55 protein-coding genes and 1 pseudogene (1 of these 56 cut by a window edge) are annotated in these 55,834 nt (G+C 67.8%); 32 read left to right on the forward strand and 24 right to left on the reverse strand.

Going from position 1 to position 55,834, the window contains the following annotated elements:
* Positions 1–34 precede the first annotated feature (34 nt).
* Entirely contained in the window at positions 35–862 is an 828-nt protein-coding gene (locus tag B4L26_RS16615) for an alpha/beta hydrolase family protein (RefSeq protein WP_324549642.1), read from the reverse strand.
* Between the two features lie 635 nt (positions 863–1,497).
* On the opposite strand from B4L26_RS16615, the gene B4L26_RS16620 reads away from it, so the two are divergent.
* The 3 genes from B4L26_RS16620 to B4L26_RS16630 are packed head-to-tail and all read left to right on the forward strand — an operon-like array spanning position 1,498 to position 3,740.
* Positions 1,498–1,908: a DUF5313 family protein gene (locus tag B4L26_RS16620; RefSeq protein ID WP_290720586.1), complete on the forward strand. Its 411-nt coding sequence runs from the start codon at positions 1,498–1,500 to the stop codon at positions 1,906–1,908.
* 28 nt (positions 1,909–1,936) lie between these two features.
* The gene (locus B4L26_RS16625) at positions 1,937–2,698 is read left to right on the forward strand and encodes a hypothetical protein (protein ID WP_290720589.1); all 762 of its coding nucleotides are present in this window, start codon (positions 1,937–1,939) and stop codon (positions 2,696–2,698) included.
* A gap of 13 nt (positions 2,699–2,711) precedes the next feature.
* Positions 2,712–3,740 (forward strand): DUF2891 family protein, encoded by a 1,029-nt coding sequence (locus B4L26_RS16630; protein ID WP_290720591.1) that lies wholly within the window; start codon positions 2,712–2,714, stop codon positions 3,738–3,740.
* On the opposite strand, the gene B4L26_RS16635 is transcribed toward B4L26_RS16630, so the two are convergent.
* The 3 genes from B4L26_RS16635 to B4L26_RS16645 form a co-directional block, all read right to left on the reverse strand.
* Positions 3,718–4,122 carry a PIN domain-containing protein gene (locus B4L26_RS16635; protein ID WP_290720594.1) on the reverse strand — a complete coding sequence of 135 codons (405 nt, stop codon included), beginning with the start codon at positions 4,120–4,122 and terminating at the stop codon, positions 3,718–3,720. The two genes, B4L26_RS16630 and B4L26_RS16635, sit on opposite strands and share 23 nt — an antisense overlap.
* Complete coding sequence (locus B4L26_RS16640; RefSeq protein ID WP_290720596.1) at positions 4,119–4,376, reverse strand: hypothetical protein; 258 nt, start codon at positions 4,374–4,376, stop codon at positions 4,119–4,121. The genes B4L26_RS16635 and B4L26_RS16640 overlap by 4 nt, the downstream gene beginning before the upstream one ends.
* A 170-nt stretch (positions 4,377–4,546) precedes the next feature.
* A complete protein-coding gene (locus B4L26_RS16645; protein WP_290720598.1) occupies positions 4,547–6,106 on the reverse strand; it encodes a FadD3 family acyl-CoA ligase in 1,560 nt (519 codons plus the stop codon).
* 42 nt (positions 6,107–6,148) lie between these two features.
* Here B4L26_RS16645 and B4L26_RS16650 point away from each other — a divergent pair, with 42 nt between their 5' ends.
* The 8 genes from B4L26_RS16650 to B4L26_RS16685 all read left to right on the forward strand — a co-directional run bounded on the left by B4L26_RS16650 (position 6,149) and on the right by B4L26_RS16685 (position 15,478).
* Positions 6,149–7,456: an acyl-CoA dehydrogenase family protein gene (locus tag B4L26_RS16650; RefSeq protein WP_290720600.1), complete on the forward strand. Its 1,308-nt coding sequence runs from the start codon at positions 6,149–6,151 to the stop codon at positions 7,454–7,456.
* Positions 7,453–8,277, forward strand: a complete 825-nt coding sequence (locus B4L26_RS16655; RefSeq protein WP_290720601.1) for an SDR family oxidoreductase — start codon at positions 7,453–7,455, stop codon at positions 8,275–8,277. The genes B4L26_RS16650 and B4L26_RS16655 overlap by 4 nt, the downstream gene beginning before the upstream one ends.
* A gap of 33 nt (positions 8,278–8,310) precedes the next feature.
* Entirely contained in the window at positions 8,311–9,468 is a 1,158-nt protein-coding gene (locus B4L26_RS16660) for an acetyl-CoA C-acetyltransferase (protein WP_290720603.1), read from the forward strand.
* 95 nt (positions 9,469–9,563) lie between these two features.
* Positions 9,564–10,646: a ferredoxin reductase gene (locus tag B4L26_RS16665; RefSeq protein WP_290720605.1), complete on the forward strand. Its 1,083-nt coding sequence runs from the start codon at positions 9,564–9,566 to the stop codon at positions 10,644–10,646.
* A gap of 109 nt (positions 10,647–10,755) precedes the next feature.
* Positions 10,756–11,910, forward strand: a complete 1,155-nt coding sequence (locus tag B4L26_RS16670) for a fatty acid desaturase family protein (RefSeq protein WP_290720607.1) — start codon at positions 10,756–10,758, stop codon at positions 11,908–11,910.
* A 166-nt stretch (positions 11,911–12,076) separates the two neighbouring features.
* On the forward strand, positions 12,077–13,585 hold the full coding sequence (locus B4L26_RS16675) for an aldehyde dehydrogenase family protein (RefSeq protein ID WP_290720608.1): 1,509 nt from the start codon (positions 12,077–12,079) through the stop codon (positions 13,583–13,585).
* Between the two features lie 2 nt (positions 13,586–13,587).
* Positions 13,588–14,796 (forward strand): serine hydrolase domain-containing protein, encoded by a 1,209-nt coding sequence (locus B4L26_RS16680; protein WP_290720610.1) that lies wholly within the window; start codon positions 13,588–13,590, stop codon positions 14,794–14,796.
* Between the two features lie 82 nt (positions 14,797–14,878).
* Positions 14,879–15,478, forward strand: a complete 600-nt coding sequence (locus tag B4L26_RS16685; protein WP_290720612.1) for a TetR/AcrR family transcriptional regulator — start codon at positions 14,879–14,881, stop codon at positions 15,476–15,478.
* A gap of 17 nt (positions 15,479–15,495) precedes the next feature.
* Here the strand turns inward: B4L26_RS16685 and B4L26_RS16690 are convergent, their stop codons facing one another.
* The 6 genes from B4L26_RS16690 to B4L26_RS16715 form a co-directional block, all read right to left on the reverse strand.
* Positions 15,496–16,674, reverse strand: coding sequence for a class I SAM-dependent methyltransferase (locus B4L26_RS16690; RefSeq protein WP_290720614.1), 1,179 nt, complete (start codon positions 16,672–16,674; stop codon positions 15,496–15,498).
* Positions 16,675–16,781: 107 nt separating this feature from the next.
* The gene (locus tag B4L26_RS16695; RefSeq protein WP_290720616.1) at positions 16,782–18,764 is read right to left on the reverse strand and encodes an acetoacetate--CoA ligase; all 1,983 of its coding nucleotides are present in this window, start codon (positions 18,762–18,764) and stop codon (positions 16,782–16,784) included.
* A 40-nt stretch (positions 18,765–18,804) separates the two neighbouring features.
* Positions 18,805–19,890: an NAD(P)H-dependent flavin oxidoreductase gene (locus B4L26_RS16700; protein WP_290720619.1), complete on the reverse strand. Its 1,086-nt coding sequence runs from the start codon at positions 19,888–19,890 to the stop codon at positions 18,805–18,807.
* Entirely contained in the window at positions 19,887–20,645 is a 759-nt protein-coding gene (locus tag B4L26_RS16705) for a CoA-transferase subunit beta (RefSeq protein ID WP_290720622.1), read from the reverse strand. The genes B4L26_RS16700 and B4L26_RS16705 overlap by 4 nt, the downstream gene beginning before the upstream one ends.
* The gene (locus B4L26_RS16710) at positions 20,642–21,532 is read right to left on the reverse strand and encodes a CoA transferase subunit A (RefSeq protein ID WP_290720624.1); all 891 of its coding nucleotides are present in this window, start codon (positions 21,530–21,532) and stop codon (positions 20,642–20,644) included. The genes B4L26_RS16705 and B4L26_RS16710 overlap by 4 nt, the downstream gene beginning before the upstream one ends.
* Complete coding sequence (locus tag B4L26_RS16715; protein ID WP_290720626.1) at positions 21,533–22,306, reverse strand: enoyl-CoA hydratase family protein; 774 nt, start codon at positions 22,304–22,306, stop codon at positions 21,533–21,535. It abuts the gene before it with no gap.
* Positions 22,307–22,374: 68 nt separating this feature from the next.
* Between B4L26_RS16715 and B4L26_RS16720 the strand changes: the two genes are divergently transcribed.
* Positions 22,375–23,202, forward strand: coding sequence for an SDR family oxidoreductase (locus tag B4L26_RS16720; protein ID WP_290720628.1), 828 nt, complete (start codon positions 22,375–22,377; stop codon positions 23,200–23,202).
* 60 nt (positions 23,203–23,262) lie between these two features.
* Positions 23,263–24,156 carry an SDR family oxidoreductase gene (locus tag B4L26_RS16725; protein WP_290720629.1) on the forward strand — a complete coding sequence of 298 codons (894 nt, stop codon included), beginning with the start codon at positions 23,263–23,265 and terminating at the stop codon, positions 24,154–24,156.
* Between the two features lie 85 nt (positions 24,157–24,241).
* Here B4L26_RS16725 and B4L26_RS16730 read toward each other — a convergent pair whose 3' ends face one another.
* The gene (locus tag B4L26_RS16730; RefSeq protein WP_290720632.1) at positions 24,242–24,898 is read right to left on the reverse strand and encodes a GNAT family N-acetyltransferase; all 657 of its coding nucleotides are present in this window, start codon (positions 24,896–24,898) and stop codon (positions 24,242–24,244) included.
* A gap of 170 nt (positions 24,899–25,068) precedes the next feature.
* On the opposite strand from B4L26_RS16730, the gene fadD8 reads away from it, so the two are divergent.
* Positions 25,069–26,676, forward strand: coding sequence for a fatty-acid--CoA ligase FadD8 (gene fadD8 / locus B4L26_RS16735; protein ID WP_290720634.1), 1,608 nt, complete (start codon positions 25,069–25,071; stop codon positions 26,674–26,676).
* 85 nt (positions 26,677–26,761) lie between these two features.
* On the opposite strand, the gene B4L26_RS16740 is transcribed toward fadD8, so the two are convergent.
* Positions 26,762–28,021: a cytochrome P450 gene (locus tag B4L26_RS16740; RefSeq protein ID WP_290720636.1), complete on the reverse strand. Its 1,260-nt coding sequence runs from the start codon at positions 28,019–28,021 to the stop codon at positions 26,762–26,764.
* Between the two features lie 115 nt (positions 28,022–28,136).
* On the opposite strand from B4L26_RS16740, the gene B4L26_RS16745 reads away from it, so the two are divergent.
* Positions 28,137–28,757: a TetR/AcrR family transcriptional regulator gene (locus B4L26_RS16745; protein ID WP_290720638.1), complete on the forward strand. Its 621-nt coding sequence runs from the start codon at positions 28,137–28,139 to the stop codon at positions 28,755–28,757.
* Here the strand turns inward: B4L26_RS16745 and B4L26_RS16750 are convergent.
* Together B4L26_RS16750 and B4L26_RS16755 are read right to left on the reverse strand one after the other, a co-directional pair.
* On the reverse strand, positions 28,732–29,217 hold the full coding sequence (locus B4L26_RS16750; RefSeq protein ID WP_290720641.1) for a nitroreductase family deazaflavin-dependent oxidoreductase: 486 nt from the start codon (positions 29,215–29,217) through the stop codon (positions 28,732–28,734). The genes B4L26_RS16745 and B4L26_RS16750 overlap by 26 nt on opposite strands.
* Before the next feature lie 3 nt (positions 29,218–29,220).
* Positions 29,221–30,384 carry a steroid 3-ketoacyl-CoA thiolase gene (locus tag B4L26_RS16755; RefSeq protein WP_290720643.1) on the reverse strand — a complete coding sequence of 388 codons (1,164 nt, stop codon included), beginning with the start codon at positions 30,382–30,384 and terminating at the stop codon, positions 29,221–29,223.
* 214 nt (positions 30,385–30,598) lie between these two features.
* Here B4L26_RS16755 and B4L26_RS16760 point away from each other — a divergent pair, with 214 nt between their 5' ends.
* From B4L26_RS16760 to B4L26_RS16780, 5 genes are all read left to right on the forward strand, one after another.
* Positions 30,599–31,828 (forward strand): cytochrome P450, encoded by a 1,230-nt coding sequence (locus tag B4L26_RS16760; protein WP_290720717.1) that lies wholly within the window; start codon positions 30,599–30,601, stop codon positions 31,826–31,828.
* Positions 31,825–32,262: a nuclear transport factor 2 family protein gene (locus tag B4L26_RS16765; RefSeq protein ID WP_290720645.1), complete on the forward strand. Its 438-nt coding sequence runs from the start codon at positions 31,825–31,827 to the stop codon at positions 32,260–32,262. The genes B4L26_RS16760 and B4L26_RS16765 overlap by 4 nt, the downstream gene beginning before the upstream one ends.
* A 125-nt stretch (positions 32,263–32,387) precedes the next feature.
* Entirely contained in the window at positions 32,388–32,834 is a 447-nt protein-coding gene (locus tag B4L26_RS16770; protein WP_290720646.1) for a flavodoxin family protein, read from the forward strand.
* 142 nt (positions 32,835–32,976) lie between these two features.
* Positions 32,977–33,468, forward strand: a complete 492-nt coding sequence (locus tag B4L26_RS16775; RefSeq protein ID WP_290720649.1) for an RNA polymerase sigma factor — start codon at positions 32,977–32,979, stop codon at positions 33,466–33,468.
* A complete protein-coding gene (locus B4L26_RS16780) occupies positions 33,465–34,133 on the forward strand; it encodes a hypothetical protein (RefSeq protein ID WP_290720651.1) in 669 nt (222 codons plus the stop codon). Before B4L26_RS16775 ends, B4L26_RS16780 begins: the two co-directional genes overlap by 4 nt.
* 27 nt (positions 34,134–34,160) lie before the next feature.
* Here B4L26_RS16780 and B4L26_RS16785 read toward each other — a convergent pair whose 3' ends face one another.
* Positions 34,161–35,546, reverse strand: a complete 1,386-nt coding sequence (locus B4L26_RS16785) for a wax ester/triacylglycerol synthase domain-containing protein (RefSeq protein WP_290720653.1) — start codon at positions 35,544–35,546, stop codon at positions 34,161–34,163.
* 142 nt (positions 35,547–35,688) lie between these two features.
* Here B4L26_RS16785 and B4L26_RS16790 point away from each other — a divergent pair, with 142 nt between their 5' ends.
* The 3 genes from B4L26_RS16790 to B4L26_RS16800 all read left to right on the forward strand — a co-directional run bounded on the left by B4L26_RS16790 (position 35,689) and on the right by B4L26_RS16800 (position 38,002).
* Positions 35,689–36,129 (forward strand): hypothetical protein, encoded by a 441-nt coding sequence (locus B4L26_RS16790; RefSeq protein ID WP_290720655.1) that lies wholly within the window; start codon positions 35,689–35,691, stop codon positions 36,127–36,129.
* Between the two features lie 128 nt (positions 36,130–36,257).
* Entirely contained in the window at positions 36,258–36,809 is a 552-nt protein-coding gene (locus B4L26_RS16795; protein ID WP_290720657.1) for a carboxymuconolactone decarboxylase family protein, read from the forward strand.
* A gap of 188 nt (positions 36,810–36,997) precedes the next feature.
* Complete coding sequence (locus tag B4L26_RS16800; protein WP_290720660.1) at positions 36,998–38,002, forward strand: hypothetical protein; 1,005 nt, start codon at positions 36,998–37,000, stop codon at positions 38,000–38,002.
* An 88-nt stretch (positions 38,003–38,090) separates the two neighbouring features.
* Here the strand turns inward: B4L26_RS16800 and B4L26_RS16805 are convergent, their stop codons facing one another.
* The 4 genes from B4L26_RS16805 to B4L26_RS16820 are packed head-to-tail and all read right to left on the reverse strand — an operon-like array spanning position 38,091 to position 42,920.
* Entirely contained in the window at positions 38,091–39,269 is a 1,179-nt protein-coding gene (locus tag B4L26_RS16805; RefSeq protein ID WP_290720662.1) for a thiolase domain-containing protein, read from the reverse strand.
* Positions 39,269–40,306, reverse strand: coding sequence for a thiolase domain-containing protein (locus tag B4L26_RS16810; RefSeq protein ID WP_290720664.1), 1,038 nt, complete (start codon positions 40,304–40,306; stop codon positions 39,269–39,271). The genes B4L26_RS16805 and B4L26_RS16810 overlap by 1 nt, the downstream gene beginning before the upstream one ends.
* On the reverse strand, positions 40,306–41,325 hold the full coding sequence (locus B4L26_RS16815) for a Zn-ribbon domain-containing OB-fold protein (protein ID WP_290720665.1): 1,020 nt from the start codon (positions 41,323–41,325) through the stop codon (positions 40,306–40,308). The genes B4L26_RS16810 and B4L26_RS16815 overlap by 1 nt, the downstream gene beginning before the upstream one ends.
* A gap of 50 nt (positions 41,326–41,375) precedes the next feature.
* Complete coding sequence (locus B4L26_RS16820; protein WP_290720668.1) at positions 41,376–42,920, reverse strand: flavin-containing monooxygenase; 1,545 nt, start codon at positions 42,918–42,920, stop codon at positions 41,376–41,378.
* Positions 42,921–43,051: 131 nt separating this feature from the next.
* Here B4L26_RS16820 and B4L26_RS16825 point away from each other — a divergent pair, with 131 nt between their 5' ends.
* Positions 43,052–43,891 (forward strand): SDR family NAD(P)-dependent oxidoreductase, encoded by an 840-nt coding sequence (locus B4L26_RS16825; protein WP_290720670.1) that lies wholly within the window; start codon positions 43,052–43,054, stop codon positions 43,889–43,891.
* Positions 43,892–43,942: 51 nt separating this feature from the next.
* On the opposite strand, the gene B4L26_RS16830 is transcribed toward B4L26_RS16825, so the two are convergent.
* Positions 43,943–44,746 carry a crotonase/enoyl-CoA hydratase family protein gene (locus B4L26_RS16830; protein ID WP_290720672.1) on the reverse strand — a complete coding sequence of 268 codons (804 nt, stop codon included), beginning with the start codon at positions 44,744–44,746 and terminating at the stop codon, positions 43,943–43,945.
* 94 nt (positions 44,747–44,840) lie between these two features.
* Here B4L26_RS16830 and B4L26_RS16835 point away from each other — a divergent pair, with 94 nt between their 5' ends.
* The 4 genes from B4L26_RS16835 to B4L26_RS16850 all read left to right on the forward strand — a co-directional run bounded on the left by B4L26_RS16835 (position 44,841) and on the right by B4L26_RS16850 (position 49,452).
* A complete protein-coding gene (locus tag B4L26_RS16835; RefSeq protein WP_290720674.1) occupies positions 44,841–46,487 on the forward strand; it encodes an acyl-CoA synthetase in 1,647 nt (548 codons plus the stop codon).
* Positions 46,488–46,535: 48 nt separating this feature from the next.
* Positions 46,536–47,663 carry an NAD(P)H-dependent flavin oxidoreductase gene (locus B4L26_RS16840; RefSeq protein WP_290720677.1) on the forward strand — a complete coding sequence of 376 codons (1,128 nt, stop codon included), beginning with the start codon at positions 46,536–46,538 and terminating at the stop codon, positions 47,661–47,663.
* Positions 47,664–47,759: 96 nt separating this feature from the next.
* A complete protein-coding gene (locus B4L26_RS16845; RefSeq protein WP_290720680.1) occupies positions 47,760–48,665 on the forward strand; it encodes an oxidoreductase in 906 nt (301 codons plus the stop codon).
* A 4-nt stretch (positions 48,666–48,669) separates the two neighbouring features.
* Entirely contained in the window at positions 48,670–49,452 is a 783-nt protein-coding gene (locus B4L26_RS16850) for a crotonase/enoyl-CoA hydratase family protein (RefSeq protein WP_290720683.1), read from the forward strand.
* A 22-nt stretch (positions 49,453–49,474) separates the two neighbouring features.
* On the opposite strand, the gene B4L26_RS16855 is transcribed toward B4L26_RS16850, so the two are convergent.
* The 4 genes and pseudogenes from B4L26_RS16855 to B4L26_RS16865 all read right to left on the reverse strand — a co-directional run bounded on the left by B4L26_RS16855 (position 49,475) and on the right by B4L26_RS16865 (position 53,435).
* On the reverse strand, positions 49,475–50,995 hold the full coding sequence (locus B4L26_RS16855) for an AMP-binding protein (RefSeq protein ID WP_290720719.1): 1,521 nt from the start codon (positions 50,993–50,995) through the stop codon (positions 49,475–49,477).
* Positions 50,937–51,071 (reverse strand): annotated as a pseudogene (locus B4L26_RS19120) (hypothetical protein); the annotation flags it as partial. The pseudogene B4L26_RS19120 and the gene B4L26_RS16855, both read right to left, overlap by 59 nt.
* A 64-nt stretch (positions 51,072–51,135) precedes the next feature.
* A complete protein-coding gene (locus B4L26_RS16860) occupies positions 51,136–52,242 on the reverse strand; it encodes an acyl-CoA dehydrogenase family protein (protein WP_290720685.1) in 1,107 nt (368 codons plus the stop codon).
* 8 nt (positions 52,243–52,250) lie between these two features.
* Positions 52,251–53,435 carry an acyl-CoA dehydrogenase family protein gene (locus B4L26_RS16865; RefSeq protein ID WP_290720687.1) on the reverse strand — a complete coding sequence of 395 codons (1,185 nt, stop codon included), beginning with the start codon at positions 53,433–53,435 and terminating at the stop codon, positions 52,251–52,253.
* A gap of 112 nt (positions 53,436–53,547) precedes the next feature.
* Between B4L26_RS16865 and B4L26_RS16870 the strand changes: the two genes are divergently transcribed.
* The 4 genes from B4L26_RS16870 to B4L26_RS16885 all read left to right on the forward strand — a co-directional run.
* Complete coding sequence (locus B4L26_RS16870) at positions 53,548–53,739, forward strand: ferredoxin (protein ID WP_290720689.1); 192 nt, start codon at positions 53,548–53,550, stop codon at positions 53,737–53,739.
* A 121-nt stretch (positions 53,740–53,860) separates the two neighbouring features.
* The gene (locus tag B4L26_RS16875; RefSeq protein ID WP_290720691.1) at positions 53,861–54,751 is read left to right on the forward strand and encodes a 3-oxoacyl-ACP reductase; all 891 of its coding nucleotides are present in this window, start codon (positions 53,861–53,863) and stop codon (positions 54,749–54,751) included.
* A 58-nt stretch (positions 54,752–54,809) separates the two neighbouring features.
* Positions 54,810–55,574: an MlaE family ABC transporter permease gene (locus tag B4L26_RS16880; RefSeq protein ID WP_290720722.1), complete on the forward strand. Its 765-nt coding sequence runs from the start codon at positions 54,810–54,812 to the stop codon at positions 55,572–55,574.
* A gap of 1 nt (position 55,575) precedes the next feature.
* Positions 55,576–55,834, forward strand: partial view of an ABC transporter permease gene (locus tag B4L26_RS16885; RefSeq protein WP_290720693.1) — the 5' portion only. It continues 593 nt past the right edge of the window; only the first 259 of its 852 coding nucleotides appear in the window; the start codon lies at positions 55,576–55,578; its stop codon lies beyond the right edge, outside the window.

Genomic DNA, 55,834 nt, shown 5'->3' on the forward strand with positions numbered 1-55,834 from the left:
GGGCGGTGCCGGAGGGCCCAGTCGGCGGAAGGGGCTAGGCGTGGAGGGCCTTGGCGAAGAAGGGCCACGCGTTGTGGAACATATCCTGGAAATAGCCCCAGGAGTGGGTGCCGGCGGGCGGCATGTCGACGGTCGCTGGGATCTTCAGCTCGCCGAGGCGGCGCAGGAAATTCAGGGTGCACTGTTGCGCCCCGGCCTCGAGGATTCCGCCGACCACGAGCTGGTTGGCAAGTGCCCCCGGATCGGAAACGTACTGAGGCGTGTCGTAAGGACCGGGCGTCCCAGGGGCAGTGGCGATAAAGAGCGCGGTACCGCGCAGGCGGGCCGCGTTCAACGTCGGGTCGTGGGCACGCCACCCCGGACCGCCATACGGCCCCCACATATTGGTTGCGTTCGCTTGACCGCGCAGCTCCACCACCGAGCGCACCGCTGCTTCGCCGATCGGATCGGTGGTCGAGGCGCACCCGCTGAAGGAGGAGACAGCCTGGTACTGGCCTGGGTACTCAATAGCCAAGTTGAGCGAGGAGGTGGCCGTTCCGGAGATCCCCCCGACGGCGTTGCGTCCGTTGGTGTTGTATGTGGCGGCGATGATCGGTGGCAGTTCTTTGCCCAGGAACGTCGACCACTTGTTGACCCCCAGCCGGGGGTCAGGCTTCTGCCAGTCGGTGTAGTAAGTCGCCGCCCCCGCCATCGGGATGACGACGTAGACGTTCTTGTCGGAGAGGAACTTGACGATGTCGGTCTTGGTGATCCAGTTGTTGACGGTCTCTCCGCCCCCGGCACCGTTGAAGAGGTAGAGCACCCCGCGCGGTTTCGACGCATCCTTTGGTTTGATGACGACGAACGGTACGTCACGGTCCATCGCGCCGGAGTGGACGACGATATTCGACACCCTTGCCTGCGACGAGCCACCTGACTTCAAGTAGGTTGCCGACTTCGTGTCTGCGGCAGCGGCTGGCACTCCGATCGTCATGGCCGCGGCCAAGGCCACGACCGCGACTCGCACATCTCGTTTGCGCACAGATCCTCCACCTTCTCGGTTCGCCCAGGTTGGGCCGAATTCCTACCCCAAACCAACGACAAGCCGCCCCACAATCGAGTGGGACGGCTTGTCGCGGAAAGACCCTAGGCGGTGAGGGTGGCCAGCTGAATGACGAGGGCGAGGAGAGCGGCGATGTCCATGAGGACTCCTTTTCGTAAACGTTGTGCAATCGGCCTTGACTGCTGCGGAGAAAGCTATCGACTGGGTCACAGTGTGGTCAAACTAACAGAGTCATGTTATCTGGCTGTGACCGAACCGTTATGAGTCAGTTATCAAAGTCGGTGGAGTCTGTTCGAACAAGAGCGCCCGAGTTGAGACCTGGGTCACTTTGCGCCACAACAAGATTCGGTTTTCGTTCGAACACTTCCGCCGGTTCGGCCGCGGATCGCCATCTGGACGATCGTCCAGCCCTCAGAAGTGACCAAACGGAGACAACGCGGCCTAAACTCGCCCTCGTGAGCAACTCTGAACGACCGCGCCCGACCCTCTGGGAGTTCATCCCCTACGCCTATGGGCGTCGGACCTATGGCAAGCGACCACTGCCGGCGAAGTACCAGAACTGGGTCCGCGAGGACAACGCCGGCCCCGGGGCCACGCGGCGCGTCGTGTTCCGCTTCATGCTCCCCGTCGTGATCCTGCTGTCGCCGTTCCTGCTCACCCACAAGAGCGTCGGGTGGGGGACGGCGATCATCGTCACGCTGCCGATCTTCCTGGGCGCGCTCTACTTCACCTTCGTCTTCGACAAGTACTACCGGCGCGCGACGCTGCAGCGGAACGGCCTGGACCCGGCCCTGGCGGATGAGACGATCCGCAAGAAGTCCGAGGCCGACCACCTCGACTACGAGCGCCGCCACGGCCGGGCCTGACGGCCCGCGAGTCCCACCGCGCCCCGGCATGGGAGTAACCGGATACGACGCGTGGCTGCGCGCTGCGCGTCGTCGCGGCGCCGACGACGAGGAACTTGCCGCCATCGCCACGTCGAACTCCCTGCGTCGCGATGCCTTCGACATCCTCGGCACCATGACCGCGCTTGAGGACGGCTCCGGCCGGTCCTACTTCCTCGTCCCGCCGGGGATGAGCGGCGCCGACGTGGCGCGCGCGGCCTGGCTCACCTACGTGTGGAACGCCGGGACCGGATACGGCGACCTGGCGCGTCGCGACTTCGCCCCGACGCCGTTCAGCGCCGACGAGGTGCTGCGCATCAAGGCGCGCCAGGCGGGTAACGCGTGGAGCTATGCCCGGGCGGTGCGGGTGGCCGATGCGGGCGGTGCGCGGCTGGTGACCACGCCCACCGGCATGCTGATGGGCGCGGGTGGCAACGCCGCGCTACGGATGTGCAGCCAGCTGGGCGGCACGACGTGGGGCGACATCTTCCTGATCAACTCGGGTGCGCGCGACGCGGGCCCGATCCTCGCGGCGACCGTCGAGGCGGGTCGCGTGGTGTACCGCCGCGACGGGCAGATGTGCCTCGGCCGGCTGCCGCTCGACCGCCTGCTGCACCACGAGGAGATCCACGCCGACCAGTGGGCGCAGCGGGGTCCGGCGCGATTCGCGTCGGCCTATCTGCGGGAGGCGCTGGCAGCGGCCTCTCTGGGGCGGGTGAACCGCTTTGAGGCGCAGGCGGGTCTCAGCGACGGCGGCTACGTCGACGACTAGGACCGATCCCGCCATGCCCACCGACGCCGCCACCACCCTGATCCGCGCCCTCGCGCAGCGCATCCGCGGGCACCTGCACCAAGAATTCCCGACGTGGAGCGCCCACCTCGTCCTCGGGCCCGCAGACCGGTCGTTGCCCCGCGAACGCACGCCGGTGTTCTACGGGTCCTACGACTGGCACTCGAACGTGCACAGCACCTGGGCGCTGGTACGGGCCTTGACGGTCCTGGCGGACCCAGAGCTCACCGCCGACGTCGCCGGATTGCTGGGCGAGACGATCACCCCCGACGGCGTCGAGGCCGAAGCGGCGACGTTCGCCCGTCGCGTCCTGGCGGAGGTCCCCTACGGCGCGACGTGGCTGCTGCGGCTGAGCGTCGAACTGAGGGCCGCTGGACGGCGGTTCACCGCGCTTGCGGAGACCCTCGAACCGTTGCGCGTCGTCGTCGACGATCAGACCCGGCAATGGCTGGACGTGGTCGGCCTGCCCGACCGCAGCGGCCAACACCGCGACACCGCCTGGAACCTGCACCAGTTGCGGCGGTACGCGACGGCCATCGCCGACGAGGAGTTGGCCGCGCGGATCGACGGCCTCGCGGTGCGGCTCTACCGCGACGATGTGTGCGCGCCCGTCGACTACGAGCCCGGCGCCAACCAGTTCCTCTCCCCGTCGCTCGAAGAGGCCCGGCTCATGGCCGCGGTCGAGGATCCGGAGGTCTTCGAGCTGTGGCTGGCACGGTTCCTCCCGCGGTTCTTCGACGACGACGGTGAGGCGCTCCCGCTGCCCCCGGGCCCGGTCTCACCCGGCGACTACCACCAGGCGCACATCGTCGCGCTGCCGTTCACGCGCGCTGCGGCGCTGGCTGACATTGCCCCGGCGGTGCGTGAGCCGCGCGTTCGTGAGCGGATCGACGGTCTCGCCGTCGCACATCTTGAACGTGGCGTGGGTGCGCTCGACTACCTCGACGACTACGCCAGCGGGCACTGGGTCCCGACGTTCGCGATCGACGCGCTGGTCAGGGTCAATCCGCGCGGAATGGATTGACGATTCGCACGCCGCGCAGAATCGAACCGTCGGCGAGGTCTTCGGTCCACAGTTCGTGGCACCCGGCCGCCGCGGCGGCTTCCAGGACCAGGGCGTCAAAGATTGAAAGCTGGTGCGCAGCCGCCGTGTCGGCCGCCCGGCGCACGAGGTGTTCGTCGGCGGGTACCACCTCGAGCGCCAGCGTGTCGAGGACGCGGGCAGCGGCTTCTCGTGAGACTCCGAGCCGTCGCGTCAATACCGCGTGCAGTTCGATCATCACTTGCGTACTGATCACGGCGTCTTCGGCGCGAGAGAGGAACACTTCGCGAGCGATCCGCTGCTTGTCGCCGGCGCTGTCGTCGTATTGGTGGGCGAGGACGTTGGTGTCGAAGAAGACTCTCATCCGCGTTGCCTGAGGCGATCGGCGTACAGCTCGTCTCGCGTCCACGCGCGACCGTGACTGCTTCCGCTCAACTCCTCCGACAATGCGACGAAGCGTTGTGCCGACGCCCGTCGCCGCGCACGTTCACCGTCGTCGTCGGCGTACTCGCGCAAGCGGTCGGCCAGGTATTGGTTCACCGACTCGCCGCGCTCAATAGCGCGGACCCGGGCGCGCTTGAGCGTCTCCTCGTCGACGGTGATCGTCAGATTAGCCATTGTTCAGTGTAGCACTGAACCCGTGCTACACGGGTTGGTCTCGATACACGCACGCTCGCTGCGCTCGCGGGCGCACTCGACCACCGTGGGTGGCGCGCGATCAGAGCGTCAATGCCGAGGTGGTGGACCACCCGGGAGTACCACACCTCGGCACTGTTAGCCGACCAACGCTAGGAGAGTTCGCGCTTGAGGATCTTGCCCGAGGCGTTGCGGGGGAAGGACTCGACGATCACCACCGAGCGCGGGACCTTGAAGTTCGCCAAGTGCTCGCGGGCATGGGCCAACACCGCGTCGGGATCGACGTCGACACCCGGGCGCGGGGTGACGAAGGCGCGCCCGACCTCGCCGAGGCGCTCGTCGGGAATGCCGATCACCGCGACCTCGGCGACACCGTCGACGCGCGCAATCACCTGCTCGACCTCGGCCGGGTACACGTTGAACCCGCCGCAGATGTACATGTCCTTGAGGCGGTCGGTGATCTTCAGATTGCCTCGCGCATCGATCGTCCCGACGTCGCCGGTGTGCAACCAGCCGTCGGCGTCGATCGTCGCTGCCGTCGCCGCCGGGTCGTCGAGGTAGCCGCGCATCACCATCGCCCCGCGGGCCAGCACCTCGCCGGCGCCGCTCTCGTCGGGGTTGTCGAGCTTGATCTCCATGCCCGGGTACGCGCGCCCACACGTCGTCGCGACAGTCACATCGTCGTCGTCGGCGGTGCACGTGGTGATGAAGCCACTCGTCTCGGTCTGCCCGTAGGCGGTGAGGACGGTTTCGACGCCGAGATCGGATTGCAGCCGCTCGATGAGCACCACCGGCACGACCGTCGCGCCGGTGACGACCAACCGCAGCGACGACAAGTCGTGCCCGGCGCGCTGCGGGTTGTCCAGAATCGTCTGGAACACCGTGGGGGCGCCGGGGAAGACGGTGATCTTGTGCTCGTCGATCATCCGCATCGCGGCGTCGGGGGAGAAGACCGCGAGCGGCACCATCGTCGTGCCGAACAGCACCGACGGCAAGATCCCGGCCTTGTAGCCGAAGGTGTGGAAATACGGATTGGCCTGCAGGTACTTATCGCCCGGACCAAGTTCGCCATTGGCGCCCCAGGCATGTGCGCCGGCAATGGTGTGGCGGTGCTCGGCCAGCACGCCCTTGGGTGCGCCGGTGGTGCCGGAGGTGAACAGGATGTCGGAGATGTCGGTCGGTGCGACCGCGTCAGCCCGCGCATCGGCGGCGCCCAACTCGGTCCCGCGCGTGAGGAACTCGGGCCACGGGACCGCGGGTGAGGGCAGCGAGCCCCGATCGTCCAGGTCGATCCCGACGACGGTCCGCCCCTCGCTGACAGGATTGCCGAGGACGTCGGCCAGACGGTTGGTGCCGACGAACTCTCCGACGGTGACGATCACCCGCGCATCGGCCCGTTCGATGATTTGGGCGGCCTCGCTGATCGTGTACCGGGTGTTGAGCGGGACGAGCACCCCGCCGGCGTAGTGGGTGCCCAGCGCGGCGATCGGCCAGTGGTAGCTGTTGGGGGCCCACACGGCGACGCGGTCACCGTGGGCGACGCCGGTCGCGATGAGCGCCGCGGCGAACACCCGGGCCTCGCCGAGCAGCTGTCGCCAGGTCAGGGTGATCGGTTCGTCGGTCCACTGCTCGTCGACGATCGCGATCTCGTCAGGCCATGTCTGAGCAGCCCATCGCAGTGCTTGCGGGGTGGTGGTTGCAGGCGCCGTCATGGAAAAAACCTAGCAAATGCTTGGTAGGTTAAGCTAGGGGTCATGACGTCGATCAACCTGGCCGACCGGGCCGTCGACCTCGGCGAATGGGCAGCCGTCACGCCCGACGCCGACGCCGTCTTCGCGCGTGCCGTGCGGGAATGGCTCGACGAGAACCTCGTCGGCGAGTACGCGCAGCTACGCGGTCGCGGCGGGCCCGGCAGCGAGCACGAGTTCTTCACCGAGCGCCTCGCCTGGAACCGGCACATGGCCGAGGCCGGCTGGACCTGCCTGGGCTGGCCGTCGCGCTACGGCGGACGCGGTGCGACGATGAGTCAGCGCATCATCTTCCACAAGGAGTACGCCCGGGCCAACGCACCCGACCGCGTGAACCACCTCGGCGAAGAACTGCTCGGGCCGACGCTGATCGAGTTCGGCACCGAGGAGCAGAAACAGCGCTTCCTGCCCGGCATCGTCAATGTCACCGAACTGTGGGCGCAGGGCTATTCCGAGCCGGGAGCAGGCTCCGACCTCGCCGGCGTCGCGACGACTGCACGGCTGGACGACGACAAGTGGGTCATCAACGGCCAGAAGATCTGGACGTCGTTGGCGCACCACTCACAGTGGGCCTTCGTCATCACGCGCAGCGAGCCGGGCTCGCAGCGCCACGCCGGACTGTCGTTCCTGCTCGTGCCGCTCGATCAGCCGGGCGTCACGATCCGCCCGATCCAGCAGCTCACCGGCACCTCGGAGTTCAATGAGGTCTTCTTCGACGACGCGGTGACCGACGCGGATCTCATCGTCGGCGAGCCCGGCGGAGGCTGGGCCGTGGCGATGGGGCTGCTGCAGTTCGAGCGCGGTGTCTCCACGCTGGGACAGCAGGTCGGCTTCGCGCGCGAACTCGACAACCTCGTCGAGGTCGCCAAGGCCAACGGGGCACTGGACAAGCCGGCGATCGCCACCGACCTCAAACGCGCCCGCATCGAGCTCGCCGTGATGCGCGCCCACGCGCAGCGCACTCTCGACGCGGCCCTGGGCGAGGGCGACACCGGCACCGCGATCCGCACCGCCCACGGCTTCGACACCTCCGCTGGCGACGCCTCCGTCGCCAAACTGCTCTGGGCCAACTGGCACCGTCGCCTCGGCGAACTCGCCATGCGGGTCGTCGGCGCGCCGTCGCTCGTCGGGCCGCCCACCACATCGGAGGGCGCGCTCAACGTCGTCACCGATCCCGAGCACGTCGAACTCGACGAATGGCAGCGGCTGTACCTGTTCACCCGTGCCGACACGATCTACGGCGGCTCCAACGAGGTGCAGCGCAACATCATCGCCGAGCGGGTGCTCGGCCTACCCCGAGAGGCCCGCGCATGAGCGAACGACCCCTTTCCCCGCTTGCCGCCGTCCCCGAGGAGATCGGCGGCCACAACCTTCTCGTCGGGAAGAAGGTCGTCGTCACCGCCGCGGCCGGGACCGGAATCGGCTTCGCGACGGCCAGACGCGCACTTCTCGAGGGCGCCGACGTCCTCGTCTCCGACTTCCACGAGCGTCGTCTGGGTGAGACCGTCGAGACGCTGGCCGCCGAGTTCGGCGACCAGCAGGTCGCGTCCTTCGTCTGCGACGTGTCCAGCACCGAGCAGGTCGACGCGCTGATCGCGTCGGCGGCTCAGCAGCTGGGCCGCATCGACGTCCTGGTCAACAACGCCGGCCTCGGTGGCGAGACCCCCGTCGCCGACATGACCGACGAGCAGTGGGACCGCGTCCTCGACATCACTCTGAACAGCACGTTCCGGGCGACGCGGGCGGCGCTGCGGTACTTCCGCGACGCTGCAGCCGCGAATCCCGCTCAGCGCGGCGTCATCGTCAACAACGCCTCGGTCCTGGGCTGGCGCGCCCAGCGTGGGCAGGCGCACTACGCCGCGGCGAAGGCCGGCGTGATGGCGCTGACGCGATGTTCGGCCGTCGAGGCCGCCGACTACGGCGTGCGCATCAACGCCGTCTCACCGTCGATCGCCCGCCACCCGTTCCTGGCCAAGGTGACCAGCGACGAACTGCTCGACGAGCTCGCCGCGAACGAGGCCTATGGCCGCGCCGCCGAGGTCTGGGAGATCGCCGCCACCATCGCGATGCTCGCCAGCGACTACACGACCTACCTCACCGGTGAGGTCGTCTCCATTTCCAGCCAGCGGGCCTGACCCGCGCGAACCCCTTCGATCAGGAGAACAACAATGAGCACCCCCCAGGCCTACATCGTCGACGCCGTCCGCACCCCCGTCGGCAAGAAGAACGGCACCCTCGCCCCCATGCACTCGGCCGACCTCGGCGCCGAGATCATCACCGGCCTGCTCGACCGCACCGGAATCGACCCGGAGGTCGTCGACGACGTCGTCTTCGGCTGCCTCGACACCATCGGCTCGCAGTCGGGAAACATCGGCCGCACCGCGTGGCTCGCGGCCGGCGGACCGCTGGGCGTGCCCGGCACCACCATCGACCGTCAGTGCGGCTCCAGCCAGCAGGCCGTGCACTTCGCCGCCCAGGGCGTCATGAGCGGCACCCAGGACGTGGTGATCGCCGGCGGCGTGCAGAACATGAGCGCCATCCCGATCTCTGCGGCGATGATCGTCGGTCAGCAGTACGGCTTCCACGGCCCGACCGCCGAGTCGGTCAAGTGGGTGGAGCGCTTCGGCGACGCCCAGATCAGCCAGTTCGTCGGCGCCGACATGATGGCGCAGAAGTGGGACATCAGCCGCGAGGACATGGAGCGCTGGGCGCTGCAGAGCCACCAGCGCGCCCGCGCCGCCATCGACGAGGGCCGATTCAAGAACGAGATCGTCCCCGTCGGCGATTTCGCCGTCGACGAGACCGTCCGCGACACGACGCTGGAGAAGATGGCCGCGCTGGCACCGCTCTCGGAGGGCTCGCGCCTCACCGCCGCCGTCGCGTCGCAGATCTCCGACGGGGCGTCGGCGACGCTCGTGGTCTCGGAGAAGGCGCTCAAGGAGTACGGCCTGACCCCGCGGGCGCGCATCCACTACCTCACGGTGCGCGGCGACGACCCGATCATGATGCTCTCGGCGCCCATCCCGGCCACCGCGCACGCGTTGGCGAAGACGGGCCTGAGCATCGACGACATCGACGTCGTCGAGATCAACGAGGCGTTCGCTCCCGTCGTCCTGGCGTGGATCAAGGAGACCGGCGCAGATCCGGCCAAGGTCAACCCCAACGGCGGCGCGATTGCGCTGGGCCATCCGCTCGGCGCGACCGGCACCAAGCTGTTCGCGACGCTGCTCAACGAGTTGGAGCGCACGGGCGGTCGCTACGGGCTGCAGACGATGTGTGAGGGTGGCGGCACTGCCAACGTCACCATCATCGAGCGCCTGAGCTGACGGTCGTCGGCGCCGTGCCTGCAGGGCGTTAGTCGCACGGGTTACTCGCGAGTTGGCTATGGTGAACCCACAGCCCAATTTGTGAGGGGGATCACATGCCCGAAGCCGGTGCCAGAGTCGAGATGCCGGCGCCGATGCGCCTGGCCGTTCGCGGTCTGCAGTACTTCACCTGGCCACTCAAGATCGACGATTACATCTCGTTGATCAACCCGCTGTGGTCCACGGTCGAGGCCAAGGGCCGCATCGAGCGCATCCACAACGAGACGCCCGATGCGGTGACTGTGTTCATCGTCCCCGGATTCCGGTGGCGCGGACACAAGGCGGGCCAGTACCTGCGCGTCGGATTCGACATCGACGGCAAGCGCTATTGGCGCGCGTACTCGCTCAGCACCGACGCATCGCGTCCCGACGGTCAGATCACCATCACGGTCAAGCGCTCCGGTGACGGCATCGTCTCGAACTGGCTGAACTCCGGGCGCGGGCTCGGTGCGCTGGTGACCCTTGGCGAGGTCGAGGGACAGTTCATCCTGCCCGAGGCCGTGCCGCGCAAGCTGCTGTTCATCACCGCCGGAAGCGGCATCACGCCCGTCATGGCGATGCTGCGCGCGTTGGAGCGCGCCGGTGACATGCCCGACGTCGTGCACTTGCATTCGGCCAAGACGGCCGACGATGCGATCTTCGGCCCCGACCTCACGGCCCTGGCCGAATCGGAGGCGAACTACAACTACGTCCTGCGCGAGACCTCCGTCGACGGGCGCATCGAACCGTCGGCGCTCGACGAACTGTGCCCCGACTGGCGTGACCGGCAGGCCTACGCGTGCGGCCCGGGGGAGATGCTCGACGCGTTCCGCGAGCACGCGCTGTCCGTCGGGCACGACGTCAACGTCGAATCCTTCGAGCACATGGTGCGCGCGGCCTCGGGCCAAGGCGGGACCATCACGTTCCAGCGCTCCGGCCAGACCGCGACCTGTGGACCGGACGAGGTGATCCTCGACGCCGGTGAGGCCGCCGATCTGAACCTGCCGTACGGCTGCCGGATCGGGATCTGCCACACCTGCGTCGGACGACTCGTCCACGGCGAGGTCCGCGACCTGCGTACCGGCGACGTGATGCTCGCCGGCACCGAGGTCCGCACCTGCGTCAACTGCCCCGAAGGCGACATCGTCCTGGATCTGTAGATCGAGCCGGCTCACCGTCGTAAGAATCTTTTTAGCCCGTTATTCCAGCCCCAGCTTTCCAGCCCAACCCCCGTGCCGCCCCTCGTCGGGTGATGACAAGGAGTACCCAATGACCACCACCGACTACCAGATCAACCCGCTGTCACAACTGTCGCCGGAGGAGATCGAGCAGATCGGCGCCGAGTTCGACGCCATCCACGATGAGGTGTTCAACAGCCTCGGCGACAAGGACGCGGAGTACATCCGCAGCGTCATCGCCCTGCACCGCCAGCTCGCGCTGCTGGGCCGCGCCATCCTGCTGGGCTCGCGGTACAAGCCGGCCTGGCTGCTGGGCACCGGCGTGCTCGGGATCGCCAAGATCCTGGAGAACATGGAGATCGGGCACAACGTCATGCACGGCCAGTGGGACTGGATGCAGGACCCGAAGATCAACTCCACGTCGTGGGACTGGGACAGCGCGTCGACCAAGGAGGCGTGGAAGCACTCGCACAACTACGTGCACCACACCTTCACCAATATCCGCGGCAAGGACAAGGATCTCGGCTACGAGATCATGCGCATCGACGAGAACCAGCCGTGGAAGCCGGTGTACCTGGCCCAGCCGTTCTACAACCTCATCCTCGCTGCATTCTTCGAGTGGGGCGTGGCGCTGCACGATCTCGATATTGAGGCGATCCTCAAGGGTGAGAAGTCCAAAGAGCTGATGGTGGCCGAAGCGCGCGGCATGGGCTACAAGGCGTGGCGGCAGATCGCCAAGGACTACATCGCCTTCCCGCTGCTGTCGGGACCCAAGGGCTTTGTGCCGACGCTGACCGCCAACTTCACCGCCAACATCATCCGCAACGTCTGGGCATACGCGATCATCTTCTGCGGTCACTTCCCCGACCAGTGCTACACGTTCAGCGAGGAGGAGACCGAGAACGAGGGCCGCGGCGGCTTCTACCTCCGCCAGCTCCTCGGCTCGGCGAACATCGAAGGATCGCCGATCTTCCACGTCATGGCCGGCAACCTCGGCTACCAGGTGGAGCACCACATCTTCCCCGACATGCCGTCGAGCCGGTACGCGCAGATCGCGCCGAAGGTCAAGGAGATCTGCGAGCGCCACAAGCTGCCCTACAACTCCGGACGCCTGGGCAAGCAGTTCTTCTCCGTGCAGCGCAAGATCCTGCGGTTCGCCTTCCCCGGTGGCAAGCCGGGCAAGAAGCAGGGGCCCTACGTGCCGCTTGAGGACAACGCGATCCCGCGGCCGCTGGTGTCCATCTGACGGTCGGGGGTCTCGACTTTCGGTGGTCGAGTGCGCCCGCAAGCGGAGCGAGCGAGCGTGTATCGAGACCCCGCAGCTGTGATGCACACCACCTCCCGGGGTAGGATCGGAATAGAAACAGCAATCTGTCTCAATCCTTAAACGCGTCCAATGCAGGGAGTTCTACATGACCAAGCCAGCTGAAGCCGGCGTGCGTACCGGCGACAACGTTTCCTCCGAGGCCCACACCATGGAGGAACTGCTGGAGATCCAGCGCGCGGCGTTCCTGCGCGACGGAATCCCCGACGCCAAGACGCGCATCGACCGGATCAACCGGCTGCAGGCGTTGCTGCTCGACAACTCCGACGAGATCTGTGAGGCGCTGGACGCCGACTTCGGCACGCGTCCGCGCGAGCTGTCGGTCGCCGCGGACGTGGCCGGTTGCATGATCGACCTCACCCACCAGCGGCGCAGCCTCGAGAAGTGGATGAAGGAGACCAACGTCGCCAAGGTGCAGGGCCTGCTGGGTTACAAGCAGCGCCTGCGTCACGACCCACTCGGGGTCGTCGGGATCATGGGCCCGTGGAACTTCCCGCTGCAGCTGACGATCGTGCCCGCTGGCTCGGCATTCGCCGCGGGCAACCGCATCCTGATGCGCCCGTCGTCGATCACCGCGAGGACCACCGACGTCATCGCCAAGCACGCGCCGGACTACTTCTCCATCGAAGAATTCGCAGTCATCACCTCCAAGCACGGCGGCGGATCGGACTTCGCCAAGCTGAAGGTGGACCACATGTTCTTCACCGGTTCACCCGAGGTCGGCGCGTCTGTCGCGGCCGAGGCCGGTAAGAACCTGGTGCCCGTCACGCTGGAACTGGGCGGCAAGAATCCGGTCATCGTCGACGTCGACACCGACGTCGCCAAGGCCGCCAAAATCATCGCCGACGCCCGGATGGTCAACGGTGGCCAGGTCTGTCTGTGCCCGGACTACGTCTTCGTGCCCGAGGGCAAGGTCGGCGAGTTCACCGACAAGGTCATCGAGCGGTGGACGCAGAACTACCCGACGGTGCTGACCAACAACCAGTACACGTCGACGATCAACAACAAGAACTACGAGCGGATCGTCGGGCTGATCGACGACGCGGTCGATCTCGGCGCGACCAAGCGTCAAGTAATCCCCGCCGGTGAGGATCTGCCCGATGCGTTGGCGCGCAAGATCCCCCCGACCCTGCTCACCGGGGTCAAGGCCGGCATGAAGATCGAGGAGGACGAGGTCTTCGGACCGGTCCTGACCGTCTACCCCTATCGCGAGCTCGGCGAGGCGATCGACAAGATCAACTCCGCCGGCCACCCGCTCACCCTCTACTGGATCGGCAACGATAACGACCGCCTCAAGCGCGTCGCCGACAACACGCGCAGCGGCTCGATCAGCGGCAACGACTTCGCGCTGCACCTCTTCAGCCACGGCCTGCCGTTCGGCGGCGTCGGGCGCTCGGGGATGGGCAACTACCACGGCAAGTTCGGGTTCGACACCTTCAGCCACGCCCGCGCGGTCACCGTGTCGTCGATGCCGATCAGCGTCGCTGAGATGATGTCGGCTCCGTTCACCAGCCGCGACGCGAAGCTCTTCGACAGCCAGGTGAATATGTTCCGTCGATTCCTGAAGGGGTCGATCCGCAAGAACGCCAAGCGGTAGCGATGACCGTCCAGGGGGTTTCTGATCCGCGGTTCGACCACGTTCGGACCACGTTCGGCCGGCTTTTCGACGGTCCGATCCGCGGTGGCGGTGCTCTGTGCGTGTACGAGAACGGCGTTCCCGTCGTCGACATCTGGGGTGGCACGTCGGACCGTCGCGGCAAGCGGCCGTGGGCACCGTCGACCGGTGCGATGCTCTACTCGGCGTCGAAGGGGCTCTCGGCGATCGTCGTGCACCGCCTCGCCGACCGCGGGCTCATCGACTACGACGAGCCAGTCGCGAAGTATTGGTCGGAGTTCGCGGGTAGCAACATCACCGTGCGCAAGCTCATGCTGCACCGCGGCGGGTTGTCGCAGCTGCGTGGGATCGCCAGCCATCCCGGCGACCTGCTCGACCACGAACTGATGCACACGCGGCTCGCCATGGCCCTGCCCGATCGCCACTTCGGCGCCCCCGCCTATCACGCCCTCACGTTCGGGTGGCTGATGAGCGGTCTGGCCGGGGCGGTGACCGGCAAGTCGATGCGCGAACTGTGGGTCGAGGAGATCGCCGAGCCGCTCGGCACCGACGAGCTGTCGCTGGGCGCGCCACCGAAGTCCAGCGATATGGTCGTCGCCGAGTTCGTGGACCCGTTCCTCGTCGGCGAACTCGCCCTGCGCGACTCGCTGCTCTCGGCGGTGAGCAAACTGCCGATTTCGCTGGGTGCGATGGCCGGGGCCGTGCATGTCGGACGGGGCAGCGCCAACCTGCTCAAGGGCGACGACCCGGCGCTGTTCGACGCGCAGATGCCCGCCGCCAACGGTGTGGCATCGGCGCGCGCCTTGGCGCGGGTCTATGCGCCGCTGGCCACCGACGGCACTCTCGACGGCAAGCGGTTCTTGTCCCCGGAGGCGGTGCGTTCCTTCGAGGCGCCGTACCGCCTGCGTCTCGACCGCGCGTTGGGCATCCCGATGTCGTGGAACCACGGCTTCCACCGTGCGCCCATCCCTGTCGCGAACGGCTTCGGCCACGTCGGGATCAACGGATGCTTCGGCTGGGCCGACCCGGCCACCGGGCTGTCCGTCGGCTTTGTGCACAACCGCCGCCTGTCGACGATGGTCGCCGACCTCGGTGCTTTCCTCTGGCTGCTGCCGTTGATCAACAAGGCGGCTGGCAAGCGCCGGCCGCCGACGGGCAAGTCGGGGCGTCCGGGACTGACTATCGCCAGCTGATCGTCGAAGGCTCCTCGCCGTGTAGGTCGAAACAACCAAGCACTTGCTAGGGTAGATACGACCTGGATGTTGAGGAGGTGCGGTGGCGACCGGTGCTGCGGGGTCGGGGGCTACCCGACGCGACGAGTTGCTGGGCATTGCCGGGCAGCTGTTTGCCGACCGCGGATTGCGCTCGACGACGGTGCGCGACATCGCCGACACTGCGGGCATCCTCTCGGGCAGCCTGTACCACCACTTCGACTCCAAGGAGTCGATGGTCGATGAGCTGCTGCGCGGGTTTCTCGACGGTCTTTTCGCCCGGTACCGCGAGATCGCTGCTGCCGGATTGTCGGCCACCGAGACGTTGCGGCAGTTGGTCATCGCCTCTTTCGAGGCCATTGACAGTCGACACACCGCCGTCGCGATCTACCAGAACGAGGCGCGTCACCTCGCGTCGCAAGACCGGTTCGGCTACATCAACGAGCGCAACACCGAGTTCCAGGACCTCTGGGAGTCGGTGCTGCGACGGGGGGTGGCCGAAGGCGACTTCCGTTCCGACCTCGACGTCGACCTGGTCTACCGCTTCCTGCGCGACACCGTGTGGGTCGCCGTTCGCTGGTACCGGCCCGGTGGGTCGAAGTCGGTCGATGAGATTGCCGACCAGTATCTGGGCGTCGTGCTCGACGGCATCCTGCCCCGCTGACTCAGCGTCGCGCGGGGTCAGGCTTCGCGGGTCGAGGCGGTGACCGTGAATTTCGGATTGCGGGCGATTTGGCGCGTCGGGCCGACGATGCGGCGCAGCGCGGGCCGATAGCGCAGATGCGAGTTCCACACGCACCACAGCTTGCCGCCCGGGCGGAGAACGCGGGCCGCTTCGGCAAACAGATGCTGCGCGATCCCCGTCGACAGCGCGGCATCGGAGTGGAACGGCGGGTTGAGCAGCACGATGTCGGCCGATCCGTCGGGCACGGGTTCCGCGCCGTCGGCCCAATGGACGTCGACCTGACCGTCGACACCGTTGGCCACCGCCGTCGCGCGGGTCGAGGCGACGGCTAGCGCCGACCGATCAACCGCGACGATCTGTGCGTCGCGATGGTGGCGGGCGAACCATGCGGACACGGTCCCGTTGCCGCAACCGAGGTCGACGACTTTGGTGCCACTCTCGCTACCCCGCCTCGATCCCGCGCCCCCGGTCGGCGAAGCGGGATCGAGGCGGGGGAGCGGGAGTTGCGGGGGCAGGTTCGCGAGCAGGAAACGCGTACCGATATCGACGCCGGTCCCGGCGAAAACGCCACCGTGAGCCGCGACGGTGAGATCGAGGTCGGGGTGGAATTCGGTGTGGGGCCAGGTTGGGATGGGTCGATCAGTGCTTGAGTTGCGGGCGATGAGCACCCTCGACTTCTGCCTCGCATGGGTGACGTCGAGGCGGTCGAAGTACTCGCGCAGGACGTCGTTCATCCGCGGGGTCATGTGCTTGATCCGACCGCCCGCCACGACGACCACCCCGGGATCGGCATGCGAGGCGATCAGCGCCGCGACCTCCGCGAGGCGGTCCAACGACCGCGGCAGACGCATCACCACCAGGCGCGCACCCGACACCGCGTCGGGAGAGAAGGGCACCGACGTGAAGCCGGTGACGCCGAGTCGCTCCGCATTGGCGATCAACGCGCGCTGCCCGGTCAGGAGGTCCTGGTGGACGCGGATTTCGCCGTCGCCGCCGATGACATCGAGCAGGCTGAGCGTCAGCGCGCCGTACGCGTCGTCGATGACGACGGTGCCCGAGCGGGTCGGCGCGACCTCGTCGAGCAGCGCCGCAGCCTCGTCGACGGTGAGTCGGTCGGCCGCGTCAATGGCGACGAGCCCTGGCCCCTCGACGTCGGGGAATCGGCGCAGATCCACGTCGTTGAGCGTACGGGGTCCGACCAGCGCCACAACGGCTACGTGTCCTTACATTGGCTACCGTTGCGACGGTAGCCGACGTCGGAATCCGTAGCCGTTGTCGGTGGTTACCGCTTGGTGGCCAACTCGGCGAAAACGTCCAACAGGCTTGGGTCGTCGACCGAGGCGGGATTGACCACCGCGGCGAGTTCGGCGCCCTGCAACAGGCGCTTCACCGGGACCTCGAGCTTCTTGCCTGTGCGGGTGTGGGGGATGCCTGGAACGGCGATCACCTCGTCGGGGACGTGGCGGGCCGACGCGCGCTCGCGGATGCGGGACTTGATGGCGGTGACCAGCTCGTCGTCGAGCTCGCGCCCAGGCTCCAGCACCACGAACAGTGGCATCCAGTACGAGCCGTCGGTCTGCTCGGCGCCGATGACCAGCGACTCAACGATCCCGTCGACGGTGTCGACTGCGGCGTAGATGTCGGCGCTGCCCATGCGGACGCCGTGTCGGTTGAGCGTCGAGTCGGAGCGGCCGTGGATGACGACGGTGCCGCGGTCGGTGATCGTGATCCAGTCGCCCTGCCGCCACGCGTGCGGGTACATCTCGAAATACGCGTCGCGGTAGCGCTTGCCGTCAGGGTCGTTCCACAACTTCACCGGCATGGACGGCATGGGCACGGTCAGCACGAGTTCGCCGACGGTACCGTTCGGTACCTCCTCGCCGTCACCATTCGGCCCGCTCGCTTCGCTCCCGGCGCCGGCGGGACCCCAGGACGCCACCGCCGACCCCAGGCACCGCACCGACAGCTCGCCCGGCCACACCGGGACCGTCGGGACGCCGGCGATGAACGCGCTGCATACGTCGGTACCGCCGGAGATCGACCACAGGGGGACGCCGGGAAGCTGCTGCGCCTGCCAGCGGTGGATGTCGGGCGACAGCGGCGATCCGGTGCTGCCCATCGCACGCAGCCGCGCCAGCGTGCGCGACCCGCTGATCGGGGTCACCCCGGCGGTCTGGCTGGCCAGCAGATAGCCGGGGCTGGTGCCGAAGAACGTCACTTCGTGCTCGTCGACGAGGTCCCACATCGCGGCGGCGTCGGGGAAGGTCGGCGAACCGTCGTAGCAGATCACCGACGCCCCGAGCGCGAGTGCGGAGATCTGCGCGTTCCACATCATCCAGCTCGGCGAGGTGTACCAGAACACCCGGTCGTCGGCGCGCAGATCCCAGTGCAGGCCCAACTGCTTGAGCATCTCGACGAGGATTCCGCCGTGCCCGTGGACCAGGCCCTTCGGTACGCCGGTGGTGCCGGACGAGAAGAGCACCCACAGCGGATGGTCGAACGGCACGCGGACCGGGGCGAACTCGGCTGGGGTCGCGACCGCGTCGGCCCACGACGTGCCCAGCCCCTCACCGTCGAATCCGAGACGTTCGACGACGATGGTCGTCGTGACGGTCGGCAGGCCGTCGCGCAGCCGTACGACGTCTGCCCGGCGTTCGTGCTGCTTGCCGTTGAAGTGGTAGCCGGTGGAGGTGATGAGCACCTTCGGCTCGAGTTGGCCGAAGCGGTCGATGGCGGCGTCGGCGACGTAGTCCTGCCCGACGCCCGACCAGATGGCGCCCAGTGACGCGGTCGCTGCGAAGGCGACGATCGTCTCGGCGATGTGCGGGAGATATCCGACGACGACGTCGCCCCGGCCGACACCGGCCGCTTTGAGCGTGGCCGCGAGGGCCCCCGCCTCGTCGCGCAGGCGCTCACGCGTCCACGACGTGGATTGTCCGGATTCATCGGCGACGACGAGCGCGACGTCGCCGGGCTCGCCCTGGTTCAGTAGGTGTTCGGCGAAGTTGACCGTCGCGCCGGTGAACCACTGTGCGCCGGGCATCGTCGGATCAGCGAGCACCTCGTCGTAGTCGCTGGCCGCGTCGAGACCGAAGTAGCCCCAGATCGCGGCCCAGAAACCGGGTAGGTCCGTGACCGACCAGTTCCAGAGCGCGTCGTAGTCGTCGTCGGGGCGCCTGACGTGCCGGGCGAAATCGGTGATCCGCGCATCGGCGATCTGCTGCGCGGAGGGGGTCCACAACGGTTCAGGGGAAGGCGACGACATGTCGTCAAGTATTCCCCAGAACCGCTTGAGTTAATAGCCCTTAACTGAAATTCTTCAGTGTGGCCAGCCGGGCGTGGGCCTGGGTCATGATCGATTGGATCAGCTCGTCACACGACGGCAAGTCGTCGATCATGCCGACGACCTGGCCCGACGCGAGGACGCCCGCTTCGGTGTTGCCCTCGACCAGCCCCGCCTTCAGTAGCATCGGCGTGTTGCCGGCCATGATGACCTGCTGCCACGTGCGCTCGCCCTGCTTGCGCATGGTGCGCCCGTCGCGCAGCATCGTCGTCCACTTCATGCCGGTCATCTGCTTGAACTCGTTGGCATTGCGCGCGGCAGCGACAAGCGCCCGTGCCCCCGACCCGCTCTCCAAGGCCTCGACGAGCTGCGTCCGCAGGACCCGGTGGGGCATACCGTCGACCTTCGTCGACACGACCGTGTCGCTCAGTCCTCGCTGCAGGTACTCCTGCTTGACCGAGTCGGGCACCGCCGAATCCGAGGTCAGCAGGAAGCGCGTGCCCATCGCTACGCCCTCGGCGCCGTAGGCCAGCGCCGCGACCAGTCCGCGACCGTCGAAGAAGCCGCCCGCCGCGACGACGGGAATCGACGTCTGGCCGTCGGATCCGCCCAAGGCGTCGACGACCGACGGCAAGAGCAGCGTTGTCGCGACCGGGCCGGTGTGGCCGCCGCCCTCGCCGCCCTGCACGATCACCGCGTCGGCACCCCACGAAGCGACCTTCACCGCGTGCTTGGCGGCACCGATCGACGGGATCACGACGATGCCGTGGTCCTTGAGCTTCGCAATCAGCTCGGCCTTCGGTGCGAGTGCGAACGACGCGACCTTGACGCCCTCGCGGATCAGCAGGTCGATCCGCTCCGGGGCGTCGGTCGCATCGGCACGCAGGTTCACGCCGAATGGCTTGTCGGTGAGCGTCTTGGTCTTGGCGATGGCCGCCTCGAGCTCGTCGTAGGTCATCGTCGCCGACGCCAAGATGCCCAGCCCGCCGGCATTGGCCGTCGCCGACGTCAACGCCGGCCCCGACACCCAACCCATGCCGGTCTGCACGATCGGGTACTTGATCCCGACCAGGTCGGTGAACCGCGTCGAGAGCGACGGGGCGCTCACGCCTTGACCTCGCGCTCGCGCACGCCCTTGGGGTCGAGGACCTCGCGGATGATCCGCAGTTGCTCCTCGGTGGGAGCGGCGGTCTCCGGCGCCTCGTCGAGCCCGACGATCTCGAAGGAGGAGTTCTCGGCGACGTCGGCGGCGGTGACCCCCGGGTGCAGCGACAATGCGCGCATCGTGTGGTCAGGACCGCTGAAATCGAAGACTCCGAGGTTGGAGACCACGCGGTGGATGTGCAGGTAGTCGAAGGCCGGATTGGTCGGGTCGACCTTGTCGTAGCCGACGCCGCAGACGATGTCGACCTTCTCGACGAAGACCCGGTTGGAATGCCGCGGGACCCAGTAGCTCGTCGGATGGTTGATCGTGTTGCCCGGCGCGCCGCGCGAGCCGAACATCTGCCGCGTCGGATGCTGCAGCGGACCGAAGGCCGACAAGTTCTGGTTACCGAATCGGTCGACCTGGTTGGCGCCCATCACGACGTGGCGACGGCCCGACGCGACGACGTCGAAGACCTTCGGGAACGGCATCCAGCCCTCCGTCGGGCCCACCTTCCCGATCGGCGGGGTGTCGGCCAGGATCAGGCACTCGCCGTCGGTGATCAGCAGATCGGGCTCGGTCGTCAGCCGTGCGAGGCGAGCGCCCAGCAGCGGCACCGGTGCCATCGGCGAGGCCATGATCTCGCCGGCGCCGGTGAAGATGTCGGCGCACGCGGTCACGCAGTATTCAGCGCGGGTGATGTCGGTTGTGGTGCTCACTTGCTTTCCTCCTGCTCGGCGCGCCACTTGGTGACTTCGGCCTGATAGGTCGCCTCGTCGACGTCGAGGAAGCGCGTCTTGAACGCAGTCCAGGTCTGCTCGTCGCCGGCCGATTCGACGTAGAACCGCTGGAACGCCTCGTCGCGGCCGTAGCTGCCACTGAACGTGAAGTGCGCGCCGTTCGGGGTGTGGACCACGCGGTCGACGTCCATCCGGTTGATGATCAGGCGCTCCCGCTCGACCGAGTCGACCAGTTCCTGAGTGGAGACCAGCTCATCGGTCTCCAGGTAGCGACGGTCCGCGGCGGCCAGGTAAATGGCGTCCATGTACGGGTCGACCCCGGTGTAGGCGGCGTTGCCGTGGCAGTCGGCACGGTCGAGATGCACGAACGCGGCGTCGAGGCGCAGCGCGGGCATCGCGATGAGCGTTTGCGTGCGCCCATCGGCGTCGGGGTAGGGGGATTGCACGGTCTTGAGCTCGCCCTCCCAGAACGCGGGGACATCGGAGCCCAGGCCCGCGCGGATCGGTAGGAAGGGCAGTCGTGCGGCTGCCGCTTCCAGCCCGCACTTGACCATGCCCTCGTCCATCTCGCGGACGGTGATCGCGCCGGTGGTGCGCGCCTTGGCGAACCACGGGTCGTAGAACGGTGCCGAGTCGAGCGACACGAAGCCGTAGTAGGCCTTGGTGACCTTGCCGGCCTCGCACAACAGGCCCAGATCGGCGCCACCGTAGGTGACGACGGTGAGGTCCTTCACGTCGGAGCGGGCAAGGGCGCGGACCAGGGCCATCGGCTTGCGCCGCGAGCCCCAGCCGCCGATGCCGATGGTCATGCCGTCTTCCAGTTCGGCGATGACCTCGTCGAGGGTGGACGTCTTGTCGGTGGCCATTCAGTTCCCCTTCGGCTTGCCGGTCTCAACGAAGGCATCGCGATGCTCGTCGGCGACGCCGGCCAGGTTCAGTTCGTAGGTGTAGCGCTGCTCGAGCAGGTAGCTGTTCTTCACGTCGACGGGGTCGATCCCATTGATCGCCGCCTTCGCGCGGCGGATGACGCGGGTGTCCTTCTTCGCGATGTTGCGTGCGACGTCGAGCGCGGCGTCGAGCAGTTCCTCGCGCGGCACGACCCGATAGACCGAGCCGAACTGGTGCAGCTGCTGGGCGGTCGCGTTCTGCGCGGTGTAGTAGAGCGTGCGCATCATGTGCTGGGGGAGCAGTCGCGCGAAGTGGGTGGCGGCGCCGAGCGCACCGCGGTCCACCTCCGGCACGCCGAAGACCGCATCGTCGGAGGCGACGATGACGTCGGCATTGCCGACCAGCCCGATGCCGCCGCCGACGCAGAACCCGTTGACCGCGACGATCACCGGGACCGCGCAGTCGTACACCGCGCTGAAGGCCGCGGCGCAGCCCTGATTGGCGGCGATCAAGGCGTCGAATCCGCTGGTCGCCTGCATCTCCTTGATGTCGACGCCGGCGTTGAACCCGCGGCCCTCCGCACGCAGGATGACAACGTGGGTGGTCTCGTCGTTCCCGGCGGCCAGGATGGCGTCGCCCAGCTCGAACCAGGCGGCGCTGGGCAGGGCGTTGACGGGCGGGAAGTCGACGGTCACGGTGACGATGCCGGCGTCGTCGGTTCCCGGTTCACCGCGGGTGGTCGTGATGGGCACGGGTGGCTCCTCATCGTTTGCGCACACTCAACCAAGCAAGTGCTTGGTTGTTTGCTAGGGTAGCAGCCATGACAACTACGCGTCCCGTGACGTCGGGCACCGTCGATCTCGGACTGTCCGGCGCGGTGGTGCTGGTGACCGGAGGAGCCCGCGGTGTCGGGGCCGGAATCGCGTCGGTCCTGGCCGGACTGGGTGCCGTACCGGTCATCTGCGGGCGCACCGCGCCGGGCGCCGGGAACGAAGTGAGCGAGCCCAATCAGCCTCGCCCGGCACCCCATGAATTCCACGCCTGCGACGTCCGCGACTCCGACGCCGTTGCGACGATGATCGCTGCGATCGTCGAGAAGCACGGCCGCCTCGACGGCGTCGTCAACAACGCCGGTGGCTCGCCGTTCGCGCTGGCCGCCGATGCCTCGGACAACTTCGCGCGCAAGATCATCGAACTGAACCTGGTGGCCCCGCTCGTCGTCGCACGCGCCGCGCACGCCGTGATGGCCGGGCAGGACGGGGGCGGGGCGATCGTCAATGTCTCCAGCGTCAGCGGCCACCGGCCCTCGCCCGGAACCTCGGCCTACGGTGCGTCCAAGGCGGGGCTGGACAACCTCACCGAGAGCCTTGCCGTCGAGTGGGCGCCCACGGTGCGCCTCAACTCCGTCGTCTGCGGCCCGATCGAGACCGAACTCTCGCACCTGCACTACGGCGACGCCGACGGGGTCGCGGCCGTCGGGGCGACGATCCCGATGGGCCGCCTGGCCTCACCCGCCGACGTCGGGAATGCGGTCGCCTTCCTGCTGTCTCCGCTCGCGGCCTACATCACCGGTTCGACGCTGACCCTGCACGGTGGCGGTGAGAAGCCGGCGTTCCTCGACGCCGCCAATGCCGACAACAGCGTCTGACCGCCCACGTCCTTGATCCCTGCACTCTGAACCCCGAACTCTGAACCACAAGGAGCACCTATGTCCGAGAAGCTGAGCACCGACCGCGTCGTCATCGTCACCGGCGCCGGGCAGGGCATTGGCCGCGCCCACGCCTTGGCCTTCGCGGCCGACGGGGCGAGCGTCGTCGTCAACGACTTCAACGTCGATGCGGCGCAGGCCGTCGCCGACGAGATCGTCGCGGCTGGCGGTAAGGCCGTCGCGAACGGTGCCGACGTCGCCGACTGGGAGGCCGGTGCCGAGCTGGTGGCGACGGCGATCCGCGAGTTCGGTGGCCTCGACACGGTCATCAACAACGCCGGGTTCGTGCGCGACCGGATGTTGGTGTCGCTCTCGGAGGACGAGTGGGATTCCGTCGTCCGCGTGCACCTCAAGGGGCATTTCGTGGTCTTGCGCCATGCCGCCGAGTACTGGCGAGCACAGTCCAAGGCCGGTGCGCAGCGTGTGGCGCGCGTCGTGAACACGTCGTCGGGGGCCGGGATCTTCGGGTCGGTGGGGCAGGGCAACTACTCCGCCGCGAAGGCCGCCATCGCCGAGTTGACCATCCAGGCCGCCGCCGAGATGGGCGGGTACGGCATCGCCGTCAACGCGATCGCCCCGTCGGCGCGGACCGCGATGACCATGGGCGCAGGCGAGGCGATGGCCGCCCAGATGGCCGCGCCCACCGACGGTTCTTTCGACGTGATGGACCCCGCGAACGTCTCACCGCTGGTGGTGTGGCTGGGTTCGCCCGCGTGCGATGTGAGCGGCCGCGTGTTCGAGGTCGAGGGCGGCACGATCACCGTGCTCGACGCTTGGCAGCGCGCTGCGTCGAAGGACAAGGGCGCACGTTGGGAGCCCGCGGAGATCGGCCCGGTCGTGTCCGAGCTGATCGCCGATTCCCCCGAGCCGGTCAAGGCTTACGGCGCCCGCTGAGAGGTCTCGATCTGCCGGGCTCGGGTCTCGGTACAACCGCTCGTTCCTCGCGGTCACTCGACCACCGATGGGGCCGCGCTGCGACCTACGAGCTGGGGGCGCGGACGACCATGGGGACGCCGGGGAAGTAGGCGGCCATGTCCGAGCGCGACTTGCGCAGCGCGGCCATACCCAGGCCCTTCTTGCGGTGGTCGGGGGAGATCCAGATGCGGACGTCGACCTCGCCGTCGTGGAGCTCGGCCATGACCAGACCGACCTTGGCGCCTTCCTCGACGGCGACCAGCCACACGGCCTCCTCGTCGTCGACCCGGTGGGCGGCGGCAGCGATCTCGGCATCGAGGTCGCCGGCTGGGGCGCCCGAGCCGTCGCCAGCGCTGCCCTGATCGTCGGTGCGGACGCGGAAGAGGTCGGCGTCCTCCGACGGGGAGAACGGCCGCAGGTCCAGGGTGTCGCCGCTCGAGGCGGGCCGCTCGGCAAGGGTGAACGTCAGCGCCGAATTGAGGTCCTCGAGCTCAGCCTGGATGGCCCGACGACGATCCTTGGTGAGCTGGTAGAACGACATCCCGAGGATGGCCTCGGCACCGAGGTGCGACTTGCCGAGCAGCTCGGCGATGGCATCGACGGCCGCAGCGCGGTCGTCCGCTTCGACGATTGCGTCGAGTACTTCGTGGCGGCGCTCGAGCGCGGTGAACAGCGCGTCGGTGATGTCACGTCGGGTGGTGGTCTGGTCCAAGTCGGTCATAAACCGATCGTATAGCCACTTAGCGAACGCTGCTGAACATACTGATCGGTAGTTTGCCGCGGCGTGAAATAGAACACGTTCTAGTTAGTGACCAGTCCTAGTGGGGGTTGTGAACAGGACATTGTGGGGTTGCACTTCCGCAGAACTAGAACACGTCCTAGTCTTGACCTATGACTGAAATCGACCTGCTGCGCGGCGACACACATCTCGGCGACCTCCTCGTCGCAGCCCTTCACCGCCACGCCAACCGTCGGGTCCTGCACCTGGGTGACGTCGAGCTGACCGGTGCCGAGATGGCCGATGCCATCAGCACCTACGTCCAGGCTTTCGAGTCCGTCGGTGCCGGCGGTGGTACCGCAGTCGGGCTCTTGGCGTTGAACCGCCCCGAAGTGCTGCTGGTGATCGGCGCCGGCCAGACCCAGGGGTACCGGCGGACCGCGCTGCATCCGCTGGGCTCGGCCGACGACCACGCCTATGTCCTCAACGACGCCGGTGTATCGACGCTGATCATCGACCCGGTACCCAAGTTCGTCGAGCGGACTGTCGAACTGCTGGAGAAGGTGCCCGGACTCAAGCAGGTCCTCACCCTGGGGCCCGTCCCGCCCGAGCTCGCCGAGGTCGGCACCGACATTATTGCGACGGCCGCCACGTTCAGCCCGCAGCCGCTGAAGGCCGCGCGCCTGGCACCCGACCACGTCGTCTCGATCACCTACACCGGTGGCACGACGGGCAAGCCCAAGGGCGTGATCGGCACCGCCCGGGCGATGTCGACGATGACGCAGATCCAGCTCGCCGAGTGGGAGTGGCCGCAGCGCCCTCGGTTCCTGATGTGCACGCCGCTCTCGCACGCCGGTGCCGCGTTCTTCACGCCGACGCTGATCAAGGGCGGCACGATGATCGTGCTCCCGACTTTCGACCCCGCGCTGGTGCTCAAGACCATCGAGGAGCAGAAGATCACCGCGACGATGCTGGTGCCGGCGATGCTGTACGCGCTGATGGACCACCCCGACTCGCAGACGCGCGACCTCTCGTCGTTGGAGACGGTCTACTACGGGGCCTCGCCCATCAACCCGGTCCGCCTGGCCGAGGCGATCGAGCGCTTCGGCCCGATCTTCGCGCAGTACTACGGCCAGTCCGAGGCTCCCATGGTCATCAGCTACCTGAGCCGCGACGAGCACGACCCCGCGCGTCTGGGCAGCTGCGGTCGGCCGTCGGCGTTCCTGCGCACCGCACTTCTCGACCCCGATGGGAACGAAGTGCCGCGCGGTGAGCCGGGCGAGATCTGCGTGTCCGGGCCGCTATTGGCCGGTGGTTACCTCGATCTGCCCGAGCAGACCGCGGAGACGTTCACCGCCGACGGCTGGCTGCACACCGGCGACGTCGCGCGTGAAGACGAAGACGGGTTCTGGTTCATCGTCGACCGCACCAAGGACATGATCGTCTCCGGTGGGTTCAACGTGTTCCCGCGCGAGGTCGAGGACGTCATCGCCGAACACCCCGCGGTCGGGCAGGTCGGCGTCGTCGGCGCACCCGACGACAAGTGGGGTGAGGCCGTCACCGCCGTCGTCGTGCTGCGGGCCGGAGCGGGGGAGTCCGACGAGGAGCGCAAGGTCATCGTCGACGAGATCAAGGCGTCGGTGAAGGAGCGCAAGGGCGCGGTGCAGTCGCCCAAGGAGGTCCTCTTCGTCGACGCCCTACCGCTCACCGCGCTCGGCAAGCCCGACAAGAAGGCCCTGCGCGCCCGGTTCTGGGAGGGTGCGGGCCGCTCCGTCGGCTAGGAAGTCGCAAACGCTACGGATCCCCACAACTGCTGCGGTTGCACCCGTAGCTGTTGTGGGGATCCGTAGTTGTTGCGTGGGTTGGTCAGGCCTTGCCGGCGGGGCAGCCGTAGTCGACGCCGAGACCCTTCACGCCGTTGAGCCATCCCGAGCGCACTCGCTGGATCTCGCTTGTGCGGGTCACGTCGGGCATGACGTCGGCGATCGCGTTGAAAATCAACCCCAGCTCCATGCGGGCGAGGTTGGCGCCGATGCAGAAGTGGGCGCCGTTGCCGCCGAACGCCAGGTGCGGGTTCGGGTCGCGCAGGATGTTGAACGAGAACGGGTCGTCGAAGACGTCCTCGTCGTAGTTCGCGGAACTGTAGAACAGGCCGACGCGCTCGCCCTTGGCGATCTTGACACCATTGAGCTGGGTGTCGGCGTTGGCGGTGCGCTGGAAGGCGTGCACGGGCGTGGCCCAGCGCAGCACCTCGTCGACCGTCGTCGCGGTCGGACGCTCGCGCTTGAACAACTCCCACTGGTCGGGGTAGTCGAAGAACGCGTTCATGCCGTGGCTGGTCGCGTTGCGCGTCGTCTCGTTGCCCGCGGTGATGAGCAGGATGACGAAGAAGCCGAACTCGATCTCGGTCATCGCCTCGCCGTCCTCGCCGGCCTGGACCAGCGTGGTGACGATGTCGTCGGTCGGGTTCTTGCGACGCTCCTCGGCCATCGCATACGCGTAACCCAGCAGTTCGGCGTTGGCCGTGACCGGATCGAACGGCTGGTCGGGATCGTCGCTGTTGATGATCGAGTCGACCAGTTGGTGGATGCGATCGCGGTCGGCCTCGGGCACGCCGAGTAGGTCCATGATCGCCTTCAGCGGCAGGTGGATCGAGACGTCGTCGACGAAGTTGCCACTGCCGTTGGCGACGGCCTCCTCGACGACCTGGCGGGCCGTTGCACCGAGTGTCTCCTCCAGGGCGTGGACCGCGCGCGGGGTGAACATCCGCGACACGATCTTGCGCAGCCGAGTGTGCTCGGGCGGGTCGTGGTTGATCAGCAGGGCCTTGGTGAACTCGAGCTGATCGGGCTCCATGTACTCGGGCAGGCGGATGATCGCGCCCTTCGCGTTGGTCGACCACAGTCCACTGTCCTTGGAGATGTCGCGCACGTCGGCGTGCTTGGACACCACCCAGAATCCCTCGTCGCCGAAGATCGGTGCGAGGGCGGGTTGCTCGTTCCACCAGATCGGCGCCGTGCGGCGAAGTTCGGCGAACTCGGCGACGGGCATCCCGCGCTCGAGGACGTCGGGATTGGTGAAATCGAAGCCCTTGCCCAGTGGACAGACGGGGGTGGCTGCGGTCATCGGGACCATCCTTCTCAAGCTCGCGCCGGTGTGGCGGTTGTCACTACACCATACACGATAGTTTGGTGTGTATGGTCATGCAATCTGGTCGTCGATACCGCTAGGCTGATCAGCCATGCGCACCCATGGCTGGGGCGGGAATCCGCCGCTCGACGACGACGAGGCCGTCGCGCGCATCCTCGTCGCCACCCGTGGCGTGATCGACGAGAAGGGTGCTGCGACCAACCTCGCCGACGTCGCGCGCATCCTCGGGGTGACCAGGCAAACCGTCTACCGCTACTTCCCCAGCACCGGTGAGCTGCTCGCCGCGACGGCGATGGACGCGGTCGGAGGGCTGCTCGACCGGATTGCGGCGAAGCTGCGCAACGCCACCCGACCCGATGAGGCCGTGGTCCACGGGATCGTCGCGGTGATGGACGAGCTGGCCGCCGACGACTACGTCGGCATCGTGCTGCGCGGAGACCAACTGAGTCTCGGGATTGTCGGGGAGTTCACCTCGGCGGTCGGCCAGGAGTTCGCCCGGTCGGTGATGGCGCGGATGGCCGTCGACTGGGATGAGTGGGGATTGGAGCCGGTCCTCGACGACATCGCCGAGATCATCCTGCGCACCATGCAGTCCTTGGTCGTCGGCGACAGCGGACGCGACGCCGACGACCTCGCCGCCTTCCTCGACCGCTGGGTCGGGGCGGCGATCCGCGAGATGTGCGGGGCTAGGATCCCGACGGCTCGCAGATGACGACGGGGATGTCGCGCTCGGTCCACGCCTCGTAGTTGTCGAAGTCGGCGTAGAGGTCGACCAAGCGCGGCCACAATGCCGCCTTCTCGTCGGCGTCGGCGGTCCGCGCGGTGAGTGCGAGTTTCTTGCCGTCGACCTCGATGGTCACCGCCGGATCGGCCGTGACGTTCAGGTACCACGCCGGGTTGTTCTTCATCCCGCCCTGCGAGGCCACGACGACGATGTTGTCACCGTCGCGCAGGTAGATCAGCGGGACGGTGCGCTTCTGCCCGGACTTGCGTCCGACGCTGGTCAGCAGGCACACCGGCGCCGGATTGCGCAGCCCGGCGCCGATACGCCACGTCTTGCCCAAACGCCCGCGGGTGAGCCGGTACAGGCGGGTGTTGGCCCGCGACCCGAGCTTGATCAGCGCCGCCACGACCGGCGAGTCCAACTGATCGGGGCGTTCTTGTGCAGCCATCGGTCAGATCCTTTCGATGATCGTGCCGGTCGAGAGCGCGCCGCCGGCGCACATGGTGATCAGCGCGGTCTCGCCGTCGCGGCGCTCCAGCTCGTGGAGGGCGGTCGTGATCAGGCGGGCGCCGGTAGAGCCGACGGGGTGTCCCAACGCGATGGCGCCGCCGTTGACGTTCACCTTGTCCATGTCGGCGTTGTGAACCTGCGCCCAGCTCAGCACGACCGAGGCGAAGGCCTCGTTGATCTCGACCAGGTCGATGTCGCTCAGCGACATTCCCGACTTCGCCAGCACGCGCTCGGTGGCCTGGACCGGGCCGTCGAGGTGGTAGTACGGCTCCGCGCCGACCAGTGCCTGGGCACGCAGCCGGGCGCGCGGCTTGAGGCCCAGCGCCTTGGCCTTGGCCTCGTCCATGAGCAGGACCGCGGCAGCACCGTCGGAGATCTGCGACGAGGTGCCCGCGGTGTGCAGGCCGCCCTCGATGACCGGCTTGAGCGCGGCGAGCGACTCGGCGGTGGTGTCGCGCAGGCCCTGGTCGCGGTCGACGGTGAGCTTGTTGCCGGTCAGCTCGCCCTCTTTGGTCGCCTCGGGGGCGATGACGGTGAGGACCTCACGGTCGAAGCGGCCCTCGTCCCAGGCCTGCTTGGCCAGCTGCTGGCTGCGCAGGCCGAAAGCGTCGAGGTCGGCCCGGGTGATTCCGCGGCGCTGGGCGATGCGCTCAGCGGCGTCGAACTGGTTGGGCATGTCGATGGACCACGATTCGGGCCGACGCGGTCCGGCGTTCTCGCCGACGTTGGCGCCCAGCGGGACGTGGCTCATCGCCTCGATGCCACAGGCGACGCCGACGTCGATGGTGTCGGTGGCGATCAGGCCCGCGATCAGGTGATTGGCTTGCTGGGCCGATCCGCACTGGCAGTCGACGGTGGTCGCGCCGGTCTGCCACGGCAGCCCGGCGTGCAGCCACGCGGTGCGGGTGACATTGTTGCCCTGCTCGCCGACCTGCATGACGCAGCCGCCGATGACCTGCTCGACGAGCTCGGGGTCGATGCCGGCGCGCTCGATGACACCACGTTGGGCGGCGCCCAGGATCTCCGTCGCGTGCAAACCCGAGAGCCAGCCGTTGCGCTTGCCGATCGGCGTCCGCGCCGCTTCTACGATTACCGGCACACCCATGTGCTCACTTCTTTCCGTTGGGGGACGTTCGCCCTCAAAACTAGAACAAGTTCTTGTTCCCGTCTATGCCGTGTGGCAGAGTATTGAGTAACGTGAACTGAAACACGTTCCATTCGGCCGCAGCTCGGCCGGACAGTCCGGAAGAGGTTTAGACGTGACCCAGGCGAACGACACCGTAGTCGCGCAGGGCGACGCGGCAGCGCAGTGTCCCTTCATGACGCAAGAGGGGTGGGATTTCACCAACCCCGACTTGATGGAAGACGGCGTGCCCCAGGAGGAGTTCGCCCAGCTCCGCAAGACTGCACCCGTGTGGTGGAACGCCCAACTGCCCGGCAAGGGCGGCGGCTTCAGCGACGGTGGCTACTGGGTCGTCACCAAGCACGCCGACATCCGCGACATCTCCAAGAACGCCGAGGACTGGTCGGCCGCGGAGAACGGCGTCATCATGCGGTTCGACGACGACATGCCGCCGGAGGCGCTGGAGGTCACCAAGGCCGGCCTGCTGATCAACCATGACCCGCCCGAGCACACCCGCCTGCGCAAGATCGTCGCGAAGGCCTTCACCCCGCGTGCAGTACACGGCCTGGAGGAGAAGCTCGACGAGGCGGCGCGCAAGATCGTGCAGGAGGCGGCTGACTCCGGCAACGGCGATTTCGTGCACCAGGTCGCCGTCGACCTACCGCTCATGGCCATCGCCGACCTGCTCGGCGTGCCGCAGGAAGACCGGATGAAGCTCTTCGACTGGTCGAACTCGATGATGAACGCCGAAGACCCCGATTTCCCGATCGATCCTCAGGTGGCATCCGCGGAGATCCTCGGCTACGGCTACAACATGGCCGATGCGCGTCGTAAGTGCCCGGCCGACGACATCGTCACCCAGCTGGTCAACGCCGACATCGACGGCCACTCGCTCGACGAGATCGAGTTCGGCTACTTCTTCATCCTGCTGACCGTCGCGGGCAACGAGACCACCCGCAACGCGATCAGCCACGGCATGAACGCCTTCCTCGACAACCCCGAGCAGTGGGAGATCTTCAAGGAGCAGCGGCCCGCCACCGCCGTCGACGAGATCGTCCGCTGGGCCACCCCGGTCAACAGCTTCCAGCGCACCGCGCTGGTCGACACCGAGATCCGCGGCGTGAAGATCGCCAAGGGTGACCGCGTCGGCATGTTCTACGGCTCGGCGAACTACGACGAAGAGGTCTTCGACAAGCCCTTCGAGTTCAACGTCCTGCGCGACCCCAACCCGCACGTCGGCTTCGGTGGCAACGGCACGCACTTCTGCGTGGGCGCCAACCTCGCGCGCATGGAGATCGGCCTGATGTTCAACGCGATCGCCGACATCATCCCCGACATCACCAAGCTGGCTCAGCCGCGCCGCCTGCGCCACGGCTGGATCAACGGGCTCAAGGAGCTGCAGGTCGACTACGGGACGGGTAAGTGAGCGCTCCCGCCTATCTGAACATCGACCGCGAGAACGCTCCCGGCGTTGTCGTCGGCCGTAAGTCCCGCGAGGCCGTCGCTGCACGCGACAAGGAAGCCTGGCTCGACATTTTCGCCGAGGACGGGATCGTCGAGGACCCGGTCGGGCCGTCGATGTTCGACGAGGAGGGCGTCGGCCACCGCGGTCGCGCTGCACTCTCGGAGTTCTGGGACAAGACGATTGCCACGACCGAGAAGCTCGACTTCGTCTTCGACGAGGAGATCATCTGCGGCAATGAGGTCGCCTACGTCGGGAAGATCGTCACCCACATCGCCGGCCACATCTCCGAGGCGAAGGGTGTCTTCACCTACCGCGCCGACGCCGACGGCAAGCTCGCCGCGCTGCGCGCCTTCTGGGAGGTCGAGAAGACCATCCAGAGCCTCCGCCCGGCCTAGTCGCGCTGTTTCCAACACGGCGCGGCGCCTTCCAACACAGTCAGGTGTTGGAAACTGCTGCGCAGAGTTGGAAACTCGTCGGGCGCACGGCGTTACGGTAGATCTGACGGGCGCGAAGGAGGGGCATGAAGGCATTGCTGATCTGTGTGTCCGTCTCGCGGGGCAATACCCGGAAGGTCGCCGACGTGATGGCGTCGGTGCTGGATTCGCCGGTGGTCGAGCCGGAAGACGTGACGGTCGAGGATCTCGCATCCTATGACCTCATTGGCTTCGGGTCGGGAATCTACAACCAGCGGGTGCACGCACGGCTGCGCGACTTCATCGCCGCCCTGCCCGAGGGTGGACTGAATGGCCGCGCCTTCGTCTTCGGCACCAGCGGCTTTCCGCCGTTGACCACCAAACCCCTGCAGCGGCAGTTGACGCGCGCGGGGCTGACCGTCGTCGGAGAGTTCTTCTGCCGCGGCCATGACACCTCCCCGCCCTTCGGCTGGTTCGGCGGCGCCAAGCGTGGCCGCCCCGATGCCGACGATCTGCAAGCAGCCCGGGAGTTCGCGCAGGCGCTGCTGGCCTGAGTCGTCTGACGCCGGTGTTTCCAACACGCCGCCCAGGTTTCCAACATGGACCGGTGTTGGAAACAAGGGTTCGGTGTTGGATTTGCGTTCCGACTGTGCGCGCGGCGTTACAGTGTGGCCGTCCGGCGCGAAGAGGTGATGGATGGACGGTGGATTTGAGGGCATTTACCGCGAGCACGTGACGCCGCTGTGGCGCTACGTGCGTGTGCGTGTGCCCTCGGACGCCGACGCCGAGGACGTGATCAGCGAAGTGTTCGTCGCCGCGCTGCGTTCGTGGGACCGCTACGACCCGACGATGGGGACGGTCGGGGCGTGGCTGACCGGGATCGCCCGGCACGGCATCGCGAATTGGTGGCGCAAACAGGGTCGGGAGGTGCCGGTGGAAACCATCGCCGACGACCAGACCGCGCCCGACGACGACCCGGAGACCGCGACCCTGCGCCGCATCGCCGGCGACGAGGTGCGGGCCCACCTGTCGGTCTTGACCGCGCGGGAACGCGACGCGGTGGCAATGCGATTTGGGGCACGCCTCTCGTCGTCGGAAATCGGTGCCGCACTGGGGGTTTCGGCGCCCGCCGCGCGAATGCTGGTGTACCGCGCGGTCGGCAAACTGCGGAAGGAGGTGATCGGATGACTGAGATCTTCGACGATGATCAGGCCGCCGCCGATGCCCTCGACGTCGCCGTCACCGACGCGATCGCCGGTGACCGCAGCGACCCCACACTCGCCTGGCTGACGGACGCGTTCACCGTAGTGCCGTCGGCGGAGGCGACCGATCGGATCGCAGAGAGGATCGCCCGCGCGCAGGTCGACCCTGGCCGTTCTCGCCCTGCTGTTGATCGTCCGGTTCAAGCGCGGCCCTCCCACACCCGGCCCACCGCGGCGCGTCCGGGCTCGCGACGCCCGACGACGTCTCGACGCGACCTGTGGCGCTGGCCGCGGATTGCCGTTGCGGTACTCGGTGCGGTGCTGTTCTTCCAGGGGGTGTCGTCGCTGACGTCGGGGTCGTGGATCGCGGAGAACATCGGTGAACCGTTCTCACCGCACGCGATGACCGAAGGCGGGTTCGCGCTGATCGCCGTCGGGTTCGTTGCGATGGTCGCCTGCCTCGACCGTCAGTGGCTGGTCCTGGGCGTGGCCGCCGCGGTGCCACTGGGGATCATGCTCGGCGTCCACGGTATCCGCGAAGTCAACGTGTGGGCGTGGGGAGCTGCGCTGCACCTCACCGAGGGCGTGCTGGCGGTCGTGCTGCTGGTGACGTTCGTGATCGCCTGGCGGCGGACCCGTTCTTCGCCCTGAACCCGGTCTGGTCTCCGGAGGGTCGGACTAGTCCTCGGTGTACTTGGCGAGGGCCTGCGCCAGGCACGCGGTGAACTCGTCGGGATCGGGGACGGCGGCCGGATCGACGTTGATTCCGAAGTTCGCGGTGCCGTTGTAGGTGAGTAGGGCGATGTTGATCGCCGCGCCCGACTTGGGGGCGAACGGGACCAGCGTCGTCACCTGCGCCCCGGCCAGGAAGACCGGGAACGGCGGACCGGGCACGTTGGTCGCGGCGACGTCGACGCCCTTCATCATCATGCCCGCGAGGCGTTCGGTCGCCGGTGCCGGCAACAGTGCCATCACCTTGTACGTGCCCTCCGCCAGCCCCAGGGCCGGATCGTTGCGGGCGGTGTCGACGACGTCGACCAGTTGCTTGAGCCGAGTCGTCGGGCCCTTTTCGCCGCACGGGACTATGAAGCGGGCGGGCACCCAGTGGTTGCCGGTCGCCTCGTCGCCGGGCGCGCGCAGGCTGATCGGCATGTTGATGCGGAAGCCGTCGATCGGGTGGTCGTGCTGACGGTGATAAATGCCGATCGCGTCGGCGACCGCAGCGATGAAGACGATGTTCAGAGTGACCCCGGCTTCGTGGGCGGCAGCCTTCAACTTGTCGAGCGGGACGTCGAGAAGCGTGAAGGCGCTGGTGAGCGACCGGCCGCGCATCCACGTCGAAAGCGGATCGCTCTGCGGGGCCAGCAGTGCCGCCGCCGACGTGGTGGTGCGCCACGTGGTGACCACGGATCCGACCGGATTGGTGACCAGGCTGCGGATCGATCGGACGTAGGCCTTCGCGCTACCGACGGCCACCTCGCCCAACGCGCCGATCTCGAACTGCGTTGCCTGTCGGACGCGGTCGAGCAGTCCGGCCGGATCGGCCTCCGGGGCCGGGGGCAGCGGCCCGAGGTCGGGCTCCTCGGGCGTGAGGTCGAAGAACGATGCGCTCATCGCCACGCTGCCCATGCCGTCGGCGACGGAGTGGTGGACCTTGAAGATCACCGCCGCACGACCACCGTCGAGCCCGGTGAGCACCGACATTTCCCACAGTGGCCGCGAATGGTCGAAGTCGCCGTCGCCCAGCCGGGCCGCGTACACCAGGGCGCCGCCCAGGTCGGCCTCCGACTCGTCGAGGCGGCGCCAGCGCACGTGGTAGGCCGGGTCGAAATTCGGGTCGGTCTCCCAGCGGGGCGGGGCCGGGGAGAACGGATTGCCGACCGCTCGCTGGCGTAGTCGGGGGAACTTGCGGGTCAGGCGTTCGGTGCGCTCGACGAGGCGCTGGCGGTCGGGAGCCTTGTCGAGAACGATGAACGAGACGATCGCTGACCGGAGCAGCGGGTCGCCCTCGATGTCGTACATGACAGCGTCGAAGGCGCCCATGCGCTCGTCTTTGGGGTGCATGGCTCTGATTCTGGACCAGCGCAGTGCGGTGCGGGTGGGGTTTGCCGCGGCAGCGTTACAGCGGGGTGCCCGGGAGCGAAGACGGGGTATGAGCCCCTCTACGAAAGATCGGTCCGCGCGGTTGTCGCGGCCGTCCAGCGCAGTGCCTGACTGGTCGCGCGCAGCACTGGGGCTGCTGGCAGTCCCACAGCTTCTCGTGGGTCTGTGGGCGGTGTTCAATCCTCGCCATTTCTACGACCACTTCCCGGGTTTCGGTCCGCTGTTGGTCGCCGCCGAGCCACCATTCAACGCCCACCTCGTCTCCGACGCCGGCGCGGGGTTCCTCGCGACCGGGGTCTTCGTCACGATCGCCGCGTGGTGGGGCTTGCGCCCGCTGGTCTTTGTCGCCGGGGTGTCGTTGACGGCCTTCGCCTTGCCGCACTTCGCCTATCACCTCTTCCACCCGGCCGAGTTGCTCAGCGGTCCCGAGTACGTGGGGAACCTCGCTGTCCTCGGAGTCGGGTTCGTCGTGCCGCTGGCCGTCGCGATCGCCGCACGGCCGGGGCTCCGCTCAGCGGGACGGGCCGCCCCGCTGGACGGGTGAGGCCGGTCACATCGGTGCGCTCCGGCGTTACGGTGGGTGCCGCCGCGACCAAGGAGGAGTAGACCGATCCGAAAACTCGACCCGCTCGCTCCGCTCCCGGTGTCGGGCAGCGCAGTCAGGAGGACACTATGCGCGCACTTCACCGTCTCTGGAGCTACCTCAAGGTTTTTGCGAAGTCCAAGCGGAATCGCATGGACCTTTATGCCTGGCTGGTCCGGCGGCCACAGGTGCTCATCGCCACCGGGGGGTACGAGGTGTCGCTACTGTTCTCCAACCGCCTCGACCCGCATTACAAGGAGCTCGCGCTGCTCAAGTCAGCGGGGATGGTTAGCTGCGAGTTCTGCCTCGACATCGGCTCCGCTCTGGCCCGCACCGCCGGCATCAGCGAGCAGGCGCTGCGCGACCTACCCGTCTACGCCGAGTCCGATGTCTACACCGACCTGGAGAAGCTGGTGCTGTCCTTCGCCGAGGCGATGACCGCGACGCCGGCCGTCGGTGACGACCTGACTCGCATCCGCGAGGGACTCCTCGATCACTTCACCAAGGGGCAGGTCGCCGAATTGGCCGCCGAGATCGCCTGGGAGAACCAGCGCGCACGGCTCAACCAGGCTTTGGGTGTCCGCCCGACCGGTATGTCGGATGGAGCGGCCTGCGCGTTGCCGGAGCGTCGCGTCTCGTAGCGGTCTTCCGGTGATACCGCGCGGACGACCGCCGTTCATCGGTGAGGTCATCGTCGCAGTTCAGGGCTATTTATGAGCCTCATCACGTCGATGTCCTCTCACTGAGCGGTTTCTCGCTGTGCGCCTTAGGATTGCGCCGTCAGATGGCATGAGGACGGCGCGATCGCGCACAACGGAAGGCTTGGATCATGGATACCGGCATCACCGAAGGGGCCGCATTGGGCCCGAGTAAATCCCCGGGCGGCATCCGCACGGCCACCGTCGGACTGGTCGGCCTGGCCTTGGCTGCCGGCGTCGCCACCGCGGCCACGCCCGCATTCTCGGCCGCTGCGGCACCCATCGCCGCCGCGCACACCGCTCCGACTGCGAAGCCGGCACCGGCGACCGCCATGCGCTTCACCTCCGGCCTCAACCCCGCGACGTCGCCGGCCGCCGCCGCGGTGATGACGGACACCGCCGTCGCACTGAACGTCGCCGCCACTCCGCTGTCGGCCCCGCCGGCCATCAAGGCCAACACGCCGCTGAAGAAGGCCGCCGACGGGTTCCGCCACACCGTGGCCAGCCCCGACGTCGTCGGACTGTCCACCCTCACCGGTGCCGCTGTCGGCGCGGTGATCGGGTTCGGCGTCGGATTCCTGGTCGCCCCGCTCGTCGGTGCGGTCGGCGTCGGCATCGCAGCAATCGGCACGGCTGCCTGCGCGGCCGCCACGTCCCCGACCGTCGTCGGTAGCGTGCTCTGCATCGTCGCCGTCCCGTTGCTCAGCGTCATCGCGGTTCCCCTGGCCACCGTCGCGTCGCCCATCATCGGCGCGGTGATCGGCGGTGTCATCGGGGCGACTGTCGGTGCCGGCATCGGCGCCTCCTACGCGTCGGCTCCGGTCAAGGTCTCCGCACGCAAGCAGGCGAACGCCAAGGCGAAGCTTCGCGCGGCACAGGTCGACCAGCTCGTCGGTGCGCTCCCCGCACCGGTCGCCAAGGCTGCCGCCACCGACCCGACCGCCAAGCAGCTGCGGCGCAACGTTGACCGACTCGTCAAGGACAACTCCGGCCTGGCTCAGGCGCTGGATTTCGTGACGGTGCTCGTCCCGCAGAAGGCTGAGAAGACCGCGACCTGCGCGCCGAAGAAGGCTTCGCATGTGCCGGCGCGCAAGACCTGCACGTCGAAGAAGGTCGCACTTCAGCCGACGAAGTAGGCAGCTGCTGAAAAAGCCCCCCTGGTGACCGGTCGAGGGAGTATTTCCCTCGGAGAGTCAGCAGGGGGGCTTCGTCAGCATGTCGGGCTCAGTGCTCGGGCTTGTCCGCCCCGACCAGCCACATCGAGAAGTACTGCGAACCGCCGCCGTAGGCGTGCCCGACGGCCTTGCGCGCATCCTTGACCTGGTGGTCGCCGCCCTTGCCCATCACCTGAATGGCGGCCTCGGCGAACCGGATCATGCCCGACGCGCCGATCGGATTCGACGACAAGACGCCGCCGGAAGCGTTGAACGGGATCTTCCCGCCGATCTCCGTTTCGCCGGCCTCGGTCAGCTTCCAGCCCTCGCCCTCGGGCGCGAAGCCCAGGTTCTCCAGCCACATCGGCTCGAACCAGGAGAACGGCACGTAGATCTCCGCGGCGTCGATCTCCTCGATCGGATTGGTGATCCCGCCGGATTTCCACAGTGCGGCCGACGCGTCCCGACCGGCCTGCGGGTTCACGACGTTGCGGTGGGCGAAGCTCAGCGGCTCGGTGCGCATCGCGGTCGCGTGGATCCACGCCACCGGGTTGCCCGCGGCCACGGCGGAATCCGCGACGTCCTCCGCGCCGATGACCAGCGCGCACGCGCCGTCGGACGACGGGCAGGTCTCGTCGAAGCGGATCGGGTCCCACAGCATCTGGGACTCCATGATCTTCTCGACCGTCATGTCCGGCTGGTGCAGGTGTGCCAGCGGGTTGAGCGCCCCGTTGCGACGGTCCTTCGCCGCGACGATGGCACCGATGTGCGACGGTGCTCCGGAACGGCGGATGTAGGCGCGCACGTGCGGCGCGAAGAAGCCGCCGGCGCCAGCGCCCACCGGCTTGGTGAACGGCACCGGGATCGACAGCGCCCACATGGCGTTGGACTCCGACTGCTTCTCCCATGCAACGGCGAGCACGCGCTTGTGCACGCCGGCAAAGACGAGGGATGCGGCGACGTTGGCGGTCGAACCGCCCACCGAACCCGCGGTGTGCACGCGGATGAGCCGCTTGCCGACGGCGCCCAACGACTGCGCCATCGCGAACTCGGGGATCATGGTGCCCTCGAACAGGTCGGGGGCCTTGCCGACGACGATGGCGTCGATCTCGTCGATCGAGACCCCCGCGTCGGCGAGAGCGGCGTCGATGGCCTCACGGCACATACCGGCCATTGTGACGTCGGGGCGCTTGGAAACGTACTTGGTCTGCCCGGTGCCCAGCACCGCGGCGCGATTGCGGTAACCCATCAGGAAGCCACCTCCGAAGCCAGCGTGACGACCATGTTCTGTTGCAGGACCGGCCCGCCCGACGCGTGGGCGACTGCCGTCGAGGCGTCGCCTGCGAGGATCGCGTGCGCGGCGTAGCCGATCCGTTGCAGGCCTGCGGAGAACAACGCGTTTCCGGCCAGTGCACCGCCGGACGGATTGATCCGCACCGAGTCGGGTAGTCGCAGGGCCTGCTTCACGATCAGCTCCTCGTGGGTGAAGGCGGCGTGGATCTCCGCGACGTCGACGGCACGGCTGCGGTCGCCGAAGGCGGTGTCGCCGGCCAGCGTCGTCGACGGTGAGGCGGTGAGGTCCCGGGCGCCGAAGTTCGGCGAGTCGATCCGGTGGTCCCAGCCGGTGATGAATGCCGGGTTGGCGACCAGTTCGCGCGCCCGCTCCTCGGAGGCGAGGATGACGGCTGCCGCGGCATCGGCGAACGGCGCGATGTCATGGGCGCGCAGGGGGTCGGCGACGTACGGTGCGGCCAGCAACTCGTCCACGGATTTGCCGGTGGTGCGCGCAGCCACCGCGGCCATGTCGGCCTCGGTCCAGGCGCCCGCGTCGATCCCAGCGCGGGCCTGCAGGCCACCCAGCGAACTGGCGCGGGGCCACAGTGGCGCGACGGTGTACGGGTCGGTCTCCAGCGCCAGCGTCAGATCGGCGTCCGATGCGCTCGGCTTGCCGAACCCGTAGGCCAGGGCGAGGTCGACCTCACCGGTCAGGATCTTGACGTAGGCCTCGTACAGTGCCCACGCGCCGTCCATCTCGACGTGCGACTCGTTGATCGGCGGCATGGCGCCGATCGCGTCGATGGCCGAGATGAACGAGAAGGCGCGCCCGGCCAAATAATCCGACGATCCGCTGCACCAGAAGCCGATGTCGGTACGGACGATGCCGAGCTCGGCGTAGAGCTTGTCGAAGCAGGGGATCAACATTTCGACGCCGTTGGTGGTGCCGTGCGTCTGCGCGACGTTGGGGCTGTGCGCGAATCCGACGACCGCGACTTTCGGGGTGGTCATCACACGTGCTCCTGGTAGGTGGCGTACTCGGCGTCGGGCTCGCCGGTCGGCTGGAAGTGGCTGATGTTGCCCACCGAGTGCTCCCACTCGTCCTGCGGCAACCACACCGCCTTCACGCGCATGCCCATGCGGACCTCGTCGGCAGGGCAGTCGAGGATCAAGTGCAGCAGCGGGATGTCCGTGCCGTCGAGCAGCACGTAGGCCGCGACGTAGGGCGGCTTGATCCGCTGGCCCTGGAACGGCACGTTGACGATGCAGAACGTGGTGACGATACCGGTGTCGGGCAGGTCGACGTACTCGGCCGACGGTGCCCCGTCGGCGGGGCTGACGTCGCGCGGCGGGAAGTAGACGCGTCCGGCGTCGACGCCGGAGGCGATCCGGTTGCCGATCAAGCGCCCCTGGGCGATGCCGTCGAGGAACACCGACTCGGCCTCGGTGGCGCTGTGGGTGATCGCCGTCGAGATCGGGGTGCGCACGATGATGCCGCGCGAATCGTCGGGCAGTTCGGCGGTGTTGTTCGGCGCCTGCTCGATGCTGTCGCCGGGGGCGAAGTGTGCGATGTCGGTGATGAGCCCCGTGCGGGCCGCGCGCCACGTGGCGTGCACTCGCATCCCGGTGCTCATGGCGGCGGGGGAGTCGACGGCGACGGCGTGCAACAGTGCGGTGTCGGCGCCGTCGAGGCGGATCAGCGCCCAGGCGAATGGCCGGTCGGACGGCTGCGCGGGCACCGGCTGCTCCTGCCACGACCACGAGACGACGGTGCCCACGGTCGCGACGTCGACGAATTCCGCCGAGGCTCGGCCGGTCACCGTGTCGAACTCGACGGGCGGCACGAACACCTTCCCGTCGCTGTTCACCGACCCGACGATTCGCCCGTCGCGCAAGGCGAGGGCGAACACGGACAGCACGGGTCCGAGCGATCGGGTGTAGTCGAAGTGGTTGGTCAGCTGGGCCGAAAGGATGGTCGCGGTGGGAGGGGGAACGGTCGCGACGGGATCGGCGATGGGGCTTGTCCTCACAGCCTCTACTAGAACACGTTCTAGTTTTGCGCGCAAGGAGTCCGTGGGCTCTAGACGGAGGCGCGGCGCTTTCGGGCAGGAGCCGCCCGCCGTGCGGCCGGAGCGCGGCCGAACACCAGAGCCTCGTCGGCGATGCTGCATCGGCCCAGTAGGCGCTGATCGGCGATGTAATCGTGGGTCACCTTCCACGCCCCGCGCGTTCCCTGCTTGGGGAGTTGGTCGGCGGCGCGCTGGACATACCCCGACGTGAGGCTGCCGAAGATCGTCCCGTCGATGGGTTCCCCGGCGTCGGCCTGGGCGACGACCGTCGTGTAGCCGTGTCGGCTCATGTGGGTCAGCAGCCGACACACGTACTGCGCGGCCAAATCGGCCTTGAGGGTCCACGAGGCGTTGGTGTAGCCGAGGATGAATGCCGCGTTGGGGACGCCCTCGAGCATGACCGCCTTGTAGGTCAGGTGCTGGGCCGGATCGACGGGCTCACCGTCGACCGTCATCGTGATACCCCCGTTGAACAGGACGTTGAGTCCGGTCGCGGTGACGATGATGTCGGCGTCGACGTGCTCGCCCGAGTCCATCCGCACGCCGGTCGGCGTGAATTCGGCGATCGTGTCGGTGACGACCGAGGCCTTGCCCTTGCGCAGGTAGGAGAACAGGTCGCCGTCGGGCACGACGCACATGCGCTCGTCCCACGGGTTGTAGCGCGGGGTGAAGTGCTTGATGTCGATCGTCGGGCCGAGCTGCCGGGCCGTCAGCGCGACCAGCGCCTTCTTCGACGCTCTGGGGAAGGTCCGCAGGATGTCGAAGGACAGTCGTCCGAACCCGACGGCGAGCGTGCGGACCAGCCGGTAGGCCACCATCGGGGGCACCTTCTCCGCCAGCAGCTTCATGACCAGGTTCTCCGAGGGCATGGCCAGGATGTAGGTCGGCGAGCGTTGGATCATCGTGATGTGCTCGGCCTCCTCAGCCATGTTCGGGATCAGGGTGACCGCGGTGGCGCCGCTGCCGATGACCGCGACGCGCTTGCCCGCGTAGTCGAGGTCGTCAGGCCAGTGCTGGGGATGCACGATCGTCCCGGTGAAGGCCTCCTCGTTGGGGAACGCGGGTCGATAGCCGTGCTCGTGGTCGTAGTAGCCGGTCGCGCCGACGTAGAACCGTGCGAGGTAGGTCACCTCCTCGCCGTCGGCATTGACCGCCGCGATGGTCCACCGTCCGTCGGTGCTGGACCAGTCCGCGGAGACAACGGTGATCCCATGGTCGATCTTGTCGGACAGGTCGTAGTCATCGGCGGTGTCCTGCAGGTACTGCCGGATGGACGGGCCGTCGACGAGGATCTTGGCGTCGGTCCACGGGCGGAAGTCGTACCCGAAGGTGTACATGTCTGAATCGGAACGGACGCCGGGGTAGCGGAAGAGGTCCCAGGTGCCCCCCACGCGGGCGCGGCGGTCGAGGATGCGGAACGTCAGTTCGGGGTGCTCGCGGATGAGGCGACACCCCATCCCGACGCCGGAGATGCCGGCGCCGATGATGACGACGTCGACTTCGCGGACCGATGTCTCTGCGGTGGTGTCGGACTTGGGCTTTGCGGTGCTGGACATGTCGGCTGCGCCTCTCTGCGGGTACGCGCGGATCCCATCTGGTACTGACGGTACGTGATACTTTCAGTTGCGAGTGGACTTCTGTCGAACCTGCGCGGCATCCACCGGCGCGGAACAGGAAGGGGCGCATCATGAGGGACTTCAAGGACAAGACCGTCGTCATCACCGGGGCCGGATCGGGGATTGGGCGGGCGCTGGCCGTCGAACTGGCTGGCAAGGGTGCGAAGCTGGCACTGTCCGACGTCGACTCGGTGGGCCTGGCCGAGACCGTCGCGCGCTGTGACAAGAAGGGCGTCAAGGCACTCGGCTACGACCTCGACGTCGCTGACCGTGCGGCCGTCGAGGCGCACGCCGACAAGGTGGTGAGCGAGTTCGGCGGGGCCAACGTGATCGTGAACAACGCCGGGGTCTCGCTGGCGGCAACCGTCGAGGACATGACCTGGGAAGACTTCGACTGGCTGTTCAACATCGACTTCTGGGGCGTCGCGCACGGCACGAAAGCATTCCTGCCGCATCTGATCGCGTCGGGCGACGGCCACGTCGTCAACGTCTCGTCGGTATTCGGCCTGATGGGAATCCCGAGCCAGAGCGCCTACAACGCGGCGAAGTTCGCGGTGCGCGGCTTCACCGAGTCGCTACGGCAGGAGATGCTCATCGCAGGGCACAAGGTCGGCGTCACCTGCGTGCACCCCGGCGGCATCAAGACCAACATCGTGACCAACGGTCGCGGCGCCGGCGCGACGCCGGAGGAGATCGCCGAGGCGGGGCGGCAGTTCCAGAAGATCGCGTTCACCCGACCCGAGGGGGCGGCCAAGGCGATCCTGCGCGGGGTTCGGTGGAACCGTCCGCGCGTGCTCATCGGACCCGACGCCCGCGTCTTCGACGGGATTCCGCGCCTCGTCGGCCCCCGCTACGAGGACGTCGTCGGGCACCTGGGGCGGATCACCGGCGCAGCCAACCGGATGCCCTGATCGGACTGGCGGTCGAGACCGGCCTGCCCGCTCCTCGTCGGCGGTCGTTCTCTACTCGCCGGTGAAGACCGGCTTCTCCTTGTTCGCAAACGCGCGGGGGCCGATCTTGGCGTCGGCGGTCCGGAACACGCCGAGGCCGACGCGGCCGTCGGCCTGGAAGGCCTCTTCCTCGTGCAGGCCCTCGGAATCGCGCATCGTCTTGAGGATCGCCTGGACGGCCAACGGCCCGTTGGCGGCGATGGTCTCGGCGATCTCCAGGGCGCGTGTCAGCGCGGTGCCGTCGGGGACGACGTGGCCGATGAGGCCGTATTCCTTGGCCTCGGGTGCGGTGATGTGGCGGCCGGTCAGCAGCAGATCGGCGGCGATCGTGTACGGGATCTGGCGCGGCAGCCGCACGGCGCTGCCACCGAGCGGGTAGAGGCCCCAGCGAGCCTCGGCGACGCCGAAGCGGGCACTCTCGCCGGCCACGCGGATATCGGTGCCCTGCAGGATCTCGGTCCCGCCGGCGATGGCGGCGCCCTCGACGGCCGCGATGAGCGGCTTGATTAGCCGACGGCCCTTCAACAGCGCCGGCAGGCGCGCGGGGTCCCACTCGCCGCTGGCAGCGGTGTCACCGGGAGCATTGCGGTTCATCGCCTTGAGGTCCATGCCGGCGCAGAACGCGCCGCCCGCGCCGGTGAGGATCGCGACGCGGATCTCCGGATCCTCGTCGACCCGGTCCCAGGCCTCCTCCATGATGCGCATCATCTCGGTGGACAGGGCGTTGCGGGCCTCCGGCCGGTTCATGGTCACGACGAGGATGTGGCCGCGCTGCTCGACGAGGCAGTCGGGTGCGGTGGTGGCGGTGTCGGCCATCTGGGTCGGTCCTTCCGGTCGGCGGAGCGGGCCTTTGGTCGCTGTGCATGCCCAGGCGCTTGCTCAAAACAGTAACACGTTCTAGTTTCTTACCATGGCCTACACGATTGCCGACCTTTTCGAGCACGCCGTCGACCTCATGCCCGAGCGCATCGCCCTGGAATCCGGGGATCGCACGCGCTCCTATGCCGAGCTCGAGGAGCGCGCCAACCGACTCGCCAACGCCCTCGTCGAAATGGGTGTTCGCCCCGGCGATGCGGTGGGTTTGTACAGCCGCAACACCATCGAGGCGGTCGAGGCGATGCTCGCCGTCTTCAAGGCGCGCGCCGTCCTGGTCAACGTCAACTACCGCTACGTCGAAGCCGAGCTCGAGCACATCTTCACCGACTCGGGAATGAAGGTCCTCATCCACGAGGACCGCTACACCGACCGTGTCTGCAACACGTTGCAGGATTGCGACACTGCGATCGCCCAGCGCATCGTCGTCGCCGACGAGGATTCGACCGGCGCGCCCGCGCCGTGCACAGGGGACCGCTCGGGTGCGGTGGGCGTGCATGCCTACGAGGAACTGCTCGCCGGCGCTGCTGACGGTCGTGACTTCGGCGTCCGCACCGACGACGACCTCTACATGCTCTACACCGGCGGTACCACCGGCAAGCCCAAGGGCGTCGTCTGGCGGCAGGAGGACGTCTGGCGTGTTCTCGGCGGCGGCATCGATTGGTACTCAGGTGAGCCGATCTCCGACGAGTGGCAGATGGCCAAGACCGGCGCCGAGGGCGGTCAACTCGTGCGCTTCCCGATCCCGCCGTTCATCCACGGTGGATCGCAGTGGGCGATCTTCCAATCACTGTTCGCCGGCGGCAAGGCCGTCGTCTATCCCGAGTTCGACGGCGAGGAGACCTGGAAGATCATCGACCGCCACGGCGTCAACGTCGTCTTCATCACCGGCGACGCCATGGGGCGCCCGATGATCGAGGCCTACGAGGCCGGTGATTTCACGTGCTCGACGCTGGTGTCCATCGCCTCGTCGGCAGCGCTGTTCTCCCCGACGATCAAGGACCGCTACGTGACGGCGTTCCCCAACACCGTCGTCATCGACGCCATCGGGTCGTCGGAAACCGGATTCGGCGGCATGAGCGTCGTCGTCAAGGGGCAGAGCCACGTCGGCGCGCCGCAGGTCAAGGCCGACCCGGAGACCCACGTCCTGCGGGAGGACGGCACCCCGGTGGAGGCGGGCAGCGGTGAGGTCGGCGTGCTCGCACGCTCGGGCCACGTCCCGCTGCGCTACCACAACGACCCGGAGAAGTCGGCCCGGACTTTCGTCGAATACGACGGTGTGCGCTACTCGCTGCCCGGCGATTTCGCGACGCTGGAGGAAGACGGCACGATCACGATGCTCGGTCGCGGATCGGTGTCGATCAACAGTGGCGGTGAGAAGGTCTTCCCCGAAGAGGTCGAGGCCGCGCTCAAGGCACATCCCGATGTCTTCGATGTGTCCGTCGTCGGCGTCCCCGACGAGCGGTTCGGCCAGCGGGTCGCCGCCGTCGTCGCCACGACGACCCCGGGCGCGCGCCCTCCGTTGGCGTCGCTGGGCGAGGTCGCCCGCACCGAGCTTGCCGGCTACAAGGTGCCGCGCAGCGTGTGGTTCGTCGACGAGATCAAGCGCTCACCCGCCGGCAAGCCCGACTACCGCTGGGCCGCCTCTGTCGCCGAGTCCCGACCGGCTGACGAAGCCCTGTAAACGCAGCGCCGTAACCCCGACCATCAGCCCGACAACGTCAGGACAGATATGAAAACCCAGCTCAGCGAGCGTTTCGGCATCGAATACCCGATCTTCGGCTTCACCCCGAGCGAGGACGTCGCCGCCGCGATCAGCCGCGCCGGCGGGCTCGGCGTCCTCGGGTGCGTGCGCTTCAACGAGGCCGACGAGCTCGACGCCGTGCTGGAGCGGATGCACGAACTCACCGAGGGGAGGCCCTTCGGCGTCGACGTCGTCATGCCCGCCAAGATCCCGACCGAGGGCTCCAAGGTCGACCTCGACGCGATGATCCCGCCGGAGCACCGGGCGTTCGTCGAGCGCACCCTCGCCGACCTGGGCGTCCCGCCGCTGCCCGACGGCAGCCGCGTCAACTCCGGTGTCCTGGGCTGGCTGCACTCGGTGGCGCGTAGCCACGTCGACATCGCGATGGAGCACGCCCGCAAGTACGGCCAGATCAAGCTCATCGCCAACGCGCTGGGCTCCCCGCCCGATGACGTCATCTCGCAGGCGCACAGCAACGGCGTCGCCGTCGCCGCGCTGGCCGGTGCCGTCGAGCACGCCCGTAACCACGTTGCGGCCGGCGTCGACATCGTCATCGCGCAGGGGTACGAGGGTGGCGGGCACACCGGCGAGGTCACCTCGATGGTCCTGTGGCCCGAGATCGTCGACGCGATGGGCGACACCGCACCCGTGCTGGCCGCGGGTGGTGTCGGCAGCGGGCGCCAGATCGCCGCGGCGATCGCGCTGGGCGCTCAGGGCGTGTGGATGGGCACCTACTGGCTCACCGCCGCCGAATACAAGCTCGGTGCCACAGGCGACGGGCCGTCGACGGTCCAGGAGGCGCTCCTGAAGGCGACGTCGCGCGACACCGTGCGCCGCCGTATCTACTCCGGCAAGCCGGCGCGCCTGCTGAAGACCAAGTGGACCGACGCCTGGGACGCCGCGAATGCGCCCGAGCCGCTGCCGATGCCGCTACAGAACCTGCTCGTAGCGGATGCGCATGCGCGCATCTCGGCGTCGGACGATCCGGGTGTCATCGCGATGCCCGCCGGCCAGATCGTCGGGCGGATGAACGCGATCACCCCCGTCGCCGACCTCATCGCCGACCTGGTTGGCGAGTACGGCGAGGCGGTCGCGCGGATGAACGCCACGATGTAGACGGGCTATGGCCCGATCCGCCTGGTGATGTGGTCGAATTGATGGCAACACGCACTGGCGCGGCCTCCTCGTCGCGCACGGCGGAAGGGGAGTCAAATGGCATGGGGCACAGCCGATATCGGTGACCAGACCGGTCGGACGGTCGTCATCACGGGCGCCAACGGCGGCTTGGGCGAGGTGGTCACGCGGGTGCTCGCCGAGCGCGGCGCCACTGTCGTCATGGCCTGTCGCGACACCGCCAAGGCGGAGTTGATCGCTGAGGGCATCTCCGGTGATGTCCGGGTCAAGCCGCTGGACCTGGCGAACCTCGCCTCGGTGCGCGACTTCGCCGCCCGCACCGGCGAGCTCGACGTGTTGATCAACAACGCCGGCCTGATGAACACGCCGATGAAGCGCACGGCCGACGGTTTCGAGATGCAGTTCGGGGTGAACCATCTCGGCCACTTCGCGCTGACCGGGCTGCTGTTGGACAAGATCTCCGACCGCGTCGTGTCCGTCGCAAGCCTGGCGCACAAGCACACCCCGAAGTTGTGGATCGACGATCTGAACTATGAGCACCGTCGGTACCAGCGCAACCTCGCCTACTCGCAATCGAAGCTGTCGAACCTGATGTTCGCCCGGGAGTTGCAGCGCCGCCTCGACGAGGTGTCCTCTCCGCTGCGGTCCTACTGTGTGCACCCGGGGGTCTCGGGCACCGACCTCTTCACACGCACCGAGACTCCGATGGACTTCTTTGGCAAGGGCTTCGCCGCGGTGTGGGGCCACAAGCCCGCCAAGGCCGCGGAGTCGATCCTGTTCGGCGCCACCGAGCCCGACGCCGACCCGCACGTCTACTGGGGGCCGACGGGGGGGATCAGTCAGTCGCGCGGACCGGTGCGGCCGTCCCCGTCGACGAAGCTGTCGAAGGACCAGGACCTGTGGCGCGCGCTCTGGGAGGAGTCCGAAGCCATGACGGGCGTGACGTACCGCTTGCCGCGCCCGGTCGACGAGGCTGCGCAATAAGACCATGGGCAGCCCGCTGAACGTCGCGACCGCCGGACACATCCAGATCTGGACTATCAACCGGCCCGACGTCGGCAATGCGATCACCGGTCTCGACATCATCGAGGCGTTGGAAGAGGCGGTCTACGCCGCCAACGCCGACACCGAGGTCCGCGCGGTGATCCTCACCGGGGCGGGTCGCATCTTCTCCGCCGGTGGCAACGTCAAGGACATGGCCGACCGCCAGGGGATGTTCGGCGTCGACGAGCGGGCCCAGCGGCGCGCCTACGTCGCCGGGATCCAGCGCATCCCGCGCGCGATGCAGCGCCTGGAGGTCCCGATCATCGCCGCGGTCAACGGTGCCGCCATCGGCGCCGGGCTCGACCTGGCGATGATGTGCGACCTGCGCGTCGCATCGGACCGTGCGAAGTTCGCGGAGAGTTTCGTCTCGATCGGCCTGATCCCCGGCGACGGCGGGACGTGGTTCTTGCCGCGCGCGATCGGCTGGGAGCGCGCCGCGGAGATGACGTTCACCGGAGAACCGATCGACGCCGCGACGGCGCTGGAGTGGGGTCTGGTCAGCCGCGTCGTGCCGCACGACACCCTGATGGCCGAGGCCGAACGACTGGCAGAGCGGATCGCCAAGAACCCGGGCGAGGCGCTGCGCATGGCCAAGAGGTTGTTGCAGGAGTCGCAGGCGGGGTCACTGGAATCGGTGTTGGGCATGGCCGCCGCGATGCAGCCACTTGCCCATCGCGATCCCGAGCATGCCGACCGCATCGCCAAGTGGCGGACTGAGCCGCGGTAACCGCTACCGGATCCAACAGAAGCTACGGTTGCACCGGTAGCTTCTGTCGGGACGTGTAGCGGTTGTCGACGCGCGACCAGTCGGGTGGGGACTGTTCTTCACGCAGGGACGAGCGCACCGTTTTGAAGGTCGCCGTTTGCGGCAGTGACTCGACGAGGCGGATGTGGCTGGGCCACTGCTTGGGGCCCAAATCCGATTGTGCGGCAAGGAAATCGGTCAGATCGTCGGGGGTCAAACCGGGGGCGACGAGGGCCGCCCACAGCTCGTCGCCGATCTCGACCGGCACACCGTAGACCGCGGCCTGCGCGATCGCCGGGTGCCGCAGCAGGATCGCCTCGATCGGTGCGGTGCCGAGGTTCTCGCCGTCGACACGGGCCCAATCACCCAGACGCCCGGCGAAGCGGATGTACCCGTCGTCGCCGACCCAGCCGAGGTCGCCGGTCCGGTATACACCGCCGCGCAAGCGTTCCGCCGTCGCCTCGTCGTCTCCGTAATACCCGTCGAACAGACCGGGCCCGGAGGTGTTCACGATCTCGCCGACCTCGCCGGGAGGCAATGGTTCCAGGGTCTCGGGGTCGACGACGGCGACGGGTGCGACGAGGGGACCGAGGGCATCTGCGGGGGTATCGGGGGTACGGGAGATGGCCACCCCGCTCTCCGTCGAACCGAAGCCGTCGATCACTGTGCACCCGAAGCGCTGGGCGAAGGCGGCGCGGTCGGCGGCACTCGCTTCGTTGCCGTACATGATTCGCAGGGAGCAGTCGGCGTCCTCGTCGGCCGGCGGTACCGCGAGGACGTAGTGCAGCGGCTTACCGACATAGTTGGCGTAGGTCACCCGGTACCGGTGCAGGTCTGCGATGAACCCGCGAGCGGAGAACGACGGCCGCAACGCGACTGACGCCCTGGCTGCGAGGGCGACGGCCCACCCGGCGATCGTCGCGTTGGAATGGAACAGCGGCATCGACAGGTAGACGACGTCGGTGGGGCCCATTCCGAAGCGCTGCGCGAGCATGACCCCGGGCGCCGCGAACTTGCGGTGACTGCATCGCACCGCTTTGGGACTGCCCGTGGTACCGGAGGTGAAGATCAGCATCACCAAGTCGTCGGGGTCGCGCCGCGGCACGACCACCTCGTCGGGGATTGGTTGTGCCGCAACGAGTTCCGTCCACCGCGCGCCATTGATATCGAGGATGGGTGCCGGCAGATCGAGGCCGTCGAAAAGGTCGGCTGTCGAATCGTCGACGAGGATCAGTTGACAGTCCGCCGTTGCCACGTCGCGTGCGAGGGCCTCTCCGCGTCGCGTCGTGTTCAACCCGACGACGACGAATCCCTCAAGCACGGCCGCGGCCAATAGTGCGCAGTACTCGATCGAGTTGGGCAGTGCGACGCCGACGTGGAGCGGGCGCGCTGGGTCGAGGAGACCGCGGATCGCGGCACCCCGGGCTGATGCGTCGCGCAGGTGGTCTCTCCAGCTGACAGTCGTGTCACCGCACGCCAAGCCCCGGTCGGTGACTGAGGTCAGCGGCGCCAGGAGGTCCGACAGGGAACGCGCGTCGTTGACGGTGGGCTCGGTCGACTGGAATCTGGGCTCGGTCGGCGATGTTTTGGGCTCGGTCGGCGACTTTTCGGGCTCGGTCGGCGTGGAAATGGGCTCGGTCGGCGACTGTTTGGGCTCGGTCGGGGTCAAGCGGGCTCCGCGGCTATGCGGTCGCCCAGACGCGCGAGCACCGCAGGCTCACCGGCCAAGGCGTACTCGTTCTGCTTGGCGCGCAGGAAGTAGCGGTGGACGGGATGGCTGGTATCCAGGCCGACTCCGCCATGTACGTGAATCGCGGTGTGCGCGACGCGGTGCCCGGCCTGGCCCGCCCAAAACTTCGCGGTGTCGATCGCCTGCGCGGCGTCAAGCCCCTCCGACAGCAACCAGGCGGCCTGCGTCGTCGTCAGCGTCAGGCCCTGCGCGTCGATGTAACCGTCGGCGAGCCGTTGTGCGACGGCCTGGAAGGAGCCGATCTTGCGGTCGAACTGCTCGCGCTCGGCGGTGTATTCCGCGGTGCGCCGCAGCGCCTCGTCGACGATGCCGCACTGCTCGGCGCACGCCGCGAGATTGAGCCGGTCCACCAGTGCCGCAACGGCTTCGGCGCCGTCGGCGACGATGTCGCCCGCGGGGACGGGCACCCCGTTGAAATCGACCTGGGCGGTGGGCAGCAGGCCGGTCGACGGTGCCGGGGTGACCTGGACACCCGGCGCCGAGGTCTCGACCAACACGGCAACCGGGCCGTTCACTCCGTCGGCGGTGACCAGTAGGGCCGCAGCGTCGACGGCGAAGCCCACGTTCACCTTGGTCCCGGTCAGCGTGCCGTCGGCGAGCCTCGTCGCGGCGGGCGCGAACGGGTCGTAGACGGTGTCTTCGTCGACGGCGGCGGCGATGACGGCCTCACCGGCACCGACGCGGGCCAACCACTCATCGCGGGAATCCCCGGACCACCCGGCCAGGATGGGCAGCACGGCGATCGACGTCGATGCATACGGCACGACGCCCAGCGTCCGGCCGACCTCGGTGGCGACCGCGACGGTGTCGACGGTGCTGCGCCCGCCGCCCACGCCGGCGAGATCCTCGGCGAGTTCGAGGGCGATCAGACCGGCGGCGCCGAGTTCGTGCCAGAGCGTCGCGTCGAGCGGGGCGCCCTGGGCTTCCAGTTCGGCGACGCGTTCGGGGGTGGAGATTTTGGCGGCGATGTCGCGGGCCAGGGTGACCAGTTCGCCGGTCGTCTCGTCGGAGGTGAAGTCCATGACAGTTCCTATCGCCGGTAGGGCTGGCCGAGGGCGAGCATCGCGATCATGTCGCGCTGGATCTCATTGGTGCCGCCGCCGAAGGTGAGGATCAGCGACGTGCGCTGGAACCGCTCGAGGCGGCCCAGTAAGTGGGCGCCGGTGGAGCCCTGGCGCAGTGTGGCGGCGGGTCCGACGACCTGCATGAGCAGGCGGTACGCCTCGGTGGCGAACTCGGTGCCATAGACCTTCGTCGCCGATGCATCGGCCGGGCTCGGAGCCTGCCCGGAACCGGCCTGCGAGGCGATCTTCCAATTGATGAGTTTCAGGAATTCGACGCCGGCGTGGACGCGGGCGAGGTTGGACCGCACCCACGGGGTGTCGATGACGCGCTCGCCGGTCGGGGTCTTGGTCTGCTGGGCCCAGATGGTGGTCTCGCGCAGGGCGGTCTGGATCGGCGCAGCGCTGCACAGGGCCACACGCTCGTTGTTGAGCTGGTTGGTGACCAGCGGCCAACCCCCGCCCAATTCGCCGACGAGTGCCGTCTTCGGTACGCGCACATCCTGGTAGTAGGTGGCCGACGTGTCGACCCCGGCCATGGTGTGCACCGGCGTGTAGGAGAAGCCCTCCGCCGTCGTCGGCACCAGCAGCATCGAGATGCCCTTGTGCTTGCGGGCATCGGGATCGGTGCGGACCGCCAGCCAAACCCAGTCGGCGTAGGGGATGAGGCTGGTCCACATTTTCTGGCCGTTGATGACGAACTCGTCGCCGTCGAGCACCGCGGTGGTGCGCAGCGACGCGAGGTCGGTGCCCGCGCCGGGCTCGGAGTAGCCGATGGAGAAGTGCAGCTCACCTGCGGCGATCTTGGGCAGGAAGAAGGCCTTCTGCTCGTCGGTGCCGTACCGCATGATCGTCGGGGCGACGGAGTTGATGGTCAGAAACGGCACGGGCGCACCGGCGATGGCGGCCTCGTCGGTGAAGATCAGCTGGTCCATCATTGATCGATTGGCCCCACCGAACTCCTCGGGCCAGCCCAGGGCGAGCCAGCCGTCAGCCCCCATCTGGCGCACGACGTCGCGATATGCGTCGCCCTCGCCGATCTCACCGTCGGAGGAAGTCAGCGCCGCCCGACGCTGCGGTGTCATGAGTTTCTCGAAGTAGCCGCGCAGTTCCCGGCGCAGTTCCTCCTGTGCTTCGGAGTAGGCGATACGCATCGGATCCAGCCTTCGATTCGGGGGTGGGGCTCGCGTGTTTCTGTAACACGTTCTAACCTGAATCCGAGGGGTACGTCAACCGAGGCGCCCCCTTCTCCTAAGGAGGTGTGCGATGCACATCAGTTGTGACTTCGACCTGTGTGAGTCGAACGCGATCTGTGTCGGGATGGCACCGGACGTGTTCGAGCTCGACGATGACGATTACTTGGTTATCCTGCAGGAAGACCTTCCGACCGGTCGGGCCGAGGAACTGCGGCAGGTCGTCGCGAGTTGCCCCAAGTCGGCACTGACCCTGCACGAATAGACAGCTTGGCTTTTTCCGGGGCGCCAGCCCGCGCCCCGATGACGGACCTGTATCGTGCCTGAAACAGGTTCTAGTTTTGTGAGAATCGTGGCGTGGAAACACGTCTGAATGGAGGACGAGCGTGGGCGAATCGTTGAGCGGACGGGTAGCCGTCGTGACCGGTGCGGGGGCCGGACTGGGGCGGGCCGAGGCCATCGGCTTGGCGCGTGAAGGGGCGACGGTGATCGTCAACGACCTCGCGTCGGCCCTGTCGGAAAGCGATGTGCTCGACGAGATCGCGGCGGCCGGTTCGCGCGGCGTCGCGGTAGCGGGCGATATCTCCTCGTCGGAGACGGCGAGCGAGATCATGCGCACCGCCACCGAGGATCTCGGTGGGCTGAACATCGTCGTCAACAACGCCGGCGTCGTGCGCGACACGATGCTGTTCAACATGACCGACGACGATTGGGACCTCGTGCAACGGGTCCACCTGCGCGGTCACTTCCTGCTCAACCGCAACGCTGCTGCGTACTGGCGCGCGACGGCCAAAGAGAGTGGCGGCACGACCTACGGCCGGCTGATCAACACCTCGTCGGAGGCAGGTCTACTCGGCCCGCCCGGCCAGGCGAACTACGCCGCGGCGAAGGCGGGGATCACCGCGCTGACGCTGTCGGCGTCGCGGGCGTTGGGCCGCTACGGCGTGACGGCCAACGCGATCTGTCCGCGGGCGCGCACCGCGATGACCGCCGACGTCTTCGGCGACGCCCCGACCGACGGCGTCGACCCGCTCAGCCCCGAGCACGTCGTCAAGTTGGTGGCCTACCTCGCCAGTCCAGAGGCGGCCGCTGTGACCGGTCAGCTGTTCGTCGTATACGGTCCCAAGGTCACTTTGATGGCTGCGCCGCAAATTGCGCAGGTGTTCGCCGCCGAAGGTGACGATTGGTCGCCTGATGAACTCGGCAAGGCTGTGACCAGCTACTTCGACGGGCGGGACCCCAAGGAGAGCTTCTCGGCGGGCGTGTTGGCCATCTGACCAACAGTGAAATATCGCGCGTGATAAGTTCTCCGGAACAATGGGGGAAGGGGTGACTGTGCTCACAAAGCTGGCGACGCCGTTCGCTGCCTTTGGCGACTTCTTCTCGCTGTGCACCGAGGTTTCGCGCGAACTGTTCCGGCGTCCGTTCCAGTGGCGGGAGACCGTCGAGTGCTCGTGGGCGATCGCGCGCGTGTCTATGGTGCCAACCCTTCTCGTCGCGATTCCGTTCACCGTCCTGGTGAGTTTCACGCTCAACATCCTGCTGCGGGAGATCGGTGCGCAAGATCTCTCGGGTGCGGGTGCGGCCCTGGGCACGATCACGCAGATCGGCCCGATCGTCACGGTGCTGATCGTCGCCGGCGCCGGTGCCACCGCGATCTGCGCGGACCTGGGCGCCCGCACCATCCGCGAAGAGATCGACGCGATGAAGGTGCTCGGCATCAACCCGGTCCACCGCCTGGTCGTCCCGCGCGTCATCGCCTCGACGGGTGTCGCACTGCTGCTGAACAGCCTGGTCTGCACCATCGGTATCGGCGGCGGCTTCGTGTTCTCGGTGTACCTGCAGGACGTGAACCCCGGGGCGTTCCTCGCCAACCTGACGCTACTGACCGGATTGGGCGAGCTGATCATCTCGATGGTCAAGGCAATGCTCTTCGGACTCTTCGCCGGACTGGTCGCCTGCTACCAGGGACTCAATGTCTCCGGTGGCGCGAAGGGCGTGGGCGACGCGGTCAACGAGACGGTCGTGTACTCGTTCATGGCGCTGTTCGTCGTCAACGTGGTGGTGACGGCGGTCGGCCTGACGGCGACGGGGAGCTGACATGGTCCTTGCCGAGACTACGAGATTCCGCCGCACCCGCGAGGCCGTCCTGCGCGGTCGCGAAGGCTGGTCGCGCGCTGGCGACCAGGCGCTCTTCTACTGGGACAGCGTCATCGCGATCCCACGCGCGCTGCAGCACTACAAGAAGGAGACGCTGCGCCTGATCGCGGAGATCTCGATGGGCACCGGTGCTCTTGCGATGATCGGCGGCACCGTCGTGGTCGTCGGGTTCCTGACGCTCTTCACCGGTGGCACCATCG

It is taken from the genome of Gordonia sp. UBA7599, from assembly GCA_002477755.1.
Lineage (GTDB): Bacteria > Actinomycetota > Actinomycetes > Mycobacteriales > Mycobacteriaceae > Gordonia.

Coding starts and splice junctions, on each gene's coding strand:
- B4L26_RS16615 (WP_324549642.1), bottom strand. CDS start 862: ATGGACCGTGACGTACCGTTCGTCGTCATCAAACCAAAGGATGCGTCG.
- B4L26_RS16625 (WP_290720589.1), top strand. CDS start 1,937: ATGGGAGTAACCGGATACGACGCGTGGCTGCGCGCTGCGCGTCGTCGC.
- B4L26_RS16630 (WP_290720591.1), top strand. CDS start 2,712: ATGCCCACCGACGCCGCCACCACCCTGATCCGCGCCCTCGCGCAGCGC.
- B4L26_RS16635 (WP_290720594.1), bottom strand. CDS start 4,122: ATGAGAGTCTTCTTCGACACCAACGTCCTCGCCCACCAATACGACGAC.
- B4L26_RS16640 (WP_290720596.1), bottom strand. CDS start 4,376: ATGGCTAATCTGACGATCACCGTCGACGAGGAGACGCTCAAGCGCGCC.
- B4L26_RS16645 (WP_290720598.1), bottom strand. CDS start 6,106: ATGACGGCGCCTGCAACCACCACCCCGCAAGCACTGCGATGGGCTGCT.
- B4L26_RS16650 (WP_290720600.1), top strand. CDS start 6,149: ATGACGTCGATCAACCTGGCCGACCGGGCCGTCGACCTCGGCGAATGG.
- B4L26_RS16655 (WP_290720601.1), top strand. CDS start 7,453: ATGAGCGAACGACCCCTTTCCCCGCTTGCCGCCGTCCCCGAGGAGATC.
- B4L26_RS16660 (WP_290720603.1), top strand. CDS start 8,311: ATGAGCACCCCCCAGGCCTACATCGTCGACGCCGTCCGCACCCCCGTC.
- B4L26_RS16665 (WP_290720605.1), top strand. CDS start 9,564: ATGCCCGAAGCCGGTGCCAGAGTCGAGATGCCGGCGCCGATGCGCCTG.
- B4L26_RS16670 (WP_290720607.1), top strand. CDS start 10,756: ATGACCACCACCGACTACCAGATCAACCCGCTGTCACAACTGTCGCCG.
- B4L26_RS16675 (WP_290720608.1), top strand. CDS start 12,077: ATGACCAAGCCAGCTGAAGCCGGCGTGCGTACCGGCGACAACGTTTCC.
- B4L26_RS16680 (WP_290720610.1), top strand. CDS start 13,588: ATGACCGTCCAGGGGGTTTCTGATCCGCGGTTCGACCACGTTCGGACC.
- B4L26_RS16695 (WP_290720616.1), bottom strand. CDS start 18,764: ATGTCGTCGCCTTCCCCTGAACCGTTGTGGACCCCCTCCGCGCAGCAG.
- B4L26_RS16710 (WP_290720624.1), bottom strand. CDS start 21,532: ATGGCCACCGACAAGACGTCCACCCTCGACGAGGTCATCGCCGAACTG.
- B4L26_RS16720 (WP_290720628.1), top strand. CDS start 22,375: ATGACAACTACGCGTCCCGTGACGTCGGGCACCGTCGATCTCGGACTG.
- B4L26_RS16725 (WP_290720629.1), top strand. CDS start 23,263: ATGTCCGAGAAGCTGAGCACCGACCGCGTCGTCATCGTCACCGGCGCC.
- B4L26_RS16730 (WP_290720632.1), bottom strand. CDS start 24,898: ATGACCGACTTGGACCAGACCACCACCCGACGTGACATCACCGACGCG.
- fadD8 (WP_290720634.1), top strand. CDS start 25,069: ATGACTGAAATCGACCTGCTGCGCGGCGACACACATCTCGGCGACCTC.
- B4L26_RS16740 (WP_290720636.1), bottom strand. CDS start 28,021: ATGACCGCAGCCACCCCCGTCTGTCCACTGGGCAAGGGCTTCGATTTC.
- B4L26_RS16745 (WP_290720638.1), top strand. CDS start 28,137: ATGCGCACCCATGGCTGGGGCGGGAATCCGCCGCTCGACGACGACGAG.
- B4L26_RS16750 (WP_290720641.1), bottom strand. CDS start 29,217: ATGGCTGCACAAGAACGCCCCGATCAGTTGGACTCGCCGGTCGTGGCG.
- B4L26_RS16755 (WP_290720643.1), bottom strand. CDS start 30,384: ATGGGTGTGCCGGTAATCGTAGAAGCGGCGCGGACGCCGATCGGCAAG.
- B4L26_RS16760 (WP_290720717.1), top strand. CDS start 30,599: ATGACGCAAGAGGGGTGGGATTTCACCAACCCCGACTTGATGGAAGAC.
- B4L26_RS16770 (WP_290720646.1), top strand. CDS start 32,388: ATGAAGGCATTGCTGATCTGTGTGTCCGTCTCGCGGGGCAATACCCGG.
- B4L26_RS16775 (WP_290720649.1), top strand. CDS start 32,977: ATGGACGGTGGATTTGAGGGCATTTACCGCGAGCACGTGACGCCGCTG.
- B4L26_RS16780 (WP_290720651.1), top strand. CDS start 33,465: ATGACTGAGATCTTCGACGATGATCAGGCCGCCGCCGATGCCCTCGAC.
- B4L26_RS16785 (WP_290720653.1), bottom strand. CDS start 35,546: ATGCACCCCAAAGACGAGCGCATGGGCGCCTTCGACGCTGTCATGTAC.
- B4L26_RS16795 (WP_290720657.1), top strand. CDS start 36,258: ATGCGCGCACTTCACCGTCTCTGGAGCTACCTCAAGGTTTTTGCGAAG.
- B4L26_RS16800 (WP_290720660.1), top strand. CDS start 36,998: ATGGATACCGGCATCACCGAAGGGGCCGCATTGGGCCCGAGTAAATCC.
- B4L26_RS16805 (WP_290720662.1), bottom strand. CDS start 39,269: ATGGGTTACCGCAATCGCGCCGCGGTGCTGGGCACCGGGCAGACCAAG.
- B4L26_RS16810 (WP_290720664.1), bottom strand. CDS start 40,306: ATGACCACCCCGAAAGTCGCGGTCGTCGGATTCGCGCACAGCCCCAAC.
- B4L26_RS16820 (WP_290720668.1), bottom strand. CDS start 42,920: ATGTCCAGCACCGCAAAGCCCAAGTCCGACACCACCGCAGAGACATCG.
- B4L26_RS16825 (WP_290720670.1), top strand. CDS start 43,052: ATGAGGGACTTCAAGGACAAGACCGTCGTCATCACCGGGGCCGGATCG.
- B4L26_RS16830 (WP_290720672.1), bottom strand. CDS start 44,746: ATGGCCGACACCGCCACCACCGCACCCGACTGCCTCGTCGAGCAGCGC.
- B4L26_RS16835 (WP_290720674.1), top strand. CDS start 44,841: ATGGCCTACACGATTGCCGACCTTTTCGAGCACGCCGTCGACCTCATG.
- B4L26_RS16840 (WP_290720677.1), top strand. CDS start 46,536: ATGAAAACCCAGCTCAGCGAGCGTTTCGGCATCGAATACCCGATCTTC.
- B4L26_RS16845 (WP_290720680.1), top strand. CDS start 47,760: ATGGCATGGGGCACAGCCGATATCGGTGACCAGACCGGTCGGACGGTC.
- B4L26_RS16850 (WP_290720683.1), top strand. CDS start 48,670: ATGGGCAGCCCGCTGAACGTCGCGACCGCCGGACACATCCAGATCTGG.
- B4L26_RS16860 (WP_290720685.1), bottom strand. CDS start 52,242: ATGGACTTCACCTCCGACGAGACGACCGGCGAACTGGTCACCCTGGCC.
- B4L26_RS16865 (WP_290720687.1), bottom strand. CDS start 53,435: ATGCGTATCGCCTACTCCGAAGCACAGGAGGAACTGCGCCGGGAACTG.
- B4L26_RS16870 (WP_290720689.1), top strand. CDS start 53,548: ATGCACATCAGTTGTGACTTCGACCTGTGTGAGTCGAACGCGATCTGT.